50 protein-coding genes and 4 tRNA genes (2 of these 54 cut by a window edge) are annotated in these 57,671 nt (G+C 40.7%); 8 read left to right on the top strand and 46 right to left on the bottom strand.

The window, feature by feature from the left end; translation table 11 throughout:
• The 4 genes in view from ASD40_RS20725 to ASD40_RS20710 are tightly spaced (at most 15 nt apart) and all read right to left on the bottom strand, a layout consistent with a single transcriptional unit that may run on beyond the window.
• On the bottom strand, positions 1-283 hold the start of the coding sequence (locus ASD40_RS20725) for a glycosyltransferase family 1 protein (protein WP_057305022.1). Its footprint begins 827 nt before the window's first position; only the first 283 of its 1,110 coding nucleotides appear in the window; it begins with the start codon at positions 281-283; its stop codon lies off the left edge, out of view.
• Positions 268-1,422: a glycosyltransferase family 4 protein gene (locus ASD40_RS20720; protein ID WP_057305021.1), complete on the bottom strand. Its 1,155-nt coding sequence runs from the start codon at positions 1,420-1,422 to the stop codon at positions 268-270. The genes ASD40_RS20725 and ASD40_RS20720 overlap by 16 nt, the downstream gene beginning before the upstream one ends.
• 9 nt (positions 1,423-1,431) lie before the next feature.
• Entirely contained in the window at positions 1,432-2,307 is an 876-nt protein-coding gene (galU, locus tag ASD40_RS20715; RefSeq protein WP_057305020.1) for a UTP--glucose-1-phosphate uridylyltransferase GalU, read from the bottom strand.
• A 15-nt stretch (positions 2,308-2,322) separates the two neighbouring features.
• Entirely contained in the window at positions 2,323-4,152 is a 1,830-nt protein-coding gene (locus tag ASD40_RS20710; RefSeq protein WP_057305019.1) for a polysaccharide biosynthesis protein, read from the bottom strand.
• Positions 4,153-4,673: 521 nt separating this feature from the next.
• On the opposite strand from ASD40_RS20710, the gene ASD40_RS20705 reads away from it, so the two are divergent.
• From ASD40_RS20705 to ASD40_RS39450, 3 genes are all read left to right on the top strand, one after another.
• Complete coding sequence (locus tag ASD40_RS20705) at positions 4,674-6,827, top strand: right-handed parallel beta-helix repeat-containing protein (RefSeq protein ID WP_057305018.1); 2,154 nt, start codon at positions 4,674-4,676, stop codon at positions 6,825-6,827.
• A 536-nt stretch (positions 6,828-7,363) separates the two neighbouring features.
• Complete coding sequence (locus ASD40_RS20695; RefSeq protein WP_057305016.1) at positions 7,364-8,524, top strand: acyltransferase family protein; 1,161 nt, start codon at positions 7,364-7,366, stop codon at positions 8,522-8,524.
• 538 nt (positions 8,525-9,062) lie between these two features.
• Positions 9,063-9,203: a C1 family peptidase gene (locus tag ASD40_RS39450; RefSeq protein WP_442952683.1), complete on the top strand. Its 141-nt coding sequence runs from the start codon at positions 9,063-9,065 to the stop codon at positions 9,201-9,203.
• A gap of 369 nt (positions 9,204-9,572) precedes the next feature.
• On the opposite strand, the gene ASD40_RS20685 is transcribed toward ASD40_RS39450, so the two are convergent.
• From ASD40_RS20685 to ASD40_RS20560, 26 genes are all read right to left on the bottom strand, one after another.
• Positions 9,573-11,648 carry a right-handed parallel beta-helix repeat-containing protein gene (locus tag ASD40_RS20685; protein WP_057305014.1) on the bottom strand — a complete coding sequence of 692 codons (2,076 nt, stop codon included), beginning with the start codon at positions 11,646-11,648 and terminating at the stop codon, positions 9,573-9,575.
• Between the two features lie 85 nt (positions 11,649-11,733).
• Positions 11,734-13,284: a lipopolysaccharide biosynthesis protein gene (locus tag ASD40_RS20680; protein WP_057305127.1), complete on the bottom strand. Its 1,551-nt coding sequence runs from the start codon at positions 13,282-13,284 to the stop codon at positions 11,734-11,736.
• 13 nt (positions 13,285-13,297) lie between these two features.
• On the bottom strand, positions 13,298-14,563 hold the full coding sequence (locus tag ASD40_RS20675; protein WP_057305013.1) for a hypothetical protein: 1,266 nt from the start codon (positions 14,561-14,563) through the stop codon (positions 13,298-13,300).
• A gap of 14 nt (positions 14,564-14,577) precedes the next feature.
• Positions 14,578-15,546 (bottom strand): polysaccharide pyruvyl transferase family protein, encoded by a 969-nt coding sequence (locus ASD40_RS20670; protein ID WP_057305012.1) that lies wholly within the window; start codon positions 15,544-15,546, stop codon positions 14,578-14,580.
• Between the two features lie 14 nt (positions 15,547-15,560).
• Positions 15,561-16,760: a glycosyltransferase gene (locus tag ASD40_RS20665; protein ID WP_057305011.1), complete on the bottom strand. Its 1,200-nt coding sequence runs from the start codon at positions 16,758-16,760 to the stop codon at positions 15,561-15,563.
• Entirely contained in the window at positions 16,753-17,355 is a 603-nt protein-coding gene (locus tag ASD40_RS20660; protein ID WP_235549321.1) for an acyltransferase, read from the bottom strand. The genes ASD40_RS20665 and ASD40_RS20660 overlap by 8 nt, the downstream gene beginning before the upstream one ends.
• Entirely contained in the window at positions 17,352-18,074 is a 723-nt protein-coding gene (locus ASD40_RS20655; RefSeq protein ID WP_057305010.1) for a glycosyltransferase family 32 protein, read from the bottom strand. Before ASD40_RS20655 ends, ASD40_RS20660 begins: the two co-directional genes overlap by 4 nt.
• Before the next feature lie 174 nt (positions 18,075-18,248).
• Positions 18,249-20,057, bottom strand: coding sequence for an ABC transporter ATP-binding protein (locus ASD40_RS20650; protein WP_057305009.1), 1,809 nt, complete (start codon positions 20,055-20,057; stop codon positions 18,249-18,251).
• 11 nt (positions 20,058-20,068) lie between these two features.
• Positions 20,069-21,256 carry a nucleotidyltransferase domain-containing protein gene (locus tag ASD40_RS20645; RefSeq protein WP_057305008.1) on the bottom strand — a complete coding sequence of 396 codons (1,188 nt, stop codon included), beginning with the start codon at positions 21,254-21,256 and terminating at the stop codon, positions 20,069-20,071.
• Positions 21,257-21,268: 12 nt separating this feature from the next.
• A complete protein-coding gene (locus tag ASD40_RS20640) occupies positions 21,269-21,730 on the bottom strand; it encodes a lasso peptide biosynthesis B2 protein (RefSeq protein ID WP_057305007.1) in 462 nt (153 codons plus the stop codon).
• Positions 21,731-21,768: 38 nt separating this feature from the next.
• A complete protein-coding gene (locus ASD40_RS20635; RefSeq protein ID WP_057305125.1) occupies positions 21,769-22,053 on the bottom strand; it encodes a lasso peptide biosynthesis PqqD family chaperone in 285 nt (94 codons plus the stop codon).
• Positions 22,054-22,058: 5 nt separating this feature from the next.
• Positions 22,059-22,985, bottom strand: coding sequence for a hypothetical protein (locus tag ASD40_RS20630; RefSeq protein WP_057305006.1), 927 nt, complete (start codon positions 22,983-22,985; stop codon positions 22,059-22,061).
• Positions 22,986-23,085: 100 nt separating this feature from the next.
• A complete protein-coding gene (locus ASD40_RS37350; protein WP_057305005.1) occupies positions 23,086-23,223 on the bottom strand; it encodes a paeninodin family lasso peptide in 138 nt (45 codons plus the stop codon).
• A gap of 14 nt (positions 23,224-23,237) precedes the next feature.
• The gene (locus ASD40_RS20620) at positions 23,238-25,178 is read right to left on the bottom strand and encodes an asparagine synthase-related protein (protein WP_057305004.1); all 1,941 of its coding nucleotides are present in this window, start codon (positions 25,176-25,178) and stop codon (positions 23,238-23,240) included.
• 196 nt (positions 25,179-25,374) lie between these two features.
• Positions 25,375-26,400: a nucleotidyltransferase domain-containing protein gene (locus ASD40_RS20615; RefSeq protein ID WP_057305003.1), complete on the bottom strand. Its 1,026-nt coding sequence runs from the start codon at positions 26,398-26,400 to the stop codon at positions 25,375-25,377.
• A complete protein-coding gene (locus ASD40_RS20610; RefSeq protein WP_057305002.1) occupies positions 26,369-28,192 on the bottom strand; it encodes an ABC transporter ATP-binding protein in 1,824 nt (607 codons plus the stop codon). The genes ASD40_RS20615 and ASD40_RS20610 overlap by 32 nt, the downstream gene beginning before the upstream one ends.
• Positions 28,193-28,211: 19 nt before the next feature.
• A complete protein-coding gene (locus ASD40_RS39445; RefSeq protein ID WP_442952682.1) occupies positions 28,212-28,580 on the bottom strand; it encodes a signal peptidase I in 369 nt (122 codons plus the stop codon).
• A gap of 73 nt (positions 28,581-28,653) precedes the next feature.
• Entirely contained in the window at positions 28,654-28,923 is a 270-nt protein-coding gene (locus tag ASD40_RS20600; RefSeq protein WP_057305000.1) for a PqqD family protein, read from the bottom strand.
• The gene (locus ASD40_RS20595) at positions 28,923-29,705 is read right to left on the bottom strand and encodes a hypothetical protein (RefSeq protein ID WP_057304999.1); all 783 of its coding nucleotides are present in this window, start codon (positions 29,703-29,705) and stop codon (positions 28,923-28,925) included. The genes ASD40_RS20600 and ASD40_RS20595 overlap by 1 nt, the downstream gene beginning before the upstream one ends.
• A gap of 71 nt (positions 29,706-29,776) precedes the next feature.
• Complete coding sequence (locus tag ASD40_RS20590) at positions 29,777-29,989, bottom strand: hypothetical protein (RefSeq protein ID WP_057304998.1); 213 nt, start codon at positions 29,987-29,989, stop codon at positions 29,777-29,779.
• A 12-nt stretch (positions 29,990-30,001) separates the two neighbouring features.
• Entirely contained in the window at positions 30,002-31,723 is a 1,722-nt protein-coding gene (locus ASD40_RS20585) for a hypothetical protein (RefSeq protein WP_057304997.1), read from the bottom strand.
• A 21-nt stretch (positions 31,724-31,744) separates the two neighbouring features.
• Positions 31,745-33,028, bottom strand: coding sequence for an efflux RND transporter periplasmic adaptor subunit (locus tag ASD40_RS20580; RefSeq protein WP_057304996.1), 1,284 nt, complete (start codon positions 33,026-33,028; stop codon positions 31,745-31,747).
• Positions 33,029-33,075: 47 nt separating this feature from the next.
• On the bottom strand, positions 33,076-33,741 hold the full coding sequence (locus tag ASD40_RS20575) for a CpsD/CapB family tyrosine-protein kinase (RefSeq protein WP_057304995.1): 666 nt from the start codon (positions 33,739-33,741) through the stop codon (positions 33,076-33,078).
• Complete coding sequence (locus tag ASD40_RS20570; protein WP_057304994.1) at positions 33,722-34,483, bottom strand: YveK family protein; 762 nt, start codon at positions 34,481-34,483, stop codon at positions 33,722-33,724. Before ASD40_RS20570 ends, ASD40_RS20575 begins: the two co-directional genes overlap by 20 nt.
• Before the next feature lie 208 nt (positions 34,484-34,691).
• Positions 34,692-35,030, bottom strand: a complete 339-nt coding sequence (locus tag ASD40_RS20565) for a helix-turn-helix domain-containing protein (protein WP_057304993.1) — start codon at positions 35,028-35,030, stop codon at positions 34,692-34,694.
• Positions 35,031-35,076: 46 nt separating this feature from the next.
• Entirely contained in the window at positions 35,077-36,102 is a 1,026-nt protein-coding gene (locus tag ASD40_RS20560) for an HD-GYP domain-containing protein (protein ID WP_057304992.1), read from the bottom strand.
• Positions 36,103-36,606: 504 nt separating this feature from the next.
• Between ASD40_RS20560 and ASD40_RS20555 the strand changes: the two genes are divergently transcribed.
• The gene (locus ASD40_RS20555; protein ID WP_057305124.1) at positions 36,607-37,068 is read left to right on the top strand and encodes a collagen-like triple helix repeat-containing protein; all 462 of its coding nucleotides are present in this window, start codon (positions 36,607-36,609) and stop codon (positions 37,066-37,068) included.
• Positions 37,069-37,394: 326 nt separating this feature from the next.
• On the opposite strand, the gene ASD40_RS20550 is transcribed toward ASD40_RS20555, so the two are convergent.
• The 11 genes from ASD40_RS20550 to ASD40_RS20505 all read right to left on the bottom strand — a co-directional run bounded on the left by ASD40_RS20550 (position 37,395) and on the right by ASD40_RS20505 (position 51,447).
• Positions 37,395-38,093, bottom strand: coding sequence for a response regulator (locus ASD40_RS20550; RefSeq protein WP_057304991.1), 699 nt, complete (start codon positions 38,091-38,093; stop codon positions 37,395-37,397).
• Entirely contained in the window at positions 38,059-39,621 is a 1,563-nt protein-coding gene (locus ASD40_RS20545) for a DUF4118 domain-containing protein (RefSeq protein ID WP_057304990.1), read from the bottom strand. Before ASD40_RS20545 ends, ASD40_RS20550 begins: the two co-directional genes overlap by 35 nt.
• Positions 39,622-39,625: 4 nt before the next feature.
• Positions 39,626-41,926 carry a histidine kinase gene (locus tag ASD40_RS20540; RefSeq protein WP_057304989.1) on the bottom strand — a complete coding sequence of 767 codons (2,301 nt, stop codon included), beginning with the start codon at positions 41,924-41,926 and terminating at the stop codon, positions 39,626-39,628.
• A 76-nt stretch (positions 41,927-42,002) separates the two neighbouring features.
• Positions 42,003-42,566: a potassium-transporting ATPase subunit KdpC gene (kdpC, locus tag ASD40_RS20535; RefSeq protein WP_057304988.1), complete on the bottom strand. Its 564-nt coding sequence runs from the start codon at positions 42,564-42,566 to the stop codon at positions 42,003-42,005.
• 28 nt (positions 42,567-42,594) lie between these two features.
• On the bottom strand, positions 42,595-44,637 hold the full coding sequence (kdpB, locus tag ASD40_RS20530) for a potassium-transporting ATPase subunit KdpB (protein WP_057304987.1): 2,043 nt from the start codon (positions 44,635-44,637) through the stop codon (positions 42,595-42,597).
• A gap of 31 nt (positions 44,638-44,668) precedes the next feature.
• A complete protein-coding gene (kdpA, locus tag ASD40_RS20525; protein WP_057305123.1) occupies positions 44,669-46,339 on the bottom strand; it encodes a potassium-transporting ATPase subunit KdpA in 1,671 nt (556 codons plus the stop codon).
• A 47-nt stretch (positions 46,340-46,386) separates the two neighbouring features.
• On the bottom strand, positions 46,387-46,464 hold the full coding sequence (locus ASD40_RS39440) for a potassium-transporting ATPase subunit F (RefSeq protein ID WP_082562338.1): 78 nt from the start codon (positions 46,462-46,464) through the stop codon (positions 46,387-46,389).
• An 860-nt stretch (positions 46,465-47,324) separates the two neighbouring features.
• A complete protein-coding gene (locus ASD40_RS20520) occupies positions 47,325-49,151 on the bottom strand; it encodes an APC family permease (protein WP_057304986.1) in 1,827 nt (608 codons plus the stop codon).
• 612 nt (positions 49,152-49,763) lie between these two features.
• Positions 49,764-51,071 (bottom strand): MSCRAMM family protein, encoded by a 1,308-nt coding sequence (locus tag ASD40_RS20515; protein WP_057304985.1) that lies wholly within the window; start codon positions 51,069-51,071, stop codon positions 49,764-49,766.
• A gap of 204 nt (positions 51,072-51,275) precedes the next feature.
• A tRNA-Leu gene (locus tag ASD40_RS20510) sits at positions 51,276-51,357 on the bottom strand.
• Between the two features lie 18 nt (positions 51,358-51,375).
• Positions 51,376-51,447: transfer RNA gene (locus ASD40_RS20505), tRNA-Glu, on the bottom strand.
• A gap of 150 nt (positions 51,448-51,597) precedes the next feature.
• Between ASD40_RS20505 and corA the strand changes: the two genes are divergently transcribed.
• The gene (corA, locus tag ASD40_RS20500) at positions 51,598-52,527 is read left to right on the top strand and encodes a magnesium/cobalt transporter CorA (RefSeq protein WP_057305122.1); all 930 of its coding nucleotides are present in this window, start codon (positions 51,598-51,600) and stop codon (positions 52,525-52,527) included.
• A 55-nt stretch (positions 52,528-52,582) separates the two neighbouring features.
• On the opposite strand, the gene ASD40_RS20495 is transcribed toward corA, so the two are convergent.
• From ASD40_RS20495 to ASD40_RS20480, 4 genes are all read right to left on the bottom strand, one after another.
• Positions 52,583-54,325 carry a methyl-accepting chemotaxis protein gene (locus ASD40_RS20495; RefSeq protein ID WP_057304984.1) on the bottom strand — a complete coding sequence of 581 codons (1,743 nt, stop codon included), beginning with the start codon at positions 54,323-54,325 and terminating at the stop codon, positions 52,583-52,585.
• Positions 54,326-54,479: 154 nt separating this feature from the next.
• Positions 54,480-54,568: transfer RNA gene (locus tag ASD40_RS20490), tRNA-Ser, on the bottom strand.
• Between the two features lie 7 nt (positions 54,569-54,575).
• Positions 54,576-54,651 (bottom strand) — tRNA-Asn (locus ASD40_RS20485).
• A 19-nt stretch (positions 54,652-54,670) separates the two neighbouring features.
• Positions 54,671-55,144, bottom strand: a complete 474-nt coding sequence (locus tag ASD40_RS20480; RefSeq protein ID WP_057304983.1) for a SprT family protein — start codon at positions 55,142-55,144, stop codon at positions 54,671-54,673.
• 114 nt (positions 55,145-55,258) lie between these two features.
• Here ASD40_RS20480 and ASD40_RS20475 point away from each other — a divergent pair, with 114 nt between their 5' ends.
• The 3 genes from ASD40_RS20475 (at position 55,259) to ASD40_RS20470 (ending at position 56,832) form a co-directional block, all read left to right on the top strand.
• Positions 55,259-55,612 carry a hypothetical protein gene (locus tag ASD40_RS20475; RefSeq protein ID WP_057304982.1) on the top strand — a complete coding sequence of 118 codons (354 nt, stop codon included), beginning with the start codon at positions 55,259-55,261 and terminating at the stop codon, positions 55,610-55,612.
• Positions 55,613-55,782: 170 nt separating this feature from the next.
• On the top strand, positions 55,783-55,947 hold the full coding sequence (cmpA, locus tag ASD40_RS37345; RefSeq protein WP_090818813.1) for a cortex morphogenetic protein CmpA: 165 nt from the start codon (positions 55,783-55,785) through the stop codon (positions 55,945-55,947).
• Between the two features lie 252 nt (positions 55,948-56,199).
• Positions 56,200-56,832 (top strand): hypothetical protein, encoded by a 633-nt coding sequence (locus ASD40_RS20470; protein WP_057304981.1) that lies wholly within the window; start codon positions 56,200-56,202, stop codon positions 56,830-56,832.
• A gap of 782 nt (positions 56,833-57,614) precedes the next feature.
• On the opposite strand, the gene ASD40_RS20465 is transcribed toward ASD40_RS20470, so the two are convergent.
• On the bottom strand, positions 57,615-57,671 hold the 3' end of the coding sequence (locus tag ASD40_RS20465; RefSeq protein WP_235549326.1) for a Tex family protein. Its footprint extends 2,121 nt past the window's final position; the window shows 57 of its 2,178 coding nt (coding positions 2,122-2,178); its start codon lies beyond the right edge, outside the window; the stop codon is at positions 57,615-57,617.

The raw sequence follows: 57,671 nt of genomic DNA, 5'->3' as shown, positions 1-57,671 counted from the left end.
TGTCCATATGGGCGTGCACAATTTTATAATTGGGATATGTAATAAAAAATTGATCCAAAGCTTGAATATATTTGGTATGACCAATTTCCGATATATAGGGAATTCTGTGAATGGTTCCACCCATCTCCATAATCTCGGCATCATAAGCTCCCGCTTTACTGGTTAGAAAGTCGAATTGAACCTTGGAACGATCCATATTGCGATATAAATTCATGAGGAGTGTTTCCGCTCCACCTCGATTCATGTTGACTACAACGTGTAGAATTCTTATTGGATCGCCCACATGCCCTCCACCTTTTCGCCCATATATAGAGAATATATCGTACTCTTCTCATTTAATACCTGCTGGGTGGCGTATTTTCTTTCAACCATTTCTCTGCCCAACATGCCCATCTTCACCCTTAATTCCTTATTTTGAGCTAACAGCTTGATCTTCTCTGCCATTGCAGCTTGATCATTAGGCGCTGTAAGCCAACCATTATGGTCATTCTGAACCAGTTCTCTATGACCTCTGTTCTCACTAGCAATAATGGGAAGTCCACACGCCATAGCTTCCATGATATTCACAGGCAACCCCTCACGAAGACTGGATGCAACGGCAATATCACACATCGGCAATAAGCGATCAATGTCATTACGAAAGCCCAGGAAATCAACCCGATCCGCAATACCGATCTCCTTGGCTAGCTCTTGACATTGTTCTTTCAGAAGGCCCTCACCAGCAAGTAGGAGCTTGGCATTAGGAACGTCGTCTTTGACCGAAGCTAGAGCTTGTAAGAGCAATTGTTGATTCTTGTTCTGATTAAATTCAGCCGCATAGAACAGGAGAATATCGTCCGCTTGATAACCGATTGTTTGTTTCAATTCACGCTTTTGCGATTCTTGGATAGGTCTGAAGCGTTCTGTATCCACGCCTACGCCATGCACATACTCAATTCGACTTGCTCTAAATCGTCGATATACGGCTAGCTGGTAGTCTTCCTCATTAATGGTAATCAAGCAATCCGTAAAATAAGAAAGAAATTTCTCAAGGGGATAGTACACCAACCAATTAAGCACGGGTGCTCCTTGGTAAAAATGAAAACCATGAGCGGTGTATATGACCTTAGTCACGTTTCTCCGTACATTTCTTGCTGCTATACGAGCCAGTACGCCCCCCATCGGGGTATGGCAGTGTATGATATCATATTTATTTTCGTCAATAATTGACTTTAGTTCCGCATATGCCTTTATGTTGGTTCGATTAAAAGGCGACCTTTGGATCGGAACGTTAAACTTCTCGTCGACATAAGGAAGGTCCATATTCCCGTTAGCGGCAACATGGACCTCCCAACCCTGCTCTTTAAACCATTTCATATATGGCACATGAAAAGCTTTAAAGTGATAATCAACCGTGGCACATAACAGCACTTTCTTAGGCATCTGCATCCCCTACTTAATTAATTCTCTCTCCAAGGTGGAAGAAAGGTATTTGAGTAATTCGTATCTTAACTCCTCACGCTGCAGCGCGTAATCAATTGTTGTTTGTATGAAACCTAACTTATCGCCCACATCGAATCGCGTGCCTTCAAATTCATAAGCATATACCGACTCAAGTCGATTCAATTCTGCAATGGCATCGGTAAGTTGAATTTCACCACCGGCTCCCGGCTTTTGATTATTGAGAATGTCGAAAATCCTTGGTGTCAGGATATAGCGGCCCATAATCGCAAGATTCGACGGCGCTTCCTCTTTCCTAGGCTTTTCCACTAGATGATTGATGCTATATAAACTTTTCTCAATTTCATTACCGTCAACAATTCCATACCTAGACACTTCTTCATCGGACACGTGCTTCACACCAATGATGGAAGCATAGCGAGATTCATATTGATCTATCATCTGCTTCAGACAAGGCGTATCCGCCCGAACAATATCATCACCTAACAGCACTGCGAAGGGTTCCTCCCCAATGAACTTACGTGCACACCAAATGGCATGTCCCAGACCATTTGGTTCCTTCTGGCGAATATAATGAATTTCTACTTTAGAAGACTTCTGGACTTCAGTTAATAGGTCAAACTTTTGCTTTTCCAATAAATTTTGCTCAAGTTCAAAGGAATTATCGAAATGATCCTCAATAGCCCTTTTCCCTTTTCCTGTCACGATAATAATATCTTCAATACCCGACTCAATTGCTTCTTCGACGATATATTGAATAGTTGGTTTATCAACAATGGGCAGCATTTCTTTGGGCATTGCCTTGGTTGCAGGTAGGAATCTTGTTCCCAGACCAGCGGCCGGAATAATAGCTTTTCTTACTTTCATGGATGTCTTCTCCTTTTAGCCAATTGAGACTAGTTTCTTCGGCAACGCAATGATATTACTGTTTCCTAAATTCACAAGATATTCCCTTAAACTTTCTTTATCAAGAGAGGCGTAAACGGAAATCATCTCTTTGATTTCTTCCACGTAAAGATCCGCCGTTTTACCGATATAAATTTTGGGATATACTTGCTGTTCGTCGATTTCGTCGGCTTTCAGCAGCTCTTCATAAAGCTTCTCACCCGGTCTCATTCCGGTAAATTCAATGCCGATTTCTTCGAGCGAGTTGCCGGACAGCTTAATGAGGTTTTTCGCCAGATCTACGATTTTCACAGGCTCTCCCATGTCTAGGATAAAGATTTCTCCGCCTTTGGCTAATGCTCCGGCTTGGATGACCAATCTAGATGCTTCGGGAATCGTCATAAAGTAGCGAATCATGTCGGGGTGAGTGACTGAAACCGGTCCACCTTTTTCAATCTGATGCTTAAACCTGGGAATGACACTGCCCCTGCTTCCTAGTACATTACCGAACCGAACGGCAACGAATTTGGTATTGCTGTTTTTATCCATATCCTGAATAATCATCTCAGCCATTCTTTTGGTAGCCCCCATGACGCTGGTTGGGTTCACCGCTTTATCCGTTGATATCATGACGAATGTACCCACTTCGAACTTACTGGCCGCTTTGGCAACGTTCATCGTACCGATGACATTGTTCTTTAACGCTTCTTCCGGATTTCGCTCCATGAGCGGTACATGTTTATGGGCAGCTGCATGATAGACGACATCAGGCCGATGTCTATTCATGATCGACATCATTTTCCAGGAATCCTGAATATCGGCAATTTCCGTTATGAATTCAATCTCTGTATGTACACAAATGTCCTTTAATTCCATTTCGATCGAATAAATGCTGTTCTCTCCATGTCCTAAGAGAATCAGCTTCTGAGGATGAAACTTCGTGACTTGTCGACAAATTTCCGAACCGATCGAGCCTCCAGCACCTGTTACCAGTACTACTTTGCCCGTGATAAATTCGGAAATACTTTCAATATCGAGCTCTATCGGTTCGCGACCTAATAAATCTTCCACCTGAACATCCAAGAATTGATTAACTGAAAGCTTACCCGTTACTAGATCCTCTAACTTAGGCAATGTTTGGGTTTTGGCTGTCGTTTTCGCACATTCTTGGAATATGAAGTTGAGGTCCTTTTTACCTAGAGAAGGAATTGCAATAATAATATTGTCGATTTGCAGCTCTTTTACCGTCATCTCTATGCGATTAACGCCACCAACAACGGGTATCCCCAGAATATCCAGGTTATGCATTCTTGCGTTATCATCAATAAATGCAATAGGTTCTAGATCCGCGTCATTATTTTTAATCAATTGTCTGGCAACCATCATCCCTGCCGAACCGGCACCAACGATTAAAGTACGTTTTTTATTCACTTGTTTATTGATATAACGATTCCGAAGGAGTCGCCAACAGAAACGTGATCCGCCTATCAGCATGATATGGAGCATCCATGTAACTGCGAGTAAACGGAAGTAAATATCCTGTACAATGATTTGTTGGATGAACGCCACAGTAACAATAGAAAACGTAATCGCTTTTACAATAAATAACAATTCCCCGATGCTCGCATGTTCCCAGGCTTTCTTATAAAGCTTATACACAAATGAAAACACATGATGGCTAAGGAGCAACGAAATTGAACTAACGACCAAAGGCAGCGTTATGACATTTAGATCTGCGCTCAATAAAAATCGGCTAAAAAAAATGGACGTTAATACAATGAATGAGTCTATGAAGACTAATAGAGATAACCTTTGTCGGTATGACAAATAAATCCACCCTCTCACTAAAGTTCTTAAGTATAAGGCCTTTGGAGAAAGACCATATAATTAAATCCTTTAATACAATCTAGGGCATCTAACCCTTCCTCGCACCACACTTTTGACGACTTGCGTCTAAGGTCGATTCAACCCACAGCATGGTCGAGTGCTTCCATTGATAACGATAAGGAGGCATCACCGGAGCTAATTTTGGAACCCATTTATTGTTCTTCATAAAGAACGAAGCGGTAAAGGTTGGCGATAATCCTATTATAAAGAACGTTATTTACATAATAATTCTTTATAAAGAACAATTTGAGTAAAAAAAATACTACTTTATGGTCCCAAATGGCTAATTTAATTGTAGTTCTTTATAAAGAACATGTCAACACTAATTAATATTCCTAACCTCAAGAAATAAAATATCAACAATCTTTTTAATCCATTTTATGACTTCTTTCGATATATTTCCCTATTTTTAGTGTACAATGTTACATGAATATAAATAACTCCATAAGGATGGTAAGAAAATGACTACGAAAGCATTCGGAATACTAATTTTTTTCATACTTTCTTTTCAATCTTTACATGTTGGTGCCGCTCCCTTAGAAGAAACAACACAAACAGCAGTGCCCACAACTTACAACTTAGAACTTTCCCGCTGGAATATCTATAGTGACGGAACACATCCAATTGAAACGACAAATGGAATAAACAAAGCATTGCAATGGGCTCATAGTCAAGGATATCGAATCTTTAAAGTGCCGACTGGCAAATATTTAATTAGTAAAGGAAATAAACCAAATGATCCTCAAGCGCAAATAAACATGGTAAGCAATATGACATTCTTACTTGATGAAGCAACGATTATTCAAAAGGAAACGAATGGGTTTGAGGGTTATCATACAATTTACATTGGATATGGAGCAAATAACGTAACTCTAAAAGGTGGAACTTATCAGGGTGATAAACAATCACATAATTTCAGTGGAAAAGACCAATCTAGTAGCTATGGAACCCATGAATTCGGTGTTGGAATAATCTCAGAGGGTGCCTACAATTTAACGATAGATGGCGTTAAAACAGTCGATTTCACTGGAGATGGCATTACAATTAGTGGCTCTAACTATGGAATAGCTAACTTCGATGGTAAAAGCTACGTTTATGGAGATATCGATAATAACGGCAACTTTATTAAGTCCACATCAAAAGTAAGAAGTAAGATAGCACTAGACTTTACAAACCCAAGATTAAAAGGACGAAAATACTTTACTTTTGAGCAACCACTAGGTGTTACTAGTAATAAATATGATGTTTATTATTATAGTAACGGTAAATATATGTCTTCAGTTAAACAAGTCAGATTTGGACTTGACCTAGTTCCAATCCCAGTAGGCGTTGATACTTTTTACCCTGTTTTTAGTTCTAATGATCTTAATCATTTTTTCGTTAAATTTTTTACTAATGATGTATCTAGAAACGTAATAATAAAAAACTCAGAATCAGCATTCAATAGAAGGCAAGGAATTTCAATTGTCGGAGTAGATGGAATCGAAATTAGTAATAGTAAATTTCATGATATCAAAGGGACAGCTCCCCAATTCGGAATTGACTCAGAAGCGCAAGGATTTTATCCCAATAATAATCTTATTATAAAAAATAATCACTTTTACAATAATACAGGTGGAGATATCGTTTTTGCTGATGGAGACACTGCTTTAATTACTGATAATTTATTTGAAAGTAAAAGGGGGTTCTATATATGGAAGTCATTCCCCAATACAACAATTTCAAACAATACTTTTAATAATGCTGACTTTACTATGGGTGGAACAGGAGCTGCAAATCAGAACAAATTCAGTAACTCGCAAGTTGATCTGACTGCAACAAGTAACACATTCACAAATGCGACATTAGTTAATAGCACTTTAAATTTGAACAACACTGAGCCATTCGGATCAAAAGTAGAGAATATTACAATTACCAACACCGACACAACTTCTTACAGATCTTTGAATGTTGGCCAAAATCCTGTTCATCTCTCAAATATCACAATTAAAGGATTAACAAAACTCTCGACACTTTCAGGCAAAGGAACAGATAAAAATATATATGATAACTTAATTGTTCAAGATTTTAATGCTTACAATGGAACGGCATTCCCGGCTGGAACTTATAATAATTGCAATTTTTCATCCGCAACAAATGAAACTGTAGGGTTGGTTTTTAATCAACCAGGCAAATATACTTTCAATAAATGTTCTTTTAATGCTTTAAGTAAGATATTCACACTAGATAGTTTGTTTGGAGAACCAGATGTCAATTTCAACAATTCTAACTTTACGATTTCAAAAGATATTGGTTACGCAGCTGCAATATATGCACAAGGAGCAAAACAGTTATCATTTCTAAACAGCACCTTCACTGCTAATAATCTTACACTAAAAAGTAAGCCATTTATTAAAATAGGCCCACCTGGAGGCTCAACCATACCAGCAAAAGTTAAATCCTTTACACTCAAAAATAGTACAATAAAAACAAATATAAATATAGATGGAATTCACTCCATTGACGCAGGAACAGGTGCACCTGCCTATACGATTTCCAACAATATTTTCGTAGTTACAAAATTAAAGTTAAAAGCAAACGATATTAATATTCAAAATAAAGAATTAGCACAGTAATAATAAAATCCTAGCTGTAAGCTGCTTCCTAAATTGAACAAGAGGCAGCTTGCTTATTTTTCGCTGCGGTCGGTGTTATGGATAGAGTGCTTTCATTTTAATATGCGAGAAGAATCTTTCCATAGAGCCAGCACGCCGCGGTAATCGTAGGATGTGTACTGAAATCCTCGATCGATCGGTGTCAATGAACAAGCTCATCCAAATTATTTCCATCAATTCCAGTTTTTTAAGGCTTATAACAAGGGCGGCATCTATTTCCAGGAGAATGACACAGACGGAAGCCTGGAAGACATCAAACATGACTAATAAGCCCGGTATTTTCCGTTTTGTTCCTTCTAGCCCTAAAGATACTGCTGAACCTGGTGACTTTTCCGCTAATGCTAGCTACGTTTACGTTTGTTACGCACAAATAGCTGGGTGAGGATACCTATAGACAGTTCATGGACTTAAATTCATTCTTGTAAGCCCTCTTGATTTGTTATATTCTTTAATGAGAACAAAAACATTCTTAATAATGAATATGTGGAGGAAGCTACATGAATAAACGATACGAGGAATTAGATTCTCTGCGGGGGCTAGCGGCATTATTTGTTGTGTTTGTTCATATGTACCAAGTGATCCCAACAAATAAAGTATCTAAAATAATATTCGAATACAGTCCCCTTCGTCTATTTATTTCTGGCGGAGAGTCTGTGATATTATTCTTTGTCCTTAGCGGATTCGTGCTATCTCTCCCATACTTTAATAATAAGCACTCAAGTTACTCTTCATTTATTATTAAACGTGTATGCCGCATTTACTTACCTTACCTATTCGCGGTTATTATTGCTATTGGGGGCAAGGAGCTCTTTTATACAGGAAAAATAAATGGAGCGACTGCTTGGATTAATTTGTCCTGGTCAGCACCTATTAACATCCAAGTGATTAAAAGTCATTTACTTATGTTAGGTAGTTTTATGAGTAATCTAAATCCTGTGATATGGTCTCTTGTCCATGAGATGAGAATATCAATTATTTTTCCATTAGTAATGCTATTACTAATAAGATTAGATTGGAAGAAGGGTATAGCGCTTGGTGTAATCGTAAGTGTAATGGCGATCATCTTGTATAATGTGTTTAAACCTGCAAGTACAGGAACAGAGTATGTGGCATCACTCAACTACACCGCAATGTTTATTATAGGTGCATTACTCGCAAAATATAGAAGCCATATAGCTCAGAAATTCACTTCTCTTAGTAACAAAATTAAAGTTCTTGCAATCGCATTTGGGTTAGTGTCATATTTGTTTGTTCATCCTTCTTTTGTAATTAATGCGTTTCATACTATTCCACCTTTTTATAGAACAGTGATCGATTCATGGTTTGTTACACTAGGAGCTGTTGTACTAATCATCTTCGCCATAAATTCCACCTTCATGTCCCGAGTATTAAGAATCCATTTTGTAAACTTCTTGGGTAAAATTTCTTATAGCTTATATCTTATCCATATAGTTATTTTTCTCTCGATGTTTCAATTATTACGGGGCGTTCTACCGACAGGGATGATCTTAATTGCTTCACTTTTTATCTCTTTCGTTGTAGCTACTCTGATGTATCATTTCATCGAGAAACCGTCAATTAAGTTGGGTAGAATTCTTACTACTCAACCGAAAAAGATTAACAGCCTTGAGACGGAAAAAGCGAGTAGGATTGCTTAGAAGATAAAACATAGAGTTGTTCAGCGCTCCGATCCGATCGGGGCTATTTTTATGTTTAAAAATGGGATAAAGGTCGGTGTTGAAAGGTGCCTGAAGAAACAAATGAAATTCTCAAACGACTCACACGTGTTGAAACAAAACTTGATTTAATGATAACGCTAGGGACATAGCTCAAGAGACATTATTGTCCACCAAGTCTGCTTATCACTTATTAGATCGAATAGATAAAGTTATTTTCTGGGCAGGGACTACAGCGATCGGCGCTATTATCGTCGGGGAACCATTAATACAGACAGCGGTGCAACGATACGCTCCGGCATGAAGGTTCTACAAACCATCGGCTGCGCTCCAGAGGTGGATTACCCATACGTGAATCGAGGTTAAAGGAAAAGCCTTCCGAACTCGCAACAAGGTGTACCAGTGCGTCGAAAGCCCAGACGCTGCTCAGCGCGGCATTGTACCTAATCCGAGTCCAAGTTAAGCATTTTACGGCAGACACGCTGTTATCGCTTGCGGCTACAAGACTTTTACCGATGGGGTGCAACACATTCTAGTTCGCAACTCATGGGGCACGGATTGGGGGCAGTTCGGTTACTGCGGATTCCTAAAGACTTCTTCACACAAGGTTTTGTATTCGACATGTGGACGGGAACGGCAAAGATCGCCCCCGATAATATGACATTAGCGGAAGCCTTGAAGGTATTGATTGGGAAGAATATTTTCAACAGTCCGGAGTTCTGGGAAGGATTCGAGTCGAAGTATAAAGCCGGACAGCTGACCAATGCCGACTTGGAATAAAGGGGACCAGAATTTATTTTTTTGCTTCAAGTACCAGCATAAACTTAACCAAAATGTATATCGAAATCCTGGAGATAAATTGTTGTAAAATTTACTTTCTTATTTTGACTTTTTGTGCTTTCTCGAATCGAAATAGATCCGAGAACCAATACATCTTTAATTCTTTAAAATTCATGATTATCACTATCCTGTGACAATTATGTATATTTGCCACCTAGAGTTAGCTTCTAGTGGCAATTTTAAAAGCGCATTACACCATTACCCCATCAATCACGTTATGCATATAAAGTTCACTACCATTAAGTTTAAAAATTGCATTTTTCAATGTGTTATTTCGTATAATTACTTGAACTTGCTGATTGTTAGATATTAAATTTTCAATACCAGTTTGCTTTATTAAGGATGAAATTAAATTATCTTCAATAACAATCCAATTACCTGTAAACATTGCCTCTATTTTTATCATTGAGTTCACCCCGGCAGCATTCAAGTAACTTATTACATTTCCCTTAAGAATTACTTGATCAGAAACATTTTGAATCTTGACTGCCGTCCCAGCTTGTTGTTGTAGATAGCAATTCAATAGTTTGAAGGTTTTGGCATTATTCACGGTGACGTTAGCGTTAAACATACATTCCTTAAAGGTGTATTCCCCGCTACTTGCACTTGATCCATTTAGTGACAAAGCTCCACTACCATAAAATTTGCAGTTCGTATAAGTTCCCCCAGGCAAACCCAAAGGCTTACTTATATTTGTGAATGTAACATTGTCGTAGATCCAGCCACCTTTAGTACCATTAATAATATAATTTAAATAGTAATAATCATCCCCACTAAATTCGCAATTCGAGAAAATCTGTGGCTCATTTCTAAATGTTACACTGCACCATTTAGCATTATAAAAAGAATTAATCTTCTGATTATCGTTAAAAAATTTGCACCCCTCGATCTTGATTTGATACGGAGTACTTTTATCGAGTGTCAACAGACAATTATTAAACATACAATGGCTGATATTGATCTCTCTAGGTAACTGTGTGTCTCCTGAAAGTCTCAAATGAGAACCATATAATTGATTATTGGTAAATAACACTTCTCCTTCAAGACTAACTAAAGCATTATAAATCGTATTCCCCGTTACTATAGCCTTATCTACCCCCCTGTTCAGTCCAAGTGAGACATATCTTGTAGTCGTATTTATTCGATTGTTAGTTATATTAATATATTTCCCATTAACGACTACAACATCATAACCCGTATTGTCATGAAAATCATTTCCATCAATATGAATGAATTGGTTTAAATCATATCCATCTTCAATGTCAATTCCACCTTGCGGATCCGTACCAGCGATATGATGGATTTCACATTCGTTGATATAGAGATGCTTACCTCCACAAATAGATATGCCCTGTCTTCTACAATGATGAATTTGGCATTGTTCTACACGGCAATGTTTCGGAAACTCCGGGACTCTTAGATTTATGGAAACTCCATTACTAGAAGGTACTGCACTTTGATGGAGAACTACCCTGGCATAAGCTGCCCCCACAGGTACGTCCACCTCATCAAAAAATTGTACTGTATTTGCTGCATACAGAAATGTATTATCACTTCTATAGAAAATGACATCATAATGATTAGTAGTAATTTCAGATCCAAGTGCTCCGTAACCATTACCATATAACCCGAAATATCCGTATTTCTTAATTAAAGACTGCCCCAAATCTATTTTTAAAGTAGATCGAATTCTTTTACTATCTACTGTGAAAGTACCATTAGAAGTATTAATTCCCCCTTGTTCAAATGAAGCAGCGAACTGTAAAGGGACTGGGGAAATTTGCCCAAAGGTACTTGCAAAAACGATGCCGTCTCCAGTGCAATTAGAGATTTCCAAATGATCGATAGAAAGAAACCGGACGTTACTGCCAACCTTTGGTGTAAAACTCCCTACCTCAATTCCATACCCGCCCTCATGTGTACCGGGAATTGTATTGTAATCATGTGTGTCCTTATCACCTATAATCTTGCCATTTGTAAGTTTTGAATACTGTTGATTACTTTGAAAGCTCACGATAGCATACTTCTGTAACCCATTATCTCGAATCCTTAATGTGGAGCCCCCTAAATTCAATGTCATAAAACTCAGAGGTTGGATCGGGTTATTCTCATCAATCAAATAAATGCCACCAGGTAGCACAATTTCTGCAAATCCCTGTTGAGATGCCCAAATAATAGCAGCGTTGATCCCCTTTGAAGTATTAATTGCATCTGTGCCGTCATTCTTCACGTTCCATCGAGTTAATTCCAAAACATAACCAGCCATAAAACCAACCTCCTTCTATTTTACATTTTATGCAAAAAAAATAGAGGAGATTGGATTATTATGAAAATCCACTATATTACTAATATTATAATGATTCAACCTTCTTTTGAAATCTCTTCAAAGGTAATCTCTGTGAAAGTGAAAGTGCAACTTTATACAAATATGTAAACTCTTCTGATTTTCTGAATAAGATAAAGAAAAATACATTAGGAATTATAAGGCATAATATCGCCCTTATTATCAAGTTCATCTGTCCATGCAGTTCTAGAGTATTACCCATATAATTTATGATAAACCCTATAGAAAATACAAGGATGCCAAAGCCAAAATATCTGAGGAAGTAGGTTCTAACTGGCTTTTGAAAGGCATATTTGAAAATAACAAAAGGATCATACCAGAAGTATGTGCATAACCTGCTTATTACGGTGCCTAATAGTACTCCCGCAATTCCTATCTTATTTGCCAGAATGATTGAAACTGCAATGTTTATTAAGGCCGCATAAACAGGACGGTATTTTCCTTTTTGAAACAAGCCTGTAGTTTCTCTGAAAGTTGTGGTGGCATTTTGCATACCACTTGTATAAAAATCTAATATGATAAAAAATACTATGAATGTACTCATTACATAGTTTTCACCTAACCATATCGTAATAGTTGGGTTTATCAGATTCCAAAGACAAATCGAACAAAAACCATATACCCAAAAATTTAAAAATTGAATGATACGGAAAACAAAATAATTCCGATCCTCATTTTCTTTTACAACTAAGTTACCCACGCTTGCTGTAATTGAATAAAAAATTTGGCTAACAAAAGTATTAATTGTAGCAATGATTAACAAATAATTAGAATAAATTCCAACCCAATATAATCCAAAAAAAGAAGAAATAATTAAATTGTCCGTACCATTTATTACTACTCCGCTTATTTTGTAGAGCATTAGGGAATAGAGATTTTTGAAAAAACCTTTTTTTTCTTCATAAGATAATTTAACATTATTTTTTTCTTTAATGTAGGGGTATAATCGATTTGCCTTATGAGAAATATATACATTTTTCAGAATATTCATGGTTATTTGTAAGGCAAGCACCACTATAAAGTTTTTTGTAGTTAATAATAAAAGTATTTGGACTAGATTAGATATAATAGTAACCCCGGTATGGATTTTGGAAATAATATGATTATGCTGGTCGGCTATTATTATAGATTGTTTGTAAACTAGGAAATAAGATGAAACTGAATTAATTAAGAATAAGATATATATAAGTTTTATTTCTTGTATGCTTGTCGCCCCATTCATTAAATGCGAAAGAAAGGGCAGCAGTAATAAACCGACCATAAAGATAACGAAACCAATGATTTGATACGCTTTTTTGTATAAATTCAAAAAACCTTGAATTTTCCGTTGGTTACCTTCTGCCAATGGCTTATAAAGGTTATAAATAATTGCAGTATCAAATCCTAAATTGGCAACTGAGAGCAGGATTAATATATTAGTAAATAGACCGTTAACGCCCAGATATTCAACTCCGAGCGTTGAAATAAAAACAGTCCGTACAATAATACCCATTATTGCGCTTGTGATTTGGCCTGAAAGACCAAATATCATATTTTTCAGGGAATTTTCTATTCTCATATGATCTCTTTCACTATGAATTTGCAAAAATTCGATTTATTTTTGTTTTAATTCTCCTGTTAATTATGGGTACAAATTGGGTTACCCGATATCTTAATAAAGCTTTCTTACGTTCTGTTGCAAAGTCGTAATCCATGAACCAATCCAGCAGATCCTTATGGACAATTCTGTTTATATTTTCTCTCATCGTATTTTGAATGATTTTCCAATAAATCGTAATAATAGTATGTGTAAAAAATTTAACTTCTTTTTCCAAGAATGACTTAACATGTACAGATAAATTATCTGGTACATTAAATCCAAAGTATTTGGGATCTTTGCCTTCGGCCACTATACTTAGAATGGTTCTTAAGCATTTCTCACAAGAGCAGCAATTTTCTTTATTTTTAAAACAGACCCTTATTTGAACAGGTTCTTTATCTGCATCATAATAATTAACTAAAACCTTAACTTTATCCTGCCTAGTCAGTTCATAACCATCATGGTTAACCTTCCCGGAGGCATATCTTATATTGTTATCGACAGTTGGATCTGATGCACAAGCAACTTGGAACAGTGGAGAATTTGAACTCGCTATGTAAATGCATTCAACTTTAAGTTTAAAGGCTATGGGGATTCCAGCAGAAATTATTGCCAAGCCATGGTGTAACCCATGCCACCAACTGTCTCCTAATTTTTTATGATAATCATAATCGATGGATTGTGCATGAATAAACGTACCGTAATTGGATTGAATGAGAATATTTTCCAACCCGTATTGTTCTGCAAATGAAATCGCATTTTCTTTATCCGCGTTCCAGACTTCGCTCTCTTGGATCTCGTCGTCATGCCACCCGTATTCAGTAATCAATAATGGATTTTTATCTTTTACCCTTATAAAAGTAGTAACTGCGTCGAGACCACCACTAAATAATGACGCGGCCTCGCGCTCTGGTGTGTAGATGTGATCCTCAATTTTATCTACAACCAATTGACCTTTAAATTCTACATTCGGGAACATATTTTGATAAGCTGTTTTCACATTCTTTAAACAATCATAGAAGGACTTATCCAACACGTCCACAATTAACATAGAATCCGTAATCCACATCAGAGGCATCACATTAGCTACAAATGGTATAGCTAGGATAGCGTGTGGAACTTGCGAGATCTCATAGTTGTATTCAAGAAACATATGATTATTCTTATTAAAATATTTTTGCAGATTCCCCTCGATGGTAAAGAAGTAGTCTACTCTATTTTGATTTACAGTAATTTTATTAAGTATTATCTTTTTCATCTCTTCGCCTCATTTCAAGATTCAAATTGTGCTAACCACTTATTAACAACTTCGTAATTCACATTAACGCTTGTAATAATTTCAGATTGAATCATTTCTTCAAGTTTATTAATATCTTTTCTTTCTAATACATTCAAGTTGTAAGTTTCGTCCATCCCGCGTGCCCTTTCATCGATTGAAATAATGATCGAACGTTTCTTATGTCCCATCGCGAATATACCAGCGTGCAAGCGTGTTCCCACGTAATCAATATCGGTTGATAGCATATTTTCATACGCTTCTACTGAAGGAGGTATGATATTAATTCTTTGAGTATTGTCTAAGGTCTTGAAATATTTATAGTCTCCAGAGCCTTGCAGCCAGAAATAAACATTTTTATAATTTGCGTTAAGAATATTGATTAACTTTTGATCCCTTTCAATATCCCTTGAATAGTCTGTAAGTGTAAATATAACTGACTCTGATTTTCCTGTTGGAATTTCTTTGCACAATTCTGGTGTCAATGACCACATTGTCGGACAGCCTGTGTTAAGTACTTTGAAGCCCATATCTTCCATGAATCGTTTTGTTCTTTCATCTCTAACACTATGAATATACTTATGGGATAAAACTTTATTGTAAAGCTTCTTCGTATAATTACTAATCTGCTCTCCTTTACCCGCACCAACGCCAACCAAAATACTATTACGTAAAGGCTCACAGTTAAATAAATTGATATTCCACTGAGGGAAACGATTAAACATGTCCATTGTCAACAAATTAGTACCACAAACAAATTTATACTTAGCATCTTTATAAAAATTTTGAGCATATGATCTTCTAACAACTTGATACCAATGAAATGCGGGAACATGTGTCGGTAAGGTCATAACAAAGTTGTTTTTATTTATTTCCGATAATTGACGTCGTGCGCACTTCATGATGATTTCGTCACCCTTATTCAGAGATCCTACCGATGTGTCTAGCAGCAATACATTTTCCATAAATATAATTCCTCCTATATAATCCTATATAATTTGGTTAATTCATAACTGTTGCTATAGTCTGTATTATCACAAGTAACTGCCAACTCTTCCCTAAGCTCAGAATTCTTATAGAACCTCTCTATCCCATCTGCTATGCCTTCAACGCTCAATCCACAAATTAAACCCTCAATCCCATCTTCAATCTGACTGCTCGCTGTTGGATAATTGGTAATTAATATCGGCTTACCTAATATTTTCGCCTCTGTTACTGTAACTGCTTTGCCTTCATACCTTGAGGGCTGGACATATAAGTCGCATGCCTTTATATAAGGATATGGATTTATCTTTTTACCTAGTAAAATAAAGCTGTCTTCTAACTTGTTATCTGTAATTAACTGTTTAAGTTCAACCTCGTAACCGCCATATCCTACGACTAGCCACTTTATTTGGGTGAATCCTTTATTATGTAACAACCTCAACGCCTTGACAGCCATATCAAAACCCTTAACATAAGACAGTCTTCCAACAGACACAATGGTAAAGGCATCCTGATATCTTTCATTTATCTGAATATCACTATCCGCCATTTTTCGAATGAACGCCGGCGAAGTAATATTTTCGATGAGCTGGATCTTGTTCGCTAGGGTAGGATACGTTTGGATAAAGGCATCCGTTACTGCATCAGAAATCGAGGCGATCACATCATACTTTTTCCAGACAGCCAAGTCGATCTCATTATCAATCTCTAATTCGCTGTAATCGGTATGAATCCAAGCGATCTTCTTACGCGCGCTCACTTTACTCGCTACAAGATCATGCGGCCACGCATAACTGATTGCTAAATCGTACTTCTTCTCCCAGTTCGGCAACACATACGACATGTATTTAGGCACAAGCTGCATTTGGATATAGCCCGATCCCTCTTTCAGTTGTCTTGATTTCGCCTTCACACGGGAAATGACTTTAGCCAATATTCGAATCAAGACTGCTGAGACTTGCCCTTCCTGTAAACATTGGCGCATGGATTTACGGAATACGGTATACGCAGGTATTTGTGGAAGAAGGTTAACTTTCTCAGGGATTAAACTCAAGAAGTCACCAGAATGATGACAAATGAATAAATCCACATCATATTTATCATAATCGAAGCTCTCCAGCATGTTGATTAAGCTTCTTTCAATCCCGCCAATTTCCATATCGAAAACCGTAATCAAGATTTTATTTTTATGCATATTGAATATAGCTCTTTTCCCTTTTATTTAAGAATAAAGTATTAGCGGGAACATTCCCCTTCACAACGCTTCCTGCTGCGATTACAGCGTTATCCCCGATGAACGTATCTCTTAAAATGACAACATTAGATCCAATCCACACATTTTCCCCTATCATGACTTCTCCCTTAATAAGGTGTTCATCTGTTGAATGTTTGAAATTGTGATCATGGTCATTAATGCTTACATTCGGAGCTATTTTGGTGTATTTACCAATAGAAATCTTATGTACACAATTAATGTTACAGTTATCATTTATAAACACTTTATCGCCAATATGGAGTTTGCCGTAATGATCGACTCTAATACTCGCATTTTTCCTGATAAACACAAACTTCCCAATATGGATTTTGGCATGCTTACTAAATGCTTCTACTCTGCTGTTTGCTTGAAGAGAGAATATCGAGGATTCAATGTTTTTAAAGTAAATAAGCTTATTCATATAAGCTCTCAAGATTCCTATTACATGAGAAATATTCATAATTATTGTATGATAGAGTCCCCTGCCGCGGCTTTCAGCAATAAGCGTAGACATGACTTTTCTTAATAGATTCATCTCAAAAGCCCTCTTATTCTTGCAATATTATGTCCACCTATAATCCTTGCCAGGAGCAACTTCATTCGCCCCTTCCATCTCGCCTTAGGTGGCAACCAACTCTTATAAAAGTGATGCATGGCATACGTGTTTTCCGACTTAAATGTTCGGCAGTTAATGTAGTCATAAGGGGAGAAATACGTTTGCGGATAAAAGGTTCCAACACCCTCTATCTCTTGATAGCTACCATTGGGAGTAACACCCCAATCGCCTAATATCTTCGTTATCATCGCAACATTGGTAAGCGAATCAAAGGTACCATCAGCAAGGATGAAGCTCTTTGTATGATAGGAATCCATAAATACTTGAATCAGCTTATTTTCTTTCGCGGCTCCAATCGTACTGGTCGCGATATAGTTCTCTTGCTCAAATCCCCAGAACGATTCGTGATGCAACAGGTCATCAAAGGATTTGAACACTTCCACATCTGTGTCTAAATAAATACCACCATAGTGATAGAGCGCGTACACTCTAGCATAATCGCTGACGAACGCAAATTTACCCGCTTCATAAGCTTCTTTTACATATGAATTACTGCTGGTATCAAAGTTGGTTTCATTCCACTCCATAAATTGATAGCCAGTTAAATGGTTATGCCAACTTGCTATACATCGCTTCACGATGTCGGGCTTTTCTTTCCCGCCAAACCAGCAATAGTGTATGATCTTAGGAATTTTCATTTCATGATCTCCCTCGCCCGATAACGCACATCTCAAGTAAATTAAAATTCTTTATTAAGAACATCTGTCTATTCTCAATAATAGTTCTTTATAAAGAACATGTCAATGTGAATGTGCTTCGATAGAGAACATTTACACAATCAATATCCTTTTACACCACGCCAGCTTCAGAAACTATGAATTTACAGCACCTATTTGATTACCTAATAAGTTTGAAAATAGTCCCTCGCGCTCTTCAGCTAGCTGGTCATATTCTCCCTTTTGAATAATCTGCCCTTGATCGATGACAATGACTTGATCAGCCTTGCGAATGGTCGACATGCGATGGGCAATGACGATCATGGTCAACCTACCCTGCAATCGCTCCAACGCTTCTTGAATTTTCGCTTCATTCTCCCTATCTAATGCGCTCGTCGCCTCATCCAATATAAGGATAGATGGTTTACGCAATATGGCTCGGGCCAACACTAGACGCTGCCGTTCTCCACCAGATAACCGGATTCCTCTATCACCAATCAATGTGTCGAGACCCTCAGGCAGCTTGCTAACGAATTCCGCGGATGCGGCAAACTCTAGGGCTTCCCAGATTTGTTCCTCGGTTGCGTTAGGATCAATCATCAGAAGATTATCTTTTATACTTCCATTGAAAAGAAATGGATCTTGAGGGACATAGCTAATGGATTGCCTTAGTGCATATACCTTTTCGTTTGAAATTGGCTGCCCATCAATGCAAATCTGACCTGTTTGGGGTTCAATAAGACCCATAATAACATCAATTAATGTACTTTTCCCTGCTCCAGAACGACCCACTATAGCTGTCATCTTCCTAGACGGTATATAGATATTAATGTCTTTAAGCGCATAGGTCTGTTCATTTTGATTGTAACGAAAGGATACGTTCTTACACTCAATGTGCGTTTTAATTTCAATCGGTTGAAAGGTCTTGTTCTCTGGTTTGTTCTCCATATAAAATTCCTTCAGACGCACACATTCTTGCTGCAATTTGATGATTGCCTTAAAGGCAGGAATGGTTGAAGCGATTTGCTCCATGTTCGACTGTATGCCTGTAAAGCGAGGCCATAATCGGGAAAATATAACGAAGATTAGTAACAGTTGCTCCACTTTGGTCTGAAAGATGGTGACGGAAAGATAAACAAAAACAGCAATTAATACCGAAGAAGCAACTTTATAAAAAAGTTGGGAAGATGACCTTAGCTTGATGTATTCGACTTGTTCGTTCACTAAATTTTGTGTTAACGATCGATACCAACGCAGCCAAGATTCTTCCAATGAATTACTTTTAATATCTTTCATGCCGGCCATTTGATCGGATATACCTGCAAGAAAGTTTTGGGATAACTGTGAAGTTTGGCCGCCAAGTGATTTCGCTCTTTTAATAAATTTACGAGAAAATAAGGTTAGAATGACTCCAAACGTTAATACAAAGATTGTCATGACTGGGGATAGCCAGAATGCTATACCTATCTGGATTAAAGTGAAAATCAGAGAGGCTACTAATTGCAGCACTAAGGTTGTTCCAAACCCCACTCTTGTTAATTCGGAAGTTAATAAATTAATGAGATCTGATTTTCTATGGTTTACGAAAAAACTCCAATTTGACTGCAGCAAATTCGTATAGGTTTCCAGTCGTAAGTGTCGAACGAATTTCTGTTGAATAATGGTATCTCGAATCGTTAAAGTTCGCAGCAACCAGTTTTGACCTATTACTAAAAAAACGAATAAACATAGAACTAACGGTAAACTTAGAGCCTTTGGTAAGTCTTGAAGATACTTAATCATCATCGAAACAAGTGGAATTCCTGTCTCAACATTAGCAATGCCGCTCACATTAAGGATTGGAAGTAATAAAAGAACGCCTACACCTTCAATTAAACTAATAAATACCATGCCAAGAGTGTTAATAATCAATATTTTTCCAGAGAAAGCATATAGCTTTTTAGTAAAGTGCAGAACTTGCTCCATTTAAATTCCTCCTATGACCATGAGTGCCTCCTAGTTTTCCGCCAAAGCCACATGAAAGGCCTTAACGGAAAATATAAGAAATGGAGGTTCTTTGGTAAGGGTAGTAACTCTACATCCATGGGGTAAGGATGCAGGAAGCTTAATATATGTAACACTTTTAACTGATTAGACATTAAGGAAAATAAGTGATGTTTATGATACCTTGCTACATCCTCAGGTAGAGGCTCTCTGTGCAAGTGAATCATTTGTTTCATATAAAATAACGCTGCATGTGCTAAATGAACGGGGCGTTTCCCCTCGATCAGCGTATTCATTTCTTTGGTCAATGGAGTAGCTAATAAATTAGAGGCTAAGACTAGAGATTGCCCTCCAACGTGGGCCATTTGAAATTTTTTTAAGCAAGCGATTTGCTTCTCCCAGTTTATTTGAAGCCTTGTGATACGGTCGATATCTATTAGCCAGCGAAGCCTGGACCAGCCGTGGCGCGCACCGTGGGAAGCTAGAAACATAAACAAATCCTCATTTCCTAACATGTACACGGGAAAGCTGGCTATTGAGCTCTTCTTTCTTCTCTCCCACAATTCTGTAAAAGTTGGCTCATAAGAGGGGCCCGGGTTTAGTTTCCAATGTATTTCGATTTTCGTTTTTTTCTGAGAATGCGTGTAGGTGACATGGTGATGTCTCCATTTCCAGTCGTTCATTACGGTTGAGAAATAATCATCTTTGACATAACCAAGTGCTGCCAAGAGATCATGGGCTCTATCTAAGTTATCAATAGATATCAGTATATCTAAGTCACTGCAGGTTCGCTTGGATATTTCACCATAAAGGTCTACTGCAAGAGCAGGTCCTTTTAAGCTCAGCATTTCGATCTTATGATCTGCAAATAACCTGCAAAGCTGCTCCATCTCTGCGCTTAATCGCAGCATTTGAAACGTATTTTGTTGGTACTCGCGTCGCAATTCTTCACAAACATAGTCAGGAATATAGGTTTTCTCTATTTTTTTTATTTGTTTATAGATGTATGGATATACCCGATGGTGTCGAACCAATTCCAGAAATAAATTCCAATTTATTCCGGTAAAAGCGTCAGCATCAAAAGAACTTAAGCTGCCTTCACTCTCGCTTTTGATGAACGATAGTATTAAATTCAATTCTTTGGGCAAGACGGTTGCATCTAAGCTTAGTTCTTTATTCATTGCTTAACTCCCTTATCTATTGGCATTTATTTGTTTGGCGAACTTGGCAACAACCGTAAATCGATCCATCCCTTCCTTCCCTGTAACATAAAAATGGCCACTACGTAGCCATGCGTGTGCAATCATTTTGGCCAACTCATCTTTAGTGGTTCCCAGATACAACGTACTCTCGATATTGCGTCGTTTGAGCATCTTCATGCCAGCTATAGCCTTAACTAGGCATTTGCTTTCCCACAACGTATATTTACTCATAATGTCAATAGCACTTGCGATATGCTTTAGTACAATCCGATTCCTCTCTAACTCCATAATTGAAGTTTCTTGCATGGGAACTCCTAATGAGGGAGCCACCTTAGAGAATGGCAGAGAGACAAGAATACGTGCCCATCCTAAGAAGAACAATGCCTCTACTAGTAACAACATAGTTCTTATATCTAATGTCAAAAAAACTTTCAACTTATTCATGGCATTCACTATCCTCCTACGACTCTTAGCTCGAACCCCTAGGGAGCTTAACAGACATGAATAATCTTTTCTTCTAATAAATGATTTAAGAATACCTTGGTCTGTTCTTCACACACTTCTTGTTCGACATCAAATTCTTTCGTTAAAGCTGTCACCAACTCCTCTACAGAGATAGGAGCACTTATTAACTCCCATATATGACCACCGATCTGACCGAGATTGTAATACTTCCCATTGGCAATGTTCAGCATTACTTTTTCTCCGTCCATATCACTAACAATATTCCCTTCACCTTGAACAATTTGTACATTTAACGGAATGGTGTATTTCATCATGCTTATTCCTCCATTTTTATAGTATTCAGAATCAGTGACATGAGCTGGGGAGCCGTAAACCCAGAGCTCGGCCGGCGTAATTGATACATTCGAATCCGGTCCGAGATGCTTATCGATGTTTTAAAGTGCCAATCCATTAATTCAAATCTTTCTAACAGAGAACTCCGGAATGTATGGCAATATAGGGCATGCAGCCGCGCCAGACCTTTCATAGGAACAATCTCAGTTTCATCTCCATCTGTTTTAGTAAGTTCGAATACTCCTGCTAGAGGTAACGGTTTCGTTACGAAATGATCAGAAACTGGAACTAGGTACTTTGTTTCTCTGTCAAATATGGATTGGTAGCGGCTTGTCTCCATTCCAAATTCCGTTAAGCTTTCCTCCCACAGCTTTTGTTGTGGATAGGCAGGCATCACCATCGGCATTTGATCTGGAGAGAACGTTACCGCAATGACGTCATCACTTAGCAGTTGAAATTCTCTGCCAATAAAGGCTGAAGCAAGAGTCGATTTCCCTGCTCCGGAATGACCTACGAAAGCATAGGCTTTCCCATCAATAGCTATAGCGCTGCCATGCAGAGGAAGTACTCTGCGCTGCATTAATAGCGTACCCATACAAGTACCAAGTACATATAGTCGAATCTTTGCCTCATCTGCACCAATCACAGGTGAAACGGTTATGATTCCCCCGTCTTGCACGCAAAAAATGGCGGTATCTTTGATATGGAACATAAATAAGTTCTTACTAATCACGTACATATCGTCGGCTTTTGCCAATTGGCTCCATCGTTCTGATAAGTCTGCTTTGTTTATTACAACATCTATACTCTCATTCTCATTGTTACTTATCATTAATTCCGACAGCTCAAACTCACTATTAATATTTAAACCGAAGGCTCGATATATAACCTTATTTATTGTTTGAATCATTATTTTCACTCCATATGTTGACATGAATAAATTTAATGAAAGCCCTTATACCTGTAAAAGTATAAGGGCAATAGATACTTACCGAATTATGTAATCTAAATTAGCTGTAGTGAACGACCTCAGTCGGGTCGGGTTGAACGCCATCCGGATGTGCAATTCCTGGTCCAGCCATTGTCATTTTCACATCAAGTACTTCCAAAGTCGGGATATTCCATTCTTTTTTAGCTTGATTTTGCATTTTCTCACCCCCTCTCAATTAAAGTTTTTTATAAAGCGAGAAAAAATAATGCTGCGCATTAATATTCTAAACCCAAATTCGTAAACATACTCAGGTTTAGCTGCATCCTTAATTTTGGAAAGCGCCGACTTAATTTCTTCCATATTCATGTATTCTGACATCCTTGGATCCTTGATATTCTGCTCGATTTCATGAATGAAAGCAGGCCATGAAGGAGCCATCCGGTGAACACCATCAGCGCCTTGAACGCCTCTGGATTGTTGATTTAATCTAACCTTATCGGGTAAATGGTTAACCGTTGCCCTTCTTATTAAAGATCTGTCTACACCGTTTTGAACAAATTGTTCGTCTGGCACAGACAAGCAGAAGCGAGCAACTCTTAGATCATTCGTTGGGTCACGTTCCCATAAGGAATAACGTAATGATAATTTGGTTCCTATGGTACCGTTTAAACCCCAATAGTAAAGCTGTTCGAACTGATTCTTTCTTATATCATAGGCACTTTGGCTTGAGTAATCTGTTCGATTAAACCCATGCTTCTCTATCAATTCATCAATATTTGTCTTTTTGGCAAATTGGGGGTTAATTAACTTTGGAAATACTTCATTGTCCTTGGAGGGAGCATTTCGCATGAAATGTGGGAATGCTTTCTTTCCAACCAAGGATAAAATCCTTTTTCTTCCTACACCCATATTCGCACTAAAATGCTTTACTTCTTTATACAGCTGAATCCATTTTAATTTTTTCATTAGAATAGCTTGATAGTCTATGGCTGGCCCCCAAGATATGGTCCAATTCCCTCTCTGACCATTTAGAAGGACACCGATCCCCTGTTCTTGGGCTTTCTCATAGATCCCCTTTAGCCAAAAGGAATTCTCAAAAAATTTATAGGGCATCTCCATCGTTTCAAGCCAGTTATCAATTTCCGATAGTGGGCTAAGTCCTTTGAAGTCCAAATAGTTATCCTTTATATTGCCTACATGTTCAACCGTGGAGCGAATATAAGGTCTTTCATCAGCAAATCTACTCCTGGGTGTCCAATCATCCTTAAAATCGTCAACAGGTATATAACTGTAGGTATGTAATAATTTATTCTCATTCCGCAGGGCTTTAGCGGCAAAGCTTGCAACAGAACCAGAATCAAGTCCCCCACTAAGATGTGCACCTACCTGCCGATGAGTACGTAATCTTGACGTTACTGCTTTTTGAAAAACATCACGAAATGCTTCTTCATACTCTTCATTTGATTTAAGCCTTAAAGTTTCCCCTACAGCTAAAGTGCAGTATTTGGAGAACGTTACCCTTCCATCTATCACTGATATACTATGAGATGGCGGTACTTGCTCTATATCCTCATATACAGTAGCTGAGCAATCTATTGCATCAACTGTCAAAGGAATGGCTAGAAATTGTGCAACCCAATTTTCATTAAGTTTTTTTGCGATTTCTGGCAAAGTAAGTAATGGTTCAATGATCGTGCTAAAGGCAAATCGATCTGTAGATTTATGGAAATATAACGTTCTTGTTCCCGAAAAGTCCCTAGCTCCAAAAAGTGATTGCTTACGTTCATCCCAAATCATAAAGGCAAAGTCACCTATTAGATACTTCGGGGCATCCAATCCCCATTTCACGTAAGCAAGCAAAATCAACTCACTATCCTTGATTGTTACTTTCTGGTCTCGATCTATTTGAAGTAGATGAAACAATTCATCACGATTATCAATGATCGCGTCCGCTGTAATGGCCAGCCGTCTTTCGGAATCATAATAAGGATTTCGTTCACCGACCGATTCGGGTGTAATCCACTGTGCATGACAGCCTAGGAAAACTTTCCCCTGCTGCCATGTCTGAACATCGTCTGAAGGATACTTAGCAAATCCTTGCATCAATTTATGGCTATGTTCAGCATTCACAGGCTCTTGGTCTAGGTGAAAGATTCCGGCTATTGCACTCATACGTTTCCTCCATATTTCTATATGATAAAAGGGAATCTCGCCCTTCATCGTTCTCATTAAAGAACGTTGCTATTCAATTAATTTACTTCTATTTACTTACATGAACCTGTGAGAAATTCTTTTTCATTCTCTCATGTCGTTCTTTATCGAGAACAACCTCAGAATATCATCTTCTATCTTTGCTGTCAACAACTTCCTACATCTTTTTGATCTTATGCGTGAACTTCATATTTCCTACGCTATACATGAAATTAACGAGTGCTGTCCAAGTATGTTTCATCGAATCAAAATCGAAAAATTCATAATAGACCCAATTTACATATTGCATATATGTCTTATGATTTCGATCTCTTATTGCGTTGTATTGCCACCATAGGTTGATCCCTTTTTTAATGGGCAGCTCTTTGATGTTTGCTAGATGCGGAAAGTGGTGGTAGACAATAGCTAGTGTTCTAACGATCCTTCTCAGGGTTTTGTGGGCAGCGGCGTCCTTCTGTAAACGGGTGTAGTCAATATTGTCCTGCAGGGTATGTATCATTTGGATGATGTCCAAAAAATATTTAATAGAACACAAATTATGCCTCCAACCATGCAAACAAATCATATAAAACGTGTGATAATCCGATAATTCCTTGATATACCGGTATGATCCTATGGCTGTAGCCTGCTCCCAGAATTCATCCATAATTAACTCAGATGTTTTTTCTTTCATCAAATCCCAATGTAACTCAATTGTCAGAGGAATTGGTGAATCAGGTATTTCTTTACTGAAGCTCCAATGGAAATGGGAAGGGATCCGTTCCTGCTCTATATACCCCAAAGATTTCACACAATGAATAGCTCTTTCCAGTTCAAAAGGATGCACTAAAAGATCAATATCGGACGTACACCTAGCTCCTAAATGTCCAAAATACTTTTCGGCAAAGAAAGTGCCTTTAAGGGGGATTGTCTGAATTCCCGCTTCTTCAAGTTTTTCTAATGCTAATTTCGTTTGGCTTCGGATAAACATATTTTGATATAAGGCACCATTATATTTTTGTTTTAACCGTTCCAGAAAAAACGACGGCACTTGCACCAATTGTCCCCGCTGCTTTAATAACCAATAAATCTGCGGTGATATATCAAAAAACTCAATATCCTCGAGTGTTTTCTCAAAAAACTCTATTTCCTGGGGCATGTGGACTCTTGAATCATATAACGCTTGTATCAAAGTGATGATCAACGAGCTCTCCCCTTTTCTGAGACCCTTTCCGATTTAAACTGCGATACAATCCATTCTCCAGCAGTAAATCGCTATGGTGTCCGGTTTGAACAATTTTTCCTTTGTCCATGACAATGATTACATCAGCATTTTGAACAGTCGATAATCGATGTGCGATGACAAGCGTTGTACGGCCTACCATTAATTTATGAAGGGCTTCTTTTACTTGATGTTCTGTCTCATTGTCCAAGGCGGAGGTAGCCTCATCCAGCAGGAGGATCGGAGCATTTTTTAACACCGCACGGGCAATAGCCATACGTTGTTTTTGTCCACCGGACAGTTTTACCCCTCTCTCCCCAATTTCAGTGTCATAGCCATGAGGAAGAGAAATGATGTAAGGATGGATGTTGGCAATTGTTGCAGCCTGCATCATCTCCGCATCCGTAATGCCCTCTCGGGCTAATAAGAGGTTTTCCCTTATCGTACCGCCAAATAGAAAGGTATCTTGAGAAACATGGGCAAATAAACTCCTTAATTCGGAAGGTGAGAATGCTTCACTAGAACGATCATCAATGAAAATCCTACCTAATTGCGGTTTGTAAAATGCTAAGAGCAGATTAAATAATGTCGTTTTCCCTGCCCCGCTCAAACCGACTATGGCAACGACCTTTCCGGCCGGGATCTGCAAATTTAAATGATTGAAAATGCTGTTATGTCCATCATAGCTAAATGTGATGTCCTGAAACTGAATAGACTTCATCAATGGCTTAGATTGGATGGCTAACGGTAAATCAGTTGATTCGGTTGGCTGCTCCAAGATCTTGAATAATCTTTCCATAGCTGAAGATGATCTTTGAAAGCCTGCCCATTGTCCTGCGAGCTCTGTCAACGGATAAACCAAATGGTTAACCAGGTTAACAAAAATTAGCAAGGAACCTACTGATATTAAACCTAATGAGACGTAATACGAACCCATGCAGAGGCTTACAAGAAATGTTATCGTAGATACAGCGTGCCCCCCTACATAAAACCATCCACGCAGCTTTGCATTTCTTAATTCAAGGGTATATAGTTCTTGATTTTTACTAACATATTTCGCGAATATGGATTTTTCCATGGTAAAAGATCGAATGACTTGCAATCCATGAAAGGTCTCATTTAGCAGGGTACTAATATTTCCTATCAGGCTATGAACTAATCTGCCGTTGTTACGGAGTAATAAACCGAATATAACACTAAATAGCATAGCAATCGGAGCGACTAGTACGCATAAAAGCGCTAATTTCCCACTAATCTGCATCAAATATATCAAAACAGCCAGATAGATAAAGGGAAGTCTTATAAGATCAATTAGGCTTCTGCCAATAACACCGTTAATGCTATGAATATCATTGGTAAAATGAGACATCAGCTCACCGGATTGGTGCTTGGATATATCCTTTCCAGATAAAAGCAATATGTGTTTAAATAAGTGTGCGGAAAAATCCCTCTTCACAGCATTTGTTGCAATGGTTTCAAAAATGGTATTCAAATAAGTCGAAGAAATGCTAAGAATAACAAAGCTAATTCCTATTGGAATTAACCACTTCATGCGTGCAAAATTACTTTGAATAGCAGCGTCCGTCAGGTTTCCAAAGAACCATGAATAGGCCAACGTTAAGGTGATATCAACGAATAACAAGGAAAAGAGAATGGCATACGCCTTCCAGTGCCGCAGCATATATGGAGTCAATAAGGTGTAGGTTCTCTGAACGTCCTTGAAAGTTATGTACTCCTTTACGGCAAATAGGTACCTTCGTATTATTCCTGTCATAGGTCACTCCATAGAAAGTCTACGCTTGCGTGCTTTCTCTTCGATTTAAATAAGCTCTTAACAATAGCGATATCATGGGGAATGAAAGGACCGTTTGACCCCAAACATAAGAGGGTAGACTCGAGACTTGGATGATTCTCCCTTTCCGCCTAATCCAGGTCATCTTGCCAATCAAATGCTCCATTGCAACAGCTTCATCATGCGCTAAATTAGTATCTCCTTTACAAAGATAATGCAATTGTTGGTTCCTAGTTACTAATCGGCAAAAACGATGGGCGACTAAGTTGCCATGAGGTGTATGAAATAGGATGATATCGCCTTTCTTTATGTTTGCAGCCTCCGTGGATACAAAACGGCAGATATCCCCTTTTTTTATACAAGGATACATACTCGTTCCTCGAGCCGGAAGCTCGATCCATCCTCTCTTTTCCATTGCATGAGTAATAAGCTGTAGGAATTCCTTACGAAACTGCATATTGAACCAAGCCGCGTCCAATCATATCGTTCAAGAACGCTTCAATATCTTCTTCAACCGTTTCGTCGACAGATTCATACTCCTTCCGAATTGCTTCGCTAATGGAGCTTACCGTCTGAGCTGCGCCAAGCAATGACCAGCAAAATCCGCCCACTCCATTTAACTTCGTTAAGTTATACTCGTCTGTGTTCAAAATAATCCATTCCATATCCAGTTGAATAGATTCATAATCATTCATCCGAAGGTACTGGGTCATTACGAAATCAACTCCCAAAATGTATTGTTTTTTTGAAAATGCAGCTCGTAAACTGGGACTGCGTTGACCACATGCTGCAGCAATTGGAGTATGCTCCCGGTTTCATCTGAGCTGTGAGACCAATAAAAGACTTTATCCATGAGATTAAGAAATCCGTTCGACTTATTAAGTGGAACGATATGATTATCGATTGCCTGATTCAATAAATAAATGCCTGCCAACGGACTTGATTCCTCTACGCCAGTTCTGTCCAGTTCACTTCGAAAAGGAGAATTAAAAACCGTAATCTGATCAGAGGTGATTTTCACAATTGTTGCTTCATCGGAAAAAAGTTCTCGGGGCTGCGATAACTTAGCGGCGGTAGACTTGCCTGCACCTGAGTGACCTGCAAACAGGTATGCTTTCCCCTTATCGATTGCGCAAGATGAATGAATTAATAGACCCCACTGATGGTAAACCAGATAAGAGCTATATAGATTCATCAATGCATGCTTTAATGCCAATTCATTATGTACAGATATTTTAGCATTACGATACTCCAAATCTGTCTCAATTAAGTAATCAGCCCTGCGAAAGCAAATGGTATTCGCTTCTTTGGTAATCGCCACGTTATAATCAACAAAAGGAATTCCATATCCCTCTGTTAGTTGAATAGAGAGATGGGGCTTAACCTTAGTCAGAGCTACTGCTGGGAAGTTCCGTTGAATCCAGTTCGTAATCGTTTCTGAATGGCATTGTATTTGAATAAAGTGCTCGCCAATTGTAGTATAAATGCGTTCCATGATACATCCCCTCGGGACTTATTGAAAATCGAGGTCAACGGCATTCTACCATTGACCCCCCTTGGACAAATTTACTTATTCTTACCGTTGCCGCCTCCGTTACCATTATGCGGTCCGGTGTACGGAGGGTTCGGATAATTAATACCACCATTCCCTGTACCCGGGTGATTCAGGTTACCGTGGCCCTTATTCCAGCTTTGAGCTGTCTCAAAACGAACCGGTTGTTGACTTAAAACCATGGGGCGCGCATACAATTTTTGTTCCCTCTTCGCATTTTCTTCCATCGTTTCACTCTCCTATCGTTTCAAAGTTTGGATAAGTCGTCTTGCTTCCCCAAAGGGTGTATCAATAATTTCGTATATACGAAGATATACCGTAGTTTCAAACCGATCCAAGTCGAAATTAATGGTCTGTGTTCCGCTAACCAATTTGTTCTCTCCCGTAAACGAAAGAACCTTCGTTACCATAATTCTGTTCTTGGCATCGGCCAATTCAAGCCTCATCTTGGAGAAGCTTTGATCAACAACGACCTCATCCTGAAGCTTGATATTAAAATCCAAATTCAGCTTATACGAATAGGGTAAACTTCCCGATCCCATATTGTAGTTGGCCCCTGTCGACCAATCATTCAAAGTAACTTGAAAAGGGTAGAAGGCAAGGGACTTATCGCTTGTCTCCTCCATAACCTTTGTTTTGAAGGCAGCAAGCGGAATGTTGTAGGGCTCAACACTCTTCGTATCCAAAATTTGCATGGCCAGCTGCTCGCCTGTTTCCGTGCTCGGTATGATAAAAGAATAGTAAATGACATAGCTTATATTCGGAATAAGCGTTTCTACCAGCGTACTTTGTCTGGTGCCTAAGTACTTATTACCGCTTTTGCTTGACAACTCCGCTTGGAACTGAGGAACCTGTAATGGATTTTCGCTATGATTAAGCAGCTTGAACTTAGCAACTGCTGCTTTAAAGCCCCCGCCAGCGCTCTCATGCAATTGCAAATCCACCATGGATACATCTACTTCAGGTCGAATCAACTTGTATAACGGATCAAACTTAATAGGTTTATTCCATTCATACTCCACTAATTGATTCAAAAAGTGCAGATTACTCGTAGCTCCCGGCAATGCAATCGTTAATCTACCTATTAAATAATTGTTGTGCGTCTTGTCATCAACCGCAAAGTCTTCGGGCGTCAAGATGGATAAGCTCTTCAGTTCCGTTGTATTCCTAACTGGAATGGCATAATGGACATAATGCTGCTCGCCTGGTTCAAGTAACAGCTTATCTTGTTCCAACCTTTTGCCGGTATAAACCTTTTTGTCTGATACTCCGTTTATTCGAAAATCGGGTATCGTTGTTTTCTTATCCCCCTTATTCGTTGCAAGCAAACCTACAATCGTCATGGGTCCCTCTGGTGTATTCTGTTCATTAAGGCTAACCGGTTTGTATTCTATCGGGCTCGATAACACTGGAATCGTAAACGTATCTTCCCATTTCTTCGTCGTTGCTGGATCAGAAAGGACTGCCTTCTCCCCTTTCCATTCTATGGCGGATACAGGAATAGATATGATTCTCTTTTCTTCTTTGGGATAGACGAATTCATCCACATCCAACCACGAGAGTTCGGTCAATGAAAACGCGTCATACCGATCAACTACATTCATATAACTAAGCTCGGCAGTTTCTTTGGGTTGAATATTTTTGACATTAGCTTGACTAGGACGCATGATATATTCCAAGCCTTCTTGTGTCTTGACGCGAACCTCATATTCCGGGACCCCAGTCAAGCGATCTCCATTGTTAAATATGCGTACAACAGCGGCAATTCTTGTTCCTTCTGAGGTTGATTCATTTAAAATGCTTTTAACTTCCACCTTGATCGCATCGGTAAGTTGATAGCTAGTTGCACTCGATGACTGCGTGTATTTCTCATCTGCCAATGCATGAAAGGACGCAGATGGAATCACTAGAGAGACGGATAAGATGAACATGACCATCGTATGTTTCCAATTTATTTTCAATTCAAGTCACTCCATTTTTCATTATTGCTCTTCAATAGCCGTCATTTGGACTTTTTCTTTGTCTCTTAACTGATTAGGATTGGATTTAACGACCAAATCCCCTTCTTTGACTCCTGACAGCACTTCTTGATTAGGTTCATTTAGCCTGCCAAGTTGTACGCTGCGCTTCTCGACTATATCGCCCGATAGTACGAATACGAAGGCATCATCACCCTCTTTAACGATACTATACGTCGGAACAGTAGGAACGATTTGGTCTTTTTCCTCAGTCATTTGAATCCTTAGCTTCATGCCAGGCTTCAGGGTCAAATCTTTGTTAGGCACTTCTAAGTTGATTTCATAAGCTTTCGTTTGCGGGTCGATCACTTTGGAAAGATAACTAATTTTCCCTCGATACATCTGCTTAGTTCCTGCTATGTAGTAGGACAGCTCTGTCTTACCACTTAAGTGTCTCGTTTCTTCTTCCGATAGCTGTGCTTTAATTTTAATCGGATCCAATCTCTGAATGACACCAATGGTAGCGCCCGGCTGCAAGCTCATCCAGCCCTCTAACGGCATCTCCGATAACAGGCCGCTCACAGGGGCTTTTACTTCAAGGTTTTTCACGGTTTGATCAATCTGCTGTAAGGTAACTCGGGCATTTTTGAGCTGTGATTCCAACTCAGAAGTAGCATCAATCGGTTCCAAAGCGCTCAGTTTCTGCTTGAGCTGATCCAGATCCATGCGGGCATTCATCATTTGGTTTTCCATCTGATACAACTGGGCTTTCGTAACCAGACCGATATCATAGTCGTTCTTCATTTTATTGTAGTTCCGCAGCAAGGTCGTCATGCCTAGCTCCATTTTTTGAATGGCGTTACTCATTTCCAGCTTCTGGCTTTCCATTTCTTTTTTTGCTCTAATTTTTGCTTTTTCTATGGCTTCCTGAGCTGCTTTAACAGCAGCATCCGCTGCTTCTCGCTGAGCTGAGACCTCGCTTGATTTTAGTTTGACGATGACGTCTCCTTCTTGCACCATATCCCCGCGCTTTTTCAGGATTTGATCAACGTCCCCAGCCATCTTAGCTACCACGTCGAATTGAACGGAGGATTGAACTTCAGCCGCACGCTCGAGCGGATCTCCAATTTTTTGATTGATGACCTTAAATACTTTAACATTCTTTAACGCCTGTTCCTGAGATACAGAATTAGCATCCGGATTTAACGGAGCTGTATCTGAGCATCCGGCCAGAATTCCAATGCTTAGCGTCAAGATGCAGGCGGTTCTCACGACTCGCCGATGCGGCTTTCGTCTTTTTTGTCTCATTAGCTATAAACTCGCTCCCCTTACTTGCAATTTTTTACAGACAAAGGTTACAGATAAGTTTCCGCATGATGGTCTTTTATTTCGTTCATAACCACCCCAATCAGCTTGGCTTTCGCGAGCATAAGCTCCTCTTTCACCTTTTTGGCTGCGCCACGCTTCACCTTGCCATATTCCACAATGAGTAGTACCCCATCGCACTTGGTCGCCATTATTTTCGCGTCAGTTAACGTTAAGACCGATGGTGTATCCACAATGACCATGTCGTATCTGGTTCTCAATTCTGCTAAGAGATCATCCATAGATTTCGATGCTAATAAACTGGACGGATTCTGTTGCACAGGTCCTGTGGTCAAAATAGACAGATTTTCAATGATTGTTTCCCGTATGATCCCGTCCAATGCGTTCCGATTAACCAAATAATTCGTCAATCCAATACCATTATCTTCACCAAATGCAAGATGGATGGATGGATTTCGCAAATCCGCATCAAGCAGAATCACTTTTTTTCCGATCTGAGCATAAGCCACCGCCAAATTAACAGCAGTCGTCGTTTTCCCTTCACCACGGCCCGACGAAGTAATCGTAATCGTCTTCGCCTCGCGTCCGAAGACGGAGCATTCGATATTAAATCTTAAAGAACGATAAGCTTCTGAGGTGGAGGAATCCGGATGAATTTGCATCATAATCGCAGAATTATTGGATGGTTTTGGCATATGACGGTTCCCCTGCTTTTTTTCTAGATTTATTTTTTTGCTTGGTTCGCAATACTTTGTTTTTCACTTTTGGTATGTACCCTAATGTCGACACTTCAAATACCTGACGAATGTCTTCATCTGATTTTAACGTATCGTCTAATGCATCTAGCAGGAAGGTAAGCCCTATCATTACAGCCAAGGAGGCTACAAAGCTTAAAATAAGGTATTGATTTGATTTTTGGTTGATAGGTGTAGGATTGTCCTGTACTTTGGCTCTATTTAATATGGTGATATTATCAACTTTCATAATCTTGGGGATTTCGGATTGAAAGACATCCGAAACGGCGTTCGCTATTCTCGCTGCTCTTTCTTGGGAAAAATGCCGTACAACGATCGACATGACTTGCGTTTCATTGAGATTAGAAACATTGACGATTGAAATTAGTTGGTCTGTGGATACATTTAAATCGGGGTATCGTTGAACTACTTTATCCATAATAGCTGGGGTTCTAATGATTTCCTTATAGGTATTAATGAGGGACATGTTAACACCGATCGCTCCGTAATCGATTTGCTCCGTACCTGATTGATCCTGTTCAAAGGTTTTATTGACGATCAACTTGGTCGAAGCCTGGTAAATGGGCTGATAATGTGATGAGGTATACATAGCTGTTAGAATAGTCGTCACCAGTACGACTAAAACGATGAGCCACAAGCGCTTTTTTATAATCATTAAATATTCTTTAAAATTGATCTCCATGATTCCCCTCCGTAGGAAGTCTACTTTTGCATTCGGTAGCAAACCATTCATACTTTGATACTATTTGTATCATGATTATAGTACTACTTTAAGATACTTTTTGTATCATGTCAATACAATATTTGCTGTTTAGGTTCCAAAATGTATCAGATAAAATCCTCATAAAAAAAGAGAAGAATTCCTGTTTCAGGAGTCTTCTCTTGGATCTTTAACTCATCCCTATTGTCGTAATTCTACTTGAATCATTCGTTCGGTTTGAAAGGGTTAGAGCCTGCTGCAGAAGCATCGCAAGCAGCTTCCGCATCGAGCCTATACCAATTTTGCTCATAATATTAGCCAGATGAATTTTCACAGTTTTCTCACTGATGTAACAACTTTCAGCTATCTCACGGTTGGTGTATCCATGGGTAACAAGTAGAGATAGAATTTCCGATTCACGCTGCGTAAGGCCGTAATTCGCAAAAAACTGATGAAAAACCAGCTCTGGTTCCTTGGTTAGCTCCACATTTACGTAACTTTCATGTTCCGTAATCAACCTATTTGTCATCCGATAACTTCCTTTATATATATGTCTAATTGATTGTCAAACGATCTCATATTACAACTTCACTTATATGGATATGTCTTTCTCGACTTAGGTCCAGAAATGATTCGTCAATCTTAACAAGCGGGTTCGTATCATCCGTAGGATTAATATAAATGACTTCTCCCCAACGTCCGTCGGTTAGCTTTACAGTCCTGCCGATCAAATTCTGTATGATATTGGTAAGAAATACAGATACGATGTGGGGATCCAACTCTCCGAAAAAGCCTTTCCTCATCCGACTTACCACCTCGTAAAAGGGCATCATTTCGTGATAAGGCCTCTTCGATGACATCGCGTGAAAAACATCGGCAACAGCAACAATTCGGCTCATTCGATCCAACTGGCTATCCTTTAATTGCAAGGGGTATCCCGTGCCATCTGCCCGCTCATGATGCTGTAGCGCAACTAGCGCAACTCTGTAGTTAATCCCTACCGTTTCCTTAAGCATGTTATATCCTAGAATCGTGTGCCGCTTTATTTCGTCATACTCTTCGGTGGTTAATTTCCCCGGCTTCAATAGAATCTCTTGTGAAATCTTGATCTTACCAACATCATGCATCGTAGCTGCCAGTGATAATAACGCCACTTCATTGTCAGCCCAATTTAACCATTTGCCAATCAGCGTTGAGAGTATGCCTACACCAATATTGTGCTGATGCGTATACTCATCTTTCGCTTTGACAGCTTCAAATAATTGAAATAAATCGGGGTTCTCAGTAGTCTGCAGAACGATAGGAATCAAATCATTTTTGATTTCCAGCAGCGGGATCTTCTTCTGCGATTGAATACGCTCGAATAAGTCCTTGGCATATTGAGAAGCTTTTTGGACAAGGAGTTGAGAAGAATCTGGTGGGGATACAGAATCAAGCTTATGCTCATGCATGGTTGTCGTAGTGATACCCATAAAGTCAATGCGATGCTGCCGAAACAAATCCAAATGCTCTTGATTGAGAACCGATTGACTTGGCACTAAGACAAGTCCATGGCTTGTTGTCACATCGTATTTCAACATCTTACCCAATAGTTCTCTCAATAAAGCTCGCTCCAATTATTTCATAATATAACCATTTTCAATTATATACGACAAAATTAGTACAATCTATGGGTCGAAATCCCATATTTTATTGGAGAATGTAGGCTAAATCACCTACACCATTCCTATAAACCATCAAAAGTAGGACTATTGGTCTGCTTTTGATGTTCAATTGACGCCATATTCACATCGTGACATCCGTCTACCCTGCTGCATATAGTAAGTATCGACTAATCCGCTTCTACCTAAGGAGGAAATTGCGCAATGGCTTCAATTAACAAAAAAGATGAGCTTCGTGAATTGGAAACTGAATTAATACAGCCTGAAACTACTGAACAGTTCTACCCTGCTTCTTACCCACAAACTGCACCTTATCCATACGGCTATGCTGTACCGCAAGCTTACGCTTGGGTACCAGCTTATGATCCGCGCGGCTTAGGCGGCATGTTCGGACTTCCGGGTTTCCCTGGGCAACCTGGTCAGCCTGGCTTTCCCGGATCCGGCATGTCTCCTGGATTTCCCGGGCAGCCTGGTTTTCCTGGCCAGCCTGGCTTTCCAGGTCAATCCGGCTTCCCGGGCCAACCCGGCTTCCCGGGCCAACCTGGCTTCCCGGGCCAACCTGGCTTTCCTGGCCAACCCGGCTTCCCGGGCCAACCTGGCTTCCCTGGGCAACCCGGCTTCCCTGGGCAACAGCAAGGAGGAGAGCAAGCCCCCACTTCCGCGCCTCCAGCTTATACACCGCAGAAGCCGTTTAAAGCGGAAGGTGCCTCCGCTTATGCCGTAGACCCGGGAGGTATTCGCCGCTGCTTGTTTAATTTCACCTATGTCTGGCTCAGCAACGGTCAACAGTTCTGGTATTTCCCTACTTTTGTCGGACGCAATTCGATCGCAGGCTTCCGTTGGACTGGGTTCTCTTGGATGTTTTTCGGTATCGATTTGCGCTTCATCGACTCATTTACTTGTTAAAATAATACAAAAAGAAAACCCTGTGCCATTTTTTCATGTAGCGAGCTAGCTAGAAATAAATAAGCAAGCTTAGTTTGCTTATTGACTCTAATATCGAAGCATCTCGTCATATTAGACCACAGTGCGTGCTTATTAGCTGTTAAACGTTAATTTCAGAGCGTATTAGCCAGAGATAAGCACACCTAGCTTGCCTATGTCATCATAATAGGAATTATTAAGACAAATAAGCAACTTCAGTTGCCTTACTCACTTCATGGACCCTAAATTCCTATATGTAAATAAAGAAGGCTGCCATTCTCATCAAGAGGATGACAGCCTTCTTTTCTTCAACCTTCCTGCCAAGCAAATCTATATCCGATCCCAGGCTCCGTAAGGATATACTTCGGTCTTGTCGGGTCTTCTTCAATCTTTTTCCTCAGATGACCGACATACACTCTCAAGTATTGGCTGTCTGATTCATATTGCTGACCGCCCCAAACTTGTTTGAGCAATTGTTTATGTGTCATTACTCGTCCAGCATTCAAAGCAAGTACTTTCAACAAATCGTATTCGGTCGGTGTTAATTTGAGTTTCTCATCATTTAGCTCTACACTACGCTGAGATAAATCAATAACTAAATGACCCAGTTTCAACACTGGTTCATCCTGCGTCTTGGCGATATGCCGTAAGGCAACTCGCATGCGGGCCATAAATTCGCCCATGCCAAACGGCTTCGTTACATAATCGTCAGCGCCGCGATCCAATGCAGCAACTTTATCTTGCTCCTGGTCTTGAGCCGTAAGAATAATGATGGGCACCTGCGACCACTCACGGATATGCGCCAGCACTTCCATGCCCGTCATATCAGGCAATCCTAGATCTAAGACAATAAGATCTGGACGTACCATTGTGGCCTGCAGCAAACCTTCTTGACCGGTTGAAGCTTCAGCTGCTTCAAAACCGTGTGCGGTTAGAGTGACGCGCAGTAATTTTCGAATTTGTGGTTCATCATCAATGATTAAGATCTTCGCCCCTGTGGTTGTCATTCCTATCCCCGTCTTTCTCAGCGAATTGTAAAGGCAAGCTTATCCGAATAGCCGTTCCTCGATCCCCATTATTCATAGCTGCAATATGGCCGCCATGTGCTTCGACAATGCTTTTACAGATTGCAAGCCCTAGCCCTGTTCCTGGGATATGTTTGGTTAAATGGCCTCTATAAAATTTCTCGAATACCCGTTCCAAATCGCCTGAAGCAATGCCAGCACCCTCATCTTTGATGGTCAAATCAAGCATGTCTTGCTTGTGATCCGCTTCAATCACAATTTCACTTCCATCAGGCGAATACTTAATGGCATTACTAATCACGTTAATCAACACCTGTTCAATAAGAACCTCATCCATAGGCACCGATGGAAGATCTGGCGCAAGATGTATGTTTACTTTTCTGTGCAGCAAAGCGTCATTCAATTGCGTAAGCGCAACGCCTACAATATCCTCTACCCCGCACCACTGTTTATTTAAACGCAGCATGCCGCTCTCAATCCGAACCATACCCAGTAAATTGCCTACTAACCGGTTCATCCGGGTAGCTCCCTCACGTGTCGTTAGCAATAACTCTCGTCGATCTTCAGGACCGAAGACGTCTTCCCCTTCTAGTAGCCCGGTTACGGAACCAATGATGGTTGCCAGAGGCGTTCGCAATTCATGTGAAAGCGAGTCCAGCAGCGCGGTACGCAGCTTCTCTGATTCTGCCGTTAATTGCGCCACCTTGGCTTCATTCGCTAGTTTAACGCGAGATATCGCAACGGCTGCAAGATCCGAGAGTGCTTCGATGATCCGAATAAGTTCCGACATGTCAGACAGATTTCTATCGCCCACATGAACAGCAAGCACGCCATGGACCTGCTGATCCGTAGCTAAGGGGACATGCAGATCCGATGATTCCCCCAATGTAAGAGTCCCTCGACCCGCAATGGCATTATGTTTATTCACCCATGCGGCGATAGACAGGTGAGATTCATCACTGGCCCAATCCCCGCCATCCTTGGAGTAGGCTTCCAACTGCTGTTCACCCAACTGGTTGGGTAAAATGATTGCGGCCTTGGCATCAAGCGTATCAGAAACATGCTGAACTATTTGATTAAGTAGGACATCTAAGTCTGAAATAGCGGTAATCTTACTACTTAGCGCATACAGAGCAGCCGTACTTGCTTCTCTCTGCTGAGCTTGATGAATTTGACTCCGCAGTTTAGAAGCTAAGTTTGCCGTAAGGGCTGCAACAGATAAAAAAACAATAAACGATATCAAATAACGCAGATCTGAAACCGTTAGACTAAAAGTGGGAGGTACAAACAAGAAATCAAACGATAAAACCCCCATTCCCGCAGCAAAAAAGGAAGGTCCCCTCCCCCATCGTACAGCACTAAAAAGAACAGGAAATAGATATAGAAGGGCAATGTTAACTAGACCAAAAAAAGGGCCAAAAGCTTTTAGAAATAAGGTTACAGCAGCAATAAATAGAGCTGTATTAACATAAGATTTCCAGCTTCCAAATTCATTTGTTTTATTTACCATGTTTTCATTTTACCCTATTTCCCGAAGATTGCCACATATCATAATCGGCAACAATCAATACATCCATTGTACTAGCAAGCGGCACAAGCTTTTTGACAAGAGCGTCTTTCCACACAATGATTTGAGTGGCTCCCGCTTCACTTGCTCTGGAAGCAAACACCTGCGGAATTTGGTTGCGGTTAGCCACCTCTTGATACGAAAACTCGCCTCCAAGCCTATTCGTCAACCTCTCTAATGACTCTAGCTTCTGCTTCCACTCCTCTGCGCCTCCCATCGCAATAAAACTTACATGCCATATTGCTTTAAGTCGATGCGCAATCCGAAAGCCGCGACGAATTAAGCGATCAGCTTGTGAGATTTCCGTGACACACACGTAAATAACTTCTTTTCTTCGCCATGGGCCGCGAAGTGAGCTCTTGCGCTCCATAGATTCCAGACGTTCATCTACATCATCAGCGATTTCACGCAGCGCGAGTTCCCGTAAAGCGATCAAATTCCCTGTTTTAAAAAAATTGTTCAACGCTTGATCTACTTTTACCATCGCATAAATTTTTCCATCTCTCATTCGAAGCTGTAAGGCTCCAGGGGCAACATCGATTAACTGTACTTCATCCGCCATGCGAAGAATGCTATCGGGAACCGTTTCCCTAACTCGAATACCCGTAATTTGTTCCACGGCATCATTTAAGCTCTCGAGGTGCTGCACATTAACGGTTGCTATGACCGATATGCCCGCTTCCAGAATTTCCAGCACATCTTCATACCGCTTTTTATACTTACTGCTGGGTACATTCGAATGGGCTAATTCATCTACCAAAACCACTTCAGGTCTAAGACGTATGATACTTTCTGTATCCATTTCCTCCAGCTTTACACCTTGATACTGAATTTCTGCCCTGGGTATGACTTCAAGTTCCCCAATCTGTGCGATTGTCTCTTTTCTTCCATGGGTTTCAAGTAAGCCAATCTTCACATCAATCCCCTTTTTGAGCAGATCGTTGCCTTCTCTCAGCATCGTATACGTTTTACCGACACCAGGGGCAGCTCCAATATAGACTTTAAATCTACCTCGCTTGATTTTTTCGATTTTCGCTTCTACTTCTTGTTTGCTCAAACGTTTATATTTGTAAGGTTCCTTCAGCGAGTGGATATGAGCAGGCAGAATGCGCTCACCCTCCTGAGAAGCACGGTCAGCAATCAAGAACACATCGATATTTGTCGTTCTTTTTAACACGCCATTGATGACGGAGCCTTGTAAAAGAGTTTGCCATTTGGTTTGCTTAGAATGACCTAATACAATACGTGTTACATGATGAGCTATCGCATAGTCGACCAATATTTGAGGGATGCTGCGCCGGTTCCCAAAGGGCAGTTCCTCAAATTTGCCACCTATTTTTTGGACAAGCTTCATAATCGCCCTGCGAAAAGTGGCCGCCTCTTTGGTGAGCGGCTTATTGAAATTACGCAGCGTAACCACATGAAGATCACCATTCAATCGCTTAGCGATCTGTTGTCCTCTGCGCACATAAATAGAACCATTCCAATGATACTGCGTCGTTACAAGAATGCGCTCTGTCGCTCCAGATGGACCCAGAATCCCCATTTGTTCGCGATGTTCTTCCAGAGAATCGTTAACATCCTCAGCAACAAGACGAAGAGCCAGTTCACGCAGCACACCTAAATTACCGCGTTTGAATAAAGCTGTATCTTTATTCCCCTTTAAATGGCCTTCTTCCATTCGATTTAAAATCGTTTCCGGCGTCGCGTCGATTAATCGAACCTCATCAGCGAGTTCCAACGTATCTGAGGGAACGCAGTGCCCTACTTCAATACCTGTTAGTTTATGAGCAACCTCCATCGCCTCTTCCAGCTCATAGACATTCACCGTGGTAATAACACTAATATCATTTGAAAGTAAAAATTTAATATCGTCTAACCGTGATGGAAACCGCGCGCCTTCTCGATTACAGTGAGCTAACCCGTCTACGAGGACGACCTCCGGGTTTCTTTCGATTAATGCATCCAAATTGAGATCTTTTTGCTCGATTCCATCTTTGATCCAGTGAATGCTCGGTACCCTTTCCAGATCCCCCAATTGTTCCACGGTTTCCGGTCTTTGGAGCGTCGATACGGCGCAAATAACCACATCGATCCCCTGCTGCTTGAGGTTGTGCCCTTCGCGAAGCATGTGGTAGGTTTTACCTGATCCACTGACGGCGCCGATATATATTTTAAAACTGCCGCGGTGCAGTTTAGAGATGGAATATAGGATTTCTTCCGGTGTTTTTCTTTTGAAACCTTCCAAATGGCAACATTCTCCCTTCTCCCGAAAATGTGCAGAAACCACTCTCATGATAAACGAGAGTGGCTGTCTGCTTATCTCACAATTTCACTTGCTTAAGCAGTTCCATATTTAATTCAGTCACATTGACTCTAGGCTCACCGAAAACTCCGAGTTGGCGCGCTTTTGAATGCTTATCAATGAGGTCATTGAGACTTTTCTCGGAAATCCCCGTTTCCTTGCTAATTCTCGGCACTTGAGCCTTTGCCCCTTCTGGAGACAAATCCGGATCAAAACCGGAACCGGAGACCGTGACTAAGTCAGCTGGAATTTCCGTTAGATTAGGATTTTCTTGCTTCAAGGCATCGATTTTCTCTGCCATTGCCGCAGCATAATCACTTGAAGCCACCGCTGTATTGGAGCCCGATGAGGCAGTCGGATCATACTTGGCTGCAGATTCTCTTGGATGGAAGAGTTTCGGAGACTCAAAGGGTTGAGAGAGTAATTCCGATCCAATCACGCCACCGCCTGATTCTATGAGACTTCCATTCGCTTGTTTAGGGAATAAGACCCCGGCTACACCTGTCGTTACGAGTGGATAGATGAGCCCACAGACGATCATGAAAAATAAAGACACACGAACAGCTATAAAAAACGATTTCATAAAGCTATCTCCTCGTTTCTCTTTCTCTTTAAACGATATTTAATCCGTGAAGTACCATATCAATGATTTTAATCCCGATGAAAGGCACGACCACACCACCCAGACCATAAATCAGAATATTACGCGATAACAATTTATTTGCTGACATCGCCCGGTACTTAACACCTTTCATGGCAATTGGGATGAGCAGCGGGATGATGATAGCATTGAAAATGAGCGCTGATAAAATGGCCGATTCCGGCGAAGCCAAATTCATAATATTCAAGGCCTGCAGCTGCGGCATAGCTAGAATAAACATCGCAGGAATGATCGCGAAATATTTGGCAATGTCGTTAGCGATAGAAAATGTTGTTAAAGCTCCGCGAGTGATCAGCAGTTGTTTACCGATGGAGATGACTGAAAGCAGCTTGGTCGGATCGGAATCCAAATCGATCATGTTGGCAGCTTCTTTGGCAGCCATCGTGCCTGAATTCATCGCCAAACCTACATCGGCTTGAGCAAGCGCAGGAGCATCATTCGTTCCGTCGCCTGTCATGGCTACCAGTTTACCTTCTTGCTGCTCTTTTTTGATCGCAGCAATTTTATCTTCCGGCTTCGCCTCAGCAATAAATTCGTCGACACCGGCCTCAAGTGCAATCGTCGCAGCTGTAAGTGGATTATCCCCTGTACACATGACGGTTTTGATGCCCATTGCGCGTAGTTCCGCGAATCGCTCCTTCAAGCCCGGTTTTACCGTATCCTTGAGATAAATAACGCCATAAATCCGCTCATTAACCGCGACTGCCAGCGGGGTGCCTCCGGCTTTGGCAATTCGGTTTGTGATTGCTTCTAAATCACTAGGAATTTTCCCGCCCCTAGCTGCTGCATATTTCTTAATCGCATCGACTGCACCCTTACGGACTTGATTACCATCAGCTAAATTAAGTCCCGACATCCGTGTTTCAGCGGCAAACTCCACCACTTCTGCACCTTGATAGCTGTCTGCTGGCCAAGTTTCCCCAAGCTTGTTCGCAAGCTCCACAATGGAGCGTCCTTCAGGTGTTTCGTCTTTCACAGATGCTTGCAGGGCAGTAAAGATGATGTCTTTTGCTGGTAAGTTATTCACTGGAACAAACTCCGAAGCCATCCGATTCCCGAATGTGATCGTCCCTGTTTTATCTAGGATCATCGTATCGATGTCGCCCGCAGCTTCAACCGCTTTACCTGACATAGCAAGCACGTTGAATTGAGTTACACGGTCCATACCTGCGATACCGATAGCTGACAAGAGACCTCCGATTGTCGTCGGAATGAGGCAGACCAGCAGAGCAATCAGCGTGGAAATCTCCAATTTCACGTCCAAATACTTTGCCATCGGTACCATAGTCACAATGACGATTAAGAAGATCAAGGTCAGTACAGCTAGCAGCGTCGTTAAAGCAATTTCATTCGGCGTTTTCTGCCGTTTGGCGCCTTCCACGAGCGCAATCATGCGATCCAAAAACGATTCGCCAGGATCGGTCGTCACTTTGACAATGATATAGTCAGACGCTACCCGTGTTCCACCTGTAACGGATGAGAAGTCGCCACCTGCTTCCTTGATAACCGGAGCGGACTCTCCTGTAATCGCTGACTCATCAATGGAGGCTAAGCCTTCAATGATCTCGCCGTCGGATGGGATGATCTCACCATTTTCAATGCGGACCACGTCTCCCTTACGGAGAGAAGTCGAAGACACTTCCTTATAAGAACCATCCTTTTGAACCAGGCGAGCCATCGTATCGGATTTGGTCTTCCGTAGTGAATCGGCCTGCGCCTTGCCTCGACCTTCCGCCAAAGCTTCCGCGAAGTTAGCGAAAAGCAAGGTGAAAAGCAAGATCAAAAACACAGCGATATTATAACCCCGCCCTACTTCTGTGGTATCAAATAGATCGGGTGCGAGCGAAAGCAGGAGTGTAATGACCGTACCGATCTCAACCACGAACATGACCGGATTTTTGATCATCGCCCAAGGATTTAATTTTTTAAACGAATCAGCGATAGCTTGATTCATAATTTCTTTTGTCATTGTTTTTTTACGTTCCACCGCCATGTGAATCCTTCCTCTCTATCTCGTTTATCCTTTAGCGCGCCGCCAAATGTTCAGCAATCGGACCCAATGCCATCGCCGGGAAGAACGTAAGAGCACCGATAACTAGAATAATCATGATTAAAATCCCCATAAATAAGGGTGTATTTGTACGCAATGTACCTGTTGTAACAGTAACGACACGCTTCGTAGCAAGTGAACCTGCAATGGCCAACATCACGATGATTGAAATGTAACGGCCAAATAGCATGACCATACCGATACCCAAGTTGTAAAAGTTCGTACTGGCGCTTAATCCACCAAAAGCGGAGCCGTTATTGGCAGCACCTGACGTGAAAGCATACAGCACTTCCGACAACCCGTGCATCCCCTGATTGGCTATCGAAGTAACGGATTCTGGCCGAATAAGCGCCCACGCTGTCGGTGCCAAAATGATAAGCGGATGAATCAGAATAGCGATTGCCGCCAACTTCACTTCTTTTCCCTCGATCTTTTTACCTAAAAACTCTGGCGTACGCCCAACCATAAGTCCACAAATGAAAACCGATAAAATGAGGTAAAGCAAGCCGTTTAACAACCCAACCCCCTTACCACCGAACACATTGTTCAACATCATTTCTGCAAAAGGAACGATACTTCCGAGCGGTGTGAGCGATTCATGCATCGCGTTTACACTGCCTGTTGTTGCAGCCGTAGTTACAGCTGTAAATAGGGCAGTCTCAGACAATCCGAACCTTACTTCCTTGCCTTCCATGTTGCCATGTACACCCATCGCATCAACCGCCGTTATACCCCGATACTCAGCATAGAATACCGTAGACAACATCACGATAAAAATGATCCCCATAGCAGCAAAGATCGTCCAGCCTTGCTTTTTGTTCTTAATCATTAGCCCGAATGCGTACACCAGAGATGTTGGCAGCAGCATCATACAAATAATATGGATTAAGTTAGACACAGGGGTCGGATTTTCAAAAGGATGCGCAGCGTTCGTACCGAACCAACCACCACCGTTCGTACCAATATGCTTAATGGATTCGAGCGAAGCCACTAACCCACGAGTAATTGTTTGCTGAGCGCCTTCAATTGTTGTAGCTTGTACGGCTCCCAGCAATGTTTGCGGAATACCTTGAAATACTAAGACTAAGGCAACAATGAAGCTAAGCGGTAGAAACACCCTTATAATCGCTCTGGTTATATCCACATAGAAGTTACCCAGATTATTTTGACGGCCAATTAAACCGCGAATAAATGCAACCGCCACTGCAAATCCAGTTGCAGCCGATGTAAACATGGGGAACGTAATCCCCACCATTTGAGAGAAATAGGACAATGAATTTTCACCGCTGTATGCTTGCCAATTCGTATTTGTAATAAAAGAAACAGCTGTATTAAAAGCTAAAGCCGGAGGCATATTACCAATGCTGTCTGGATTTAGAGGCAAGTATTTTTGAAGTCGAAATACCGCATATATCGAAAGCATCATGACCAAATTGAGTAATAAGACGGCTCCTACATACTTTTTCCAGCCCATCGCTTCCTCTTCTTTAACCCCCATCAAACGATAGGATACACGCTCAAAAGGACCAAAAACACGATCAAGACGACTCTTTTCATTTCCAAAAACTTTAACCAAATAACTCCCCACAGGCTTCACCAAAAGCATGATAATACCCAGTGTAATGATCACCTGTAACAATCCCATACCCATAGTAGGTTCTCTCCTTGCTTACATAAGCATATATTCTACGCTCAAAATTTCTCTGGTTTCACTAGAACAAAACCGAGATACACCATGATGGCAAATGCAATTAGTCCGATAACAATCATATGTTTGCCTCCTAAAAGGATTGGTCAATAACCTCGTTGCAGTACATGAGCTCACGCTTTTTCACAATAGTTTGAAAACCCCCAAAATCCTAGAAATGTTAATGCCATTAATAAGACCATCGTTACATCGTTGTACATAACACACCTCCTTGAAGTCAGACAGAACCAAGTGCTTCCCTGAAACATTGTAACGCCGAACCGTATAAAAATGAGGTAAAGAATCTATAGCATCTGTATAAAAAAAGCATAAAAATGCTGGATTTAGAAAGAGATATACGCCCCAGAATGCTCAAATAAATAAGTGCGATCCGAAAGGAAGCTAAGTTCTTTTTTGCTCGCAGAACCCATTGTTTACATACAATCAACTCCATTTTGGGGCTTACCTTAATCCACGACCAAGGATAAGCTCAGAACCTCTAAAGACTCTTATCCCGCTCCTTTAGCCACTTTCTGCGCAAATAGAAGCTCCCAAAGACTCTTATTTCTCTGAGTAGCTAGCATTCCCGCCCTATCAACGACAAATAAGAGCCCCTAAAGGCTCTTATCCCGCTCCTTTAGCCACTTTCTGCGCAAATAGAAGCTCCTAAAGACTCTTATTTCTCTGAGTAGCTAGCTTTCCCGCCCTATCAACGACAAATAAGAGCCCCTAAAGGCTCTTATCCCGCTCCTTTAGCCACTTTCTGCGCAAATAGAAGCTCCCAAAGACTCTTATTTCTCTGAGTAGCTGGCATTCCCACCCTATCAACGACAAATAAGAGCCCTTAAAGCTCTTATCCCACTCCTTCAGCCACTTTGCGCAAATAGAAGCTCCCAAAGACTCTTATTTCTCTGAGTAGCTACTATGAAGTAAGGCCACCCTACTATTTTTTCAAATGATACGGCACGGTCGTTACGATAAGATTCCTTCTGTAAAGCAGGAAAGCTCGGATAAGTAAGCTGGATTGATTATGGAGAATATTCTGCCAGCTTTTCTTAGGAATAAACTGCGGGATTAAGACCGTCACCCGAAAATTGGATTCAGCCGCCTTATGCTCGACCGTATCAATAAATTTCGTCAATGGTTGAACAATGCTACGATATTGGGAATGTAAGGTCACTAGCCTTATATCGGGTTGCCACGTATTCCATTTCTCCTCAAATTGTTTCTCGGCGTCTCGTTCGAAAGCCACATAAACGGCGATGATCTGATCTGGCGAAAGGGATTTGGCATAATTCAAGGAGTTCTCTACCACATGCGTAATGCCCGCAACAGGCACAATCATCACATTCCCTTCAATCGGAATCGCCGGTTCGCAAGTTGTTATACGTAATTGTTCGCCAACGGCCTCGTAGTGTTTCTTGATTTGGTGGAAAATAAAAACAATAAGGGGCAAAAAGATGAGTACGGACCACACCTGCCCAAACTTGGTAATAAAGAAGATCATCATGACCGTGAAGCTCATGAAGGCTCCAACTAAATTAATCGTTAATTTAACCATCCAGCCTTTCGGCTTCTCCCGGATCCATTTTACCAACATCCCCGTCTGAGCTAAGGTAAATGGAATGAACACCCCGACAGCATACAGAGGGATTAAATGCTCCGTTTTCCCTTTGAAAAGGATGATTAACAAGATCGATGTAACCGCCAGGAAAATAATCCCGTTTGAATACCCCAGCCGATCTCCTCTAATCGTAAACATTCTTGCTATAAATTTATCCTTAGCCAGATTAACAGCCAGTAAAGGGAAAGCAGAATACCCCGTATTCGCAGCGAGAACAAGAATCATAGCGGTTGTACCTTGGATGATGTAATACATGAAATTTCTGCCGAACGTTGCAGCAGCAATTTGTGAGACAACCGTTTCCTTTTCTTTAGGAGATATCCCATAGTAATATGCTAGATAAACGACTCCCGCAAATAAAATGGCAAGTAACAAGCCCATAGCCATCAATGTTTTGGATGCATTTTTTGGAGCTGAATCTTCAAAGTTTGGAATGGCATTAGAGATAGCTTCAACCCCTGTTAAAGCAGAACTGCCCGATGAGAACGCTCTTAGTAATAGAAACAGGGAGATTCCTGCAACAGGCGTACCAATTGGTGCATGCAGTTCAGCTGAGACATTCCCAGTTACAATGTTATATAATCCGACACCAATTAAGATAAACAAAGCCAGAACAAATAGATACACAGGATAAGCTAAAATAGAAGCCGACTCCGTTATCCCCCTGAGATTTAAGATCGTAATGAATATAACCAAAGCAATGGCAATAACTACATTATAAGGATGTAAGTGCGGAAAGGCAGAAGTAATGGCATCCGTACCAGCAGAGATACTGACCGCCACCGTTAGTATGTAATCAACTAAAAGAGATCCTCCTGCAAATAAACCCGCGTTCATCCCGAGATTTTCTTTCGATACGACATAGGCCCCGCCTCCGTGCGGATAGGCATATATGATTTGTTGATATGACAAAATAAGTGCTAATAAAAGAAACAGAACGCCTATTGCGATAGGAATTGTGTACCAATAAGCTGCAGTACTTACAGTAATCAAAACGAGTAGAATCTGCTCAGGCCCATAAGCAACGGATGATAAAGCGTCGGAAGAGAGGATAGCTAAAGCTTTCTTTTTATTAAGCTTCTGTTCCCCTAGTTCGTTCGACTTTAATGGCTGACCGATTAAAAATCGTTTAATTACAGATAACATGATTTACACCTGCCATGTTTTTTTAAGTTCATTTCATTTTACCCAATTGTTTAAAAAAAGAATCATAAATTTTGGGAACAGATCTTCAACTTAAAATAATCAAACTCAGATGCAGCAGCAGACAAGGATATTTTGAACGATCGAGCAAGCTGACAAAACTAGTGTTTTTTCATCAAAGGATTCGACAAGACTCAAATTGAATAAATATCGTACTACACATAGAAAGGTTGTGGCTTCCGTGTACTCACACGAAGATTTAATTTCAGTTCGACTCGGGATCATGCTCATTTTGGTTCCAATACTGGGCGTCGCATCACTTTATTTGATTAGTTAAATTGTTGAACATAAGAGCCTAACACTCCACACGAAAGGTTGTGCAGCCTTGAAACGGATTTTCTGGTGGTTCAAACCGAAGTCAGTTAATGTAATGGGGTACATTCGGCTTCACGGCACTTGGTATGTGATACATGAGTAGAATACATAGCAGCATGAATATGGACTGCAACTATTACTGTAAAGCCCTTCGGGGCTTTTTTTAATTCGCGGTTAAAAACAAAAAAACGACCCACCGCCATTAAAGGCGTTGGATCGTCTTTCGAATATAAGTGAGAGTTATTGAACTAAGCTAATAAAGTCTTGGGGATTTAGATAAATAAAATCTCTTTCGTTTGATTGGCCATAAAAACTCATTGTTATCTCCGACATTTTTTTGATTTCCGCAGCAGGCACTATGAATGTCACTTGACCTTCCTGGACAACATTAATTTGGTTTGGAAATGTCAACATCACCTTATCGCCTTGCGGTGGATTAAAAAAGCTAAAACTTCTATTTAACCCACTGTTGTATTTCATCGTAAAAGCAATATCACCGCTTAGTTCTTTGTTAGCGGAAAGCGAGAGAATCTTAAGATCAGGGCTTTGAATATCTGAAATGAAGGAAATTGATGTTTTTAAAATCCTTATGTCATTAATATCATAATCTGTGACGGTTACATTTGCTGTTGCTAAGGGAGAGTCTAGATTTCCGATTAAGATTGTGTAAGAACCTGGAACAATACCTCCCAACGTAAAAGAACCGTCATTTCCCGTGGGCTGCCAATATCCTCCAACGTTGTGTGGATCCTTTAGAAGTACCCTTTCATTCCTTATAGGTAAACCTGAATTATCTACAACTTGGCCACTAATCGTATATGTTGGCACAGCGAGCTTTATGATAACTCCTGTAACATCATTTCCTGAAACAGTAACCTGGTTTGGAGAATCAATTACATATGTAGGAAAATAATAATTAATTGTATAAGTACCGTTTGGAATATTAGTAAAAGTAAAACTTCCGTTCGTCAGATCCCCACTACTGCGGGAATAACGCTTGCCTGATCCATCAATTAATTGCACTCCCGAGAAAAACGGTTTATTATTACTGTCGACCATTACACCACTAATACTATGACCAATTGCCGGTGGATTAGAGTTAGCTTCTAAAATATCAACCCTAGTTTGAAGTTGTTGGAATTGAGATTGCAAAGTCCCAACTTGATTTTTTAATACGGATATTTCATTTTCTTGACTTGAGATAATTTGCTGAAAAGAAGATATTTGGTTGTTTTGCGCAACGATTGTTTCCTTAGTTGAGGATAAATCGTTGCTTAGATTATTTACAGTCGTAGTTAGTGATGTTAAAAGTTTTTCGAGAACGCCCAACCTTTGTACAATTCCTTTTTCGCTGTTCTGGGCATTATCATCCTTGGATCCATTTTCATCTTTTTCTGTTCTTGATATAGCATCAGTCTTTTCATTTGTTTGACTAGCGTTGGAGATGATTTTGGAGTTAACAGATCCAGACGATGAAGAAAATACAGCACTGGGAATTAAAGCACAAGTGATGACACCAATAGACATAATCAATTTAATCTTTAGCATATAAGCCTCCTCTTTGTTCAGCAAATGAACTTAATGTTCTTAATAAAGAATTATATACTAGGAAATCTTATTATACAATGTGAGGAAGTCTACAAAATAAAACCGCAGCTGAGCTTTAAAAGCTTTACATCCATGTTTCCTACATCTGTTCTAAAAACAAAAAAACCCTTAACTAGTAAGGGTTTCCTGTTTTTAAAACTGGGATGCGGTCGGAGGGATTTGAACCCTCACGCCTTGTGAGCGCCACCCCCTCAAGATGGTGTGTCTGCCGTTCCACCACGACCGCGAGGTAGTAAAGTAAAAATGACCCGTAGGGGACTCGAACCCCTGTTACCTCCGTGAAAGGGAGGTGTCTTAACCACTTGACCAACGGGCCACGAATGTCTGTAAGCCTTTGCAGCCCATTTTGACGACAATTGTAATTATAATAGATTCTGTCGCAGTTGACAAGCACAAAATCTGGAATGCTTATGGGCAAATATGGTATGCTGAGTCCAATTCAAAATACTCGAGGTGCTTGTCATTCATGCTTATTTATGAATCTACCCATGGAACGGTTCATGAGGAAACGGTACGCGTTCCCGGCCCAAACGAAGTAGCTTGGGTGAGAATGGAGAACCCCTCTCCCGATGAGGTCAAACATGTCTTAGGCGACTTATACAAGTGCCACCCTTTACTCGTTGAGGATGCGATTAAGCTGAACCAACGACCGAAGATGGATACATATAAGAATCACATTTTCTTAACCTTTTTCGCGGTATCCGAGCAGCTTGAGCCACAGGAAATAGGGATCGTGATCGGATCAAATTTTGTGATAACCGTATACAAGGACAACCTCCCCTTCATAGATCAGCTTTACCATACCTGCCAAGAAGTCGAAGATCGATTACGTCATCCAGGAGCCATTCTTCATGCGATACTCGATCGTTGTGTCGATGATTATTCCATCGTTGCGGATCATTTTGATGATCGCCTGAATAGCATGGAACAGGCCGTGTATAGCAACCCTAGGATTCGCATAGCACAGGATATTTTCCAACTCAAACGAACTATGCATCAGCTTCGCCGCGTCATTGTGGAGGAACGAATTACCCTTTCCGCTATCGCGCATCACTCCTTCCCCTACACACGTGAAGAAGATGATGTCTATTTCATGGATATCATGGACCACATCTCACGAGTCGTGGATTCTTTAGACATTTTTCGGGAATCGCTAACCGGTCTTCTCGAGCTCCAAATGAGTATGAAGTCCGACCGGATGAATGAAATTATGAAGACTTTAACGATCTTCAGTACGATCTTTCTTCCTCTGACTTTTATCGTCGGATTGTACGGTATGAATTTCAAATATATTCCCGAACTGAGTTGGGATTATGGGTATCTGTATGTCTGGATTCTAATGCTCATCTTAAGCGGTATTATGTGGTATTACTTCAAACGTAAGCATTGGTTTTAACGAAAAAAGGCACTCCACCGTGAACCACCAATCACAGGGAGTGCCTTTTTAGCAGCTATTTCATTTTAAAGTAAGCAACAGATTCATTCAAAGTATTTACTACAGACCTGAGCTGTTCGGAGGCAGCAGCAATATTCTGCATCATCGCTAACTGCTCCTCAGTTGCAGCAGCAACCCCTTGGGATTTGTTCAAAATATGCGTTGAACTCGCTGCCGCTTGGTCCATAGTCGCAGAAATCTCCTCGGAGCTTGCCGACATTTGCTGGGTGATCGCCGATGTCTCATGAATTTGGGTCACGATGTGTGTCACCGATTGCATGATGGTATGGAAGCTTTGGTTCACTTCCTGCATCATGCTCGATCCGGCACTAGCCTCCTGCTTGGTTACATTCATGGAATTAGAAACACTGGCGATCTCGACTCTCGTCTCATGAATCAACTGATTAATTCCCTCTGCTGACTCGATAGATTGCGAGGCAAGCTTACGAATCTCATTCGCAACAACGTTGAACCCTTTGCCGTGTTCACCCGCTCTAGCTGCCTCGATGGAAGCATTCAGTGACAACAGATTCGTTTGATTCGCAAACGTGGTAATGCTCGATGCAATAAGACCAATCTCATCGGATTTACGTGTTAAGGATTGTACAGTTTGTGAGAGCTGCTCGACCGATTTCAACATGTTCACGATCTGCTGCTGCAGCTTCCCAAGCAAGTCATTGCCAAGTTCGGCATGACGTGAAGTTAGGGAGGAGTGCTCTGCCATAACGCCTGAATTTTCAGCCACTCTCTGAATCCCAATTGCCATTTCCTCAATCGCTCTGCTCGTTTCTGCGCTGCTTCTTGCCTGCGTCTCGACGTCCTGCGTCATTTCTTGAATACTGGTAGCGACATGCTCTGAGGCCGTTGCCGATTCCTTAGAACTATCTGAGAGCTCGATGGAAGCGTCATGTACGAACTGCGTATTGTGAGCGATCGTACCGATCAACCCTTTAATTTTCGAAACCATAATATCTACTGATTCTGTAATTTTCCCTAGTTCGCACTTGGTATACTTAACCTGAGGCTCATGACGAAGATCTCCTGCCGCTACTTGGCCGGTAATTTTCACGATGTTTTTGACCGTTTTCATTATTTGACTAATAACCATCCAGCCTGCTGTCATGAGCAAAATGATAATAATTGCGATAGATATGTAGATCGTTTTTGCCATTTTATCATTTTGATTCTCAATCTCTTCAATACTTGATTTCGCATAGGCATCCAAAATTTCACCGATTTGATTCATGCCCTCGCGGCCTTTTTCGAAAGTTGCTAATAATTTAGCGTCATTAATAATCCCTTTTCCTGTGCTCGAGGACTGAACAACAGCATTCGCTTCTTTCGCCCATTGGTCAAAAGACATATGAAAGCCAGCTATGTTCTGCTCAATGGTTAGCTTCGTCTCTGTATGTGCTGTTTGTAATAACTGTTTAGCATTCATAATATCAGCCGCTTGTCCAACCCTTGTATTCGTTTGATCGATATTGTCTTTTAAAGCTTTAAGCTGCTTCGTCTTCTCTTCCGCAGTTAACGTTCCCGAAACCAACAGCTGGTAGGCTGTCAATGCCTGATACATATCACGATCGGCATTTAAGATAAGCGAAGTGCTTTTATTCGTGGTTTCATAAAGGGATGAAGCCAATACTTTCGTATTGGACTTACTTTGCTGCAGCAAAAACACACTTGTGCCTAAATACAGCATGGATGGAACTATTAGCAATAAAAGGAGTCGTACACGTATAGATAACAATTTTGCCACAAAATTTGCCCCCATCATTGATCTATTTTTGATCACTATAACGGAAAATCATTTGATAGATGTTAGAAAACTGTTAAAAATGAATGTGATTCACTAACAAAAAAAAGCCCAACGGCATGAGAGCCATTGAGCTTAATTTCAGCTAATTCAAATACGGAGAGAGAGGGATTCGAACCCTCGCACCGCTTACGCAGTCTAACCCCTTAGCAGAGGGTCCCCTTATAGCCACTTGGGTATCTCTCCAAAGATATGGCTCCCCGAACAGGACTCGAACCTGTGACAACTCGATTAACAGTCGAGTGCTCTACCAACTGAGCTATCAGGGAATGAACAAGTTTTATTTTATTATGAAGGCGTCCCTAAGTCAAGTGTATACGATTTCAATTTTCCCTTACATTTTCCACATGCATATTTCCGTACATCCATTTTGCGTTTTCGGAAGTATTCGGTTTTGCAATTGACGCATTCCAGCCTATATTTATAGGACTGTTTCTGGGAAGCCCGCGGCAGCGAACGACAGAACCGGGTACCTCCGACTTGCGCCAGCAAGGTTTTGAAATCATTGTCGCGATGCTGGTAGCCACGCTTTAATATATGCAAATGATAATGACAAAGTTCGTGCTTAATGATCTTCTCAATCTCATCTCGTCCAAATGTTTCCCACTGCATCCAACTGATTTCGATATCATGGGATTTGGTAAAATAACGCCCGCCCGTCGACCTTAACCTCCGGTTAAATCGCGCCTGATGTACAAAAGGCCTCCCAAACGATGCCATAGAGATCTGCTCGATCCATTGCTGCAGCTCCCGATCCTCCATCCCCATTCGCTCCTTTGACAAGTTCTCACTTGAATTTGTACCGTATGTACGGCTATACTGTCAAGTAGAAAAGAAGATCGAAAGCTTTCTAAAGAAAGGATTTGAACAACCCTTATGCCGCAAATGCGATATGTCATTCTTAAGCTCGAACAACAAGTAGAATTCGTTGAAATGCCCTCTTCCTACTCTTATCAATTGACAGCTCTGAATCAAAGATTACACAAAGAATTAGAGAAATTGACCGCTGACTCTGTCCCTCAGCTTCCACGTGTTATTGCAGAATGCGACGACTTGGAATTGGTTGGCACAGCGCATACCCTCATTCAAGGTTTAGATTACATCAATCATTTGGAAAAGACCTTCGCCGGCATCCAGGAAAAGTCGTATCCGCTTATTTCCTTATTGACTGAAATTCGCGCGCTTCAAGCCCAACTGGAACAGTGGTATGAAGAGGAATTTGAGGGTTAATCTTTAAGAGTACGATTAAAAACACAAAGCAAAAAGTAGGACAAAGCAAAGAGTAAGGCAAAACAAAAAAGAAAGACAAACCTAAAAAGTAACGCAAATCAAAAGGACCTGCACCCATCGAAGAAATCCTTCATATGCTATTATTACATGGCGAAGAAGGGGATGGGCATATGCCGCAATGGCTCTGTAATCAATTAATGCGGGCCTTCCAGAACAAAAACCGCAGACAAATCCGATTGCTGAATGATAGCTGGTACTTTTACCGCACCCGCCGCTCACAAGAAGAGTGGCCTGATACCCAATCGACGGACGGACCGGGCAAGCGTAAATTCTGATAAAAGAGCTAGTACTTGCGCGGAGCGGGTGCTGGCTTTTTTGCAATTCTGATTTATATAGAGAAACAGGGTAAAGTGTTATATTCAGAAAAAAGTAAACGTTTGTTAAAAAAAGGTTGCATATTTGAAATGTGCCCTCTATACTGTAAATAAATGTAATAGATTATCGGAGTGAAGCACACTCGATCTTGCAGAATTTCTGCGGTTCGGGTGTGCTTTTTTTCGTACATAAAAAAGGGGGAGTCGATAATAATGCCACGTAAAACAAGAGGTTGGTTAAGAAAAATGCGTAAACTTGGATTGGGGCGTCATGGGTTTGGTGGTTGGATGAGTGGTTCTGAATGGATGGTTCATCGGGGGAATTTAAGAGAGATGGCGGTAGTTCAGGAGAGGCAGGGCAGGAACAGCGCTGTTCTTGGGCACTTGGGATTGGTGCAAAGTAAGATAAGTGAAGTTCATGAGCAAGTAGGACTAGTACAAGGTAAGATGAATGTAATTCAAGAAGATCCAGGATTAGCGCAAGGCAAGAAGAGTGCAGTTCAAGAACATTCAGGATTAAGGCAAGGCAAGAAGAGTGTAGTTCAGAAAGATAATGTTTATCCGTTGTTACCGAGAAAGGCTGCTGCTAAAATACCTCCTCTCTCACCTATCGCCTTGCTAGAGGTTGACAAGTGGGTGTTACGGAAGCAACTAATCATCCAAATAGCCAAGCGTCGCAGCGGCAAGGTACGACTTCAGGAAGTTGCTGCCGAATGCAATGTAAATATTCGTATCGCTGCAGAATGGTTGAAACGACTATGCTTGGAGGGGATGCTATCTCTTGTCGCTGGTCAGCGGAATGTGATGGTTTACTCTTTGAAGGATGTGGGGCGAGTTCATAAATAAACTCTTTAACCTCACATGCTGGGGAGTATTGATGATACTTGTTGGAGAGGATGATGTCGGGTAAGTGATGGAGATGATGCTCGGAGGTGGGCGTTATGAGTAGCTTAAGGAAGGATGATGTGGAGATTGGTTGATGCGGGTAACGCCTCTTGGATGGGCGTACGAGTAATTTAAGAAAGGATGATGTGGAGTTTGAGTGATATTGGTAACGCCTCATGGGTTAGGCGTACGAGTAACTTAAGGAAGGATGATGTGGAGTTTGGCTGATGTTGGTAACGCCTCTTTGTTTTGGCGTAAGAGTAACTTAAGGAAGGATGATGTGGAGTTTGGCTGATGTTGGTAACGTCTTTTGATTGGGAGTACGAGTAACTTAAGGAAGGATGATGTGGAGTTTGGCTGATGTTGGTAACGTCTTTTGATTGGGCGTGAGATTAACTCAAGGAAGGATGATGTAGAGTTTGGCTGATGTTGGTAACGGGTATCGGTTAGGCGTACGAGTAACCCCACTCTAAACCCCCTCGATCCCGAATAGGAGTCCCTAAAGGCTGTTATTTGAGCAATTTCGATCAAAAATATTGAAATAGAAGTCTCTAAAAGCTCTTATTTGTAAATTTCATTATTAAAATTCTTATTTATATCAGAATAAGAGTCTCTAGGAGCTTCTATTTATCGAATATGGCATAACACAGGAGGAATAGCAGCCTTTAGAGGCTCTAATTGGCCAGCGATCAGCCAACAAAAAAAGCAGCTGGGAGCATAACGCTACCAACTGCTGCTGATTCTTATTGCTGAGGCTTTTTCATGGTCAAGCCAACGCGACCTTTTTTCTCGTCTACGTT

This window comes from Paenibacillus sp. Root444D2 (assembly GCF_001426375.1).
Lineage (GTDB): Bacteria > Bacillota > Bacilli > Paenibacillales > NBRC-103111 > Paenibacillus_E.
This window is presented reverse-complemented; position numbering and strand designations above follow the sequence as displayed.

Bases quoted from the DNA above. Each gene is read 5' to 3' on its own strand.
- ASD40_RS20720 (WP_057305021.1), bottom strand. From the start codon at position 1,422: ATGCCTAAGAAAGTGCTGTTATGTGCCACGGTTGATTATCACTTTAAA.
- galU (WP_057305020.1), bottom strand. From the start codon at position 2,307: ATGAAAGTAAGAAAAGCTATTATTCCGGCCGCTGGTCTGGGAACAAGA.
- ASD40_RS20705 (WP_057305018.1), top strand. From the start codon at position 4,674: ATGACTACGAAAGCATTCGGAATACTAATTTTTTTCATACTTTCTTTT.
- ASD40_RS20695 (WP_057305016.1), top strand. From the start codon at position 7,364: ATGAATAAACGATACGAGGAATTAGATTCTCTGCGGGGGCTAGCGGCA.
- ASD40_RS20685 (WP_057305014.1), bottom strand. From the start codon at position 11,648: ATGGCTGGTTATGTTTTGGAATTAACTCGATGGAACGTGAAGAATGAC.
- ASD40_RS20680 (WP_057305127.1), bottom strand. From the start codon at position 13,284: ATGAGAATAGAAAATTCCCTGAAAAATATGATATTTGGTCTTTCAGGC.
- ASD40_RS20675 (WP_057305013.1), bottom strand. From the start codon at position 14,563: ATGAAAAAGATAATACTTAATAAAATTACTGTAAATCAAAATAGAGTA.
- ASD40_RS20670 (WP_057305012.1), bottom strand. From the start codon at position 15,546: ATGGAAAATGTATTGCTGCTAGACACATCGGTAGGATCTCTGAATAAG.
- ASD40_RS20665 (WP_057305011.1), bottom strand. From the start codon at position 16,760: ATGCATAAAAATAAAATCTTGATTACGGTTTTCGATATGGAAATTGGC.
- ASD40_RS20660 (WP_235549321.1), bottom strand. From the start codon at position 17,355: ATGAATCTATTAAGAAAAGTCATGTCTACGCTTATTGCTGAAAGCCGC.
- ASD40_RS20655 (WP_057305010.1), bottom strand. From the start codon at position 18,074: ATGAAAATTCCTAAGATCATACACTATTGCTGGTTTGGCGGGAAAGAA.
- ASD40_RS20650 (WP_057305009.1), bottom strand. From the start codon at position 20,057: ATGGAGCAAGTTCTGCACTTTACTAAAAAGCTATATGCTTTCTCTGGA.
- ASD40_RS20645 (WP_057305008.1), bottom strand. From the start codon at position 21,256: ATGAATAAAGAACTAAGCTTAGATGCAACCGTCTTGCCCAAAGAATTG.
- ASD40_RS20635 (WP_057305125.1), bottom strand. From the start codon at position 22,053: ATGAAATACACCATTCCGTTAAATGTACAAATTGTTCAAGGTGAAGGG.
- ASD40_RS20630 (WP_057305006.1), bottom strand. From the start codon at position 22,985: ATGATTCAAACAATAAATAAGGTTATATATCGAGCCTTCGGTTTAAAT.
- ASD40_RS37350 (WP_057305005.1), bottom strand. From the start codon at position 23,223: ATGCAAAATCAAGCTAAAAAAGAATGGAATATCCCGACTTTGGAAGTA.
- ASD40_RS20620 (WP_057305004.1), bottom strand. From the start codon at position 25,178: ATGAGTGCAATAGCCGGAATCTTTCACCTAGACCAAGAGCCTGTGAAT.
- ASD40_RS20610 (WP_057305002.1), bottom strand. From the start codon at position 28,192: ATGACAGGAATAATACGAAGGTACCTATTTGCCGTAAAGGAGTACATA.
- ASD40_RS39445 (WP_442952682.1), bottom strand. From the start codon at position 28,580: ATGTATCCTTGTATAAAAAAAGGGGATATCTGCCGTTTTGTATCCACG.
- ASD40_RS20600 (WP_057305000.1), bottom strand. From the start codon at position 28,923: ATGACCCAGTACCTTCGGATGAATGATTATGAATCTATTCAACTGGAT.
- ASD40_RS20595 (WP_057304999.1), bottom strand. From the start codon at position 29,705: ATGGAACGCATTTATACTACAATTGGCGAGCACTTTATTCAAATACAA.
- ASD40_RS20590 (WP_057304998.1), bottom strand. From the start codon at position 29,989: ATGGAAGAAAATGCGAAGAGGGAACAAAAATTGTATGCGCGCCCCATG.
- ASD40_RS20580 (WP_057304996.1), bottom strand. From the start codon at position 33,028: ATGAGACAAAAAAGACGAAAGCCGCATCGGCGAGTCGTGAGAACCGCC.
- ASD40_RS20575 (WP_057304995.1), bottom strand. From the start codon at position 33,741: ATGCCAAAACCATCCAATAATTCTGCGATTATGATGCAAATTCATCCG.
- ASD40_RS20570 (WP_057304994.1), bottom strand. From the start codon at position 34,483: ATGGAGATCAATTTTAAAGAATATTTAATGATTATAAAAAAGCGCTTG.
- ASD40_RS20565 (WP_057304993.1), bottom strand. From the start codon at position 35,030: ATGACAAATAGGTTGATTACGGAACATGAAAGTTACGTAAATGTGGAG.
- ASD40_RS20555 (WP_057305124.1), top strand. From the start codon at position 36,607: ATGTCTCCTGGATTTCCCGGGCAGCCTGGTTTTCCTGGCCAGCCTGGC.
- ASD40_RS20550 (WP_057304991.1), bottom strand. From the start codon at position 38,093: ATGACAACCACAGGGGCGAAGATCTTAATCATTGATGATGAACCACAA.
- ASD40_RS20545 (WP_057304990.1), bottom strand. From the start codon at position 39,621: ATGGTAAATAAAACAAATGAATTTGGAAGCTGGAAATCTTATGTTAAT.
- kdpC (WP_057304988.1), bottom strand. From the start codon at position 42,566: ATGAAATCGTTTTTTATAGCTGTTCGTGTGTCTTTATTTTTCATGATC.
- kdpB (WP_057304987.1), bottom strand. From the start codon at position 44,637: ATGGCGGTGGAACGTAAAAAAACAATGACAAAAGAAATTATGAATCAA.
- kdpA (WP_057305123.1), bottom strand. From the start codon at position 46,339: ATGGGATTGTTACAGGTGATCATTACACTGGGTATTATCATGCTTTTG.
- ASD40_RS39440 (WP_082562338.1), bottom strand. From the start codon at position 46,464: ATGATTGTTATCGGACTAATTGCATTTGCCATCATGGTGTATCTCGGT.
- ASD40_RS20520 (WP_057304986.1), bottom strand. From the start codon at position 49,151: ATGTTATCTGTAATTAAACGATTTTTAATCGGTCAGCCATTAAAGTCG.
- ASD40_RS20515 (WP_057304985.1), bottom strand. From the start codon at position 51,071: ATGCTAAAGATTAAATTGATTATGTCTATTGGTGTCATCACTTGTGCT.
- corA (WP_057305122.1), top strand. From the start codon at position 51,598: ATGCTTATTTATGAATCTACCCATGGAACGGTTCATGAGGAAACGGTA.
- ASD40_RS20480 (WP_057304983.1), bottom strand. From the start codon at position 55,144: ATGGAGGATCGGGAGCTGCAGCAATGGATCGAGCAGATCTCTATGGCA.
- ASD40_RS20475 (WP_057304982.1), top strand. From the start codon at position 55,259: ATGCCGCAAATGCGATATGTCATTCTTAAGCTCGAACAACAAGTAGAA.
- cmpA (WP_090818813.1), top strand. From the start codon at position 55,783: ATGCCGCAATGGCTCTGTAATCAATTAATGCGGGCCTTCCAGAACAAA.
- ASD40_RS20470 (WP_057304981.1), top strand. From the start codon at position 56,200: ATGCCACGTAAAACAAGAGGTTGGTTAAGAAAAATGCGTAAACTTGGA.